This is a genomic window from Streptomyces sp. NPDC054796 (assembly GCF_053611545.1).
The window spans coordinates 1-57,671 of record NZ_JBSHAO010000002.1; the positions used below are offsets into that span (position 1 = coordinate 1).

Sequence of the window (57,671 nt, forward strand, 5' to 3'; positions counted from 1 at the left end):
CGTGGGTGTTGGTCGCCCCTGCCTTTCTTTTTTTTTTGTGGGGGCCGCTGGTGGGGGGGGGGGGGGGGGGGGTGTTTTTCGCGCCCCCCCCCCACCCCCCGCGACTGCCGACCACGACCCTTCCTACAGTCGACTCAAAAGGATCAGGAAAGCCATTACTGATCATGAGGGAGGACCCGAATGCGCAAGGGCAAAATGCGTAATCTCAGAATGTCGCTCGCGGCCGGGGGAGCGGTGGCGCTGCTCGTATTCACACCGACCGCTGCGGTGGCGGATGTGACGACCATCGCGTGGGATCCGGCAGGATTTGCCCGATTCAATGGCTACGGGGAGCACCTGTACGCCTGCGACCTTCTCCCGGAGGGGGCCGAGGTGTGGGCCCAGGCCAAGTGGGACAACGAGATCAAGGGCTGGGCCATCGACACGGATGGCTACGCAGGTGATTGCGGCCATGAGAACCTCTCGATCCCGGAGGGACAGGACGTCAACATCCGGGTCTGCGTCGGCGGGTACTGCAATGCCTGGAAGGACAGCGAGGCGTAGACCGCGAGGCAGCGAAAAGGATCGGTCGCGGCGAGGCTGCTGAGGTTCAGCGGCATCGGCTATGTCCTCGCGGTGGCCTGCACAACCGAAGTGCCCGCCGGTGCAGGCACGTTCCGCGCCGATGCCCTGGTGAAGAAGGTGCCGACGCGGGCCTGGCAGAAGTTCTCGGCCGGGTGCGGCGCGAAGGGGCAGCGGTTCTACGACTGGGCCGTCATCGACCTCGCCGAGGCAGCCCCGGGCCGCCACCAGCTGCTGCTCCGCCGCAACCGCAGCACCGGTGAACTCAACGAATGGCTGTGACCAGCACGGTCGAAACACGCCCTCGGGGTGCTCCGGAGTCACCCTCCAGCGCCGTTCAGCGCATCAGCTGTACTGCACCCACAGCTCCCACACGTTCGGGCCGGGATAGCACCAGTACTTCAGCCACCGGCCGTGAGCGTCCCCGTTGGCCCCCACGCTCAGGCACTCGGACTTGGTCGCATACGTGCCGTATTTCACGGCCGGGGCCGGGATGGCCGCGAATGCGGTGTTCCCGCTGCCCACCACCGAGAGTTCTCCGGAGCCGGGAGTCGCGGACGCTTGTGCCGCAGTGGCAGAGAGCCCCACTCCGGCAGTCGCGATGACGAGTGCCGCACTTGCGACGAGACGCTTCATTTCCCCTCCTGCACATCAAAAACCATGACGGTGAGTCCTTCGCGGACTGCCCCAACGTGCCGCGCCGACCTTGCGCGAACCTTGAGGAAAACTGGAAACAGCCGGTCAGCTCCGCCGGCCACCAGCCAGTGACGGCATGGGCGCAGGCGCGTACAGATGCGCATCCCTCGCGTGTGTCCCTCGGCCGGGGGCGGCAGTGGCTCCGGTAGCCTCGCCGCGTGAGCAGCACACCATGGCATCGCAGAGTCGGCGCCTGTGCGGCGTCCGCGCTTCTCCTCCTGCTGTCCGCCTGCGACGGCTCCTCCGGCACGTCCTCTCCGCCGGAGCGTACGGAGAACAGGCCCGCCGCCAGCAGTCCGGCCGCACGGCGGGATCCGGCTCCGGTGGTGCGCGACGATCTGGAGTCGGTGTTCCGCCAGGCCGGCACACGGGGCGCGTTCGCGCTGTACGACGTGCGGGACCGACGGTGGACGCTCGTGAACCGCGAACGGGCGGAGCGGCGCGCGGTCCCCGCCTCCACCTTCAAGGTCATGAACAGTCTCGTCGCGCTGGAGTCAGGAGCGGTGCGGGACGAGTCCGAGGTGGTGCCCTACGGCGGGAAACCGCAGCGGCTGGAGGCGTGGGAGCACGACATGAACCTGCGCGACGCCATCCGCGCCTCGAATCTGCCGGTGTACCAGGAGGTGGCCCGCCGCATCGGACGGCACACGATGGAGAAGTGGCTCGACCGCGTCGGCTACGGCAACCGCCACATCGGTCCGGATGTCGACCAGTTCTGGCTGGACGGTTCGCTGAAGATCTCCCCCGTGGAGCAGGTGCGCTTCCTCCACCGGCTGTCGGGCCGCCGCCTCCCGGCCTCGGCGGACAGCCAGCGGACGGTGCGCGACATCCTGCCCGTCGAGGGGCACGGGGACCGGACGGTGCGTGCCAAGACCGGCTGGGCGCGGCTTCCGGACACCGATCAGGGCTGGTGGGTCGGCTGGGCCGAGCACGACGGGCGCCGCTACTGCTTCGCGCTCGTCATGGACGTCGAGCGCCCCGGGCTGGCGGACAAGCGGATCGCTCTCGGCCACGAACTGCTGCGCCGTCTCGGCGTGCGGCTGCCGGAATCCGCCGCCACCAAGGCGTGACGGGAGGCGGTCCGGACCGCCACGCGCCGTCCGGCGACGCCTCTTCCGGCTCCCGCTCCCGCGGCCACGCGCCGTTCCGTCGCCCGCCCTCCGGGCGGGCCCCTTCCGAGCGGGCCCCGGCGGCCGGCCCGGCCCCTCCCCCTCGGGCCCCTCGGGCGGGCCCCGGCGCGGAGAGCAGCTCCGCGACGATCCCGTCCCCCGGGTCCTCCTTCCGCAGGATCCCGCCCAGCCGGTCGAGCCGGGCCCGCACCTCCGGGTCGGCGGCGACACCGGTCGCGGCGCGGCGGATGTCACCGGCGGTGTCCCGGTCAGCGCGGCCCCGCCGTCCGACGCCATGGAAGACCACCCGGGCGGCGTTGCCGAACTGGTCCACGCGCCTCGGGAAGACCACCATCGGCACCCCGAGGAGCAGGCACTCCTTCACGCTGTTGTGCCCGCCGTGCGTCAGTGCCACCGAGGCGCGGCGGAGCGTGGCCAACTGCGGCGCCCAGGTCACGGCGTGGACGTTGTCGCCCACACCGTCGAGCGAGGCGATGATCCGCTCGTCCGGGACAGTGATCAGGAGCGCCCACTCCGGGTCCCCGGCGAAGGCCGCCGCGACATTGCGGGCGAGCCGCGCGCAGGTCGGGTCGATGCTGAGGGCCACAGTGCCGACCGAGAAGTACGCCAGCTTGCGGCCCGGTTCCAGCCACGACCAGTCGAAGGGCGGCTCTTCGCGCTCCAGGTCCACGCAGGGCCCGGCGTAGCGGGCACCGGGCGGGGCAGGGTCGGGCGAGAACTCGAAGTGCCGGGAGGCGAGCACCAGTTCCAGCGTGCCGTCGAACCGGATGTCGTAGGACAGCGGTCTGCGGACGAACCGCTTGCGGAAGGGGAACCGTGCCTCGCGGGAGGCCGCGCGCATGATCCGGCGTACGCTCCACCCGCTCCGCAGTCCGGCAGCGGCGGCCGTGACCCGGAACGTCCAGTACCCGGCCCACTGCCAGGCCCAGCGGAACTGCACCTGGCATCGGCCCCACGTGGTGCTGCGCGGGACGAGCCCGGAGGTGTACGGGGGCGTGTGCGCGTCGCGCCGGAAGAGGGTCTTGGTCGACAGGGCGACGACGGGCACTCCCTCGGCCCACCAGAAGGGGTAGAACGGCAGCAGGAACGGGTCCATGACCACCAGTTCTGGCCGGGTCTCGCGGACCACCGCCGCGATTTCGTCCCGGGCCGCCCGTACCAGGCCGCGGATCCGGTGCCGCGCCGTCAGACGGCGCCGCAGCGGGCCCGGCGGGCGCGGCGCGCTGTCAGCCGGGTCGTCCAGGCCGGTGGCGTACAGGGGAAGGAACCCGTGACCGTGTGCGCTGACGGTGTCCCGCGCCCGTGGCGGACCGCAGTAGTCGACGCGTGCGCCTGCCTCGGTCATCCGCCGGGCCAGCAGCAGCGTCGCGTGGATGTGGCCCGGGTGGGCGTCGACGACGAAGAGCACGCGCCGGACGCCGGTCATGACGCGCTGCCGTCAGGCATGGCGGGTGAGGCGGGTGCGGCAGGTGAGGCCGTCACGGAGCGGGAACCGGACGGGTGCGAACGCTGCAAGGCCCTTTTTCCTCCTACTCGGACGCCGAGGGCCCGGCACGGTGAAGGGCACTGCCGGACCGCTCGAAGTGGGCCGGGGACACCACCGGAGGTACGGTCCGTGCCGCGCACGGGGCCGTCCCGGCATGACGTGATGACGCCGGATTCGAAGGACTGCGCTGCTCCCGGGACGGACACCGCATCGGTATCGGGGATCGGTATCGGGGAAGGAAAGAACGCCGGGCCGGAATGCGGTCCGGCGCCGGTTCACCGTAAAGAACGATGCTAGCCGCAGTGGAACAGCCCGTCGACCCGCCGGACGAATCCGGCGGCGAGCGTACCGCATTGCCGGGGAAGGATTGTGGTGACGCCTCATGGACAATCAACTCGGGTCGTCCGTAGAGTCTTTCGGGCGGTACTGGAAGCGGCGGAAGCCGGTGGATTCCCGTTCGGCACGGCGGTGAGCTGTCCATGAGTACCTCTCCTTCCCCCGGATTCTCCTTCTCCTGTTGCGTCACCGGCTCGGCCGCATTCACCACGCACTGTGCGGATCTGCTGCTCGACGCGGGGCACGATGTTTCCGTGGTCGTCAGCGCGAACAGCCGGGTCTCCTCATGGGCCGAGCGGCGCGGCATCCGGCGCGTGAACGATTTCCGGACACTCATGGCGGCAGGACCGCCGGATTTCGACTATCTGTTCAGCGTCATCAATGGCGTCGTCCTCTCCCCGGAAGTGCTGCGGCTTCCCCGGAAGGCCGCCGTCAATTACCACAACGGACCGCTTCCTCGGTATGCGGGCGTCAATGCCGCCTCGTGGGCACTGCTCAACGGCGAGACGACGCACGGGGTCACCTGGCACCGGATGGTCGACCGCGTCGACGAAGGCCCGGTGTACGTCCAGCGGCTGTTTCCCCTCGCCCCCGGTGCCACAGCCGGAGAGGTCAACGACACGTGCCGACGGCTCGGCCTGGAGGCCCTCGGCGAGCTGGCCGCCGCGCTCGCGACGGGCCGGGCCACGGAGGTTCCGCAGGACCTCGGCCGCCGCACCTACTATCCGGCGCGCCGTCGTCCCGTCTCCGGCGGGCTGCTGTCGTGGGACCGCGACGCGCGTACGCTCGTCCGCCTTGTCAACGCCCACCAGGTCGGTGGCGTCGTCAACACCTTCGGTACGGCCAGGGTGGACCTCGGCACCGGCGCGGCCGTCGTCGGCGCCGCGCGGGAGACCGGCACACCGTCCACGGCTCCGCCGGGCACGGTGGTGGGCGCGGCGCGCGGCACACTCCGGGTGGCGACGACCACCGACGACATCGAGCTGACGGACGTGACGGACCAGGACGGCGGCGTCGCGGACCTGCCCGCTCCGGGCGGCGTCCTGCCCTCGGTCCCGGCGTCGCTCCAGGCGGAACTGCGGGCCCGCCTGGAGGCCGCGGCGGCACACGAGGCGTACTGCGCCCAGGAGTTCACCGTCGCCGACCGTACCCCGCTCCCCGTGAAGGCTCCCCTCCAGACGGCCGCGTCACCCCATGGCGCCCCGCACCAGGGGCCGTCCGCGCAGGTGAGCGTCGCACTGCCGGAACGCGCCGACGCCGACGAGGCAGCGGGACCGGACGGGGAAGCGGGACCGGGCGGGGAGGCGGGACCGGGCGGGGAGGCGGGACCGGGCGGGGAGGCGGATCCGGCACACCGGCTCCACAGGCTCGTCCTCGCGGCGACGGCGCTCACCGTGGCGGAGCACACCCGACGGGACCGGGTCACCGTGGACCAGCGGCCCCCGGCGGGCGCGGACCTGCCGCCCCGGCTGGGGCGGTTCCTCCGCGCGGGCCTGCCCGTGACCGTCCCCGCCGCCGGTCAGGAGGGTCCCGACGGGTTGCCGGCCGTGGTCTGGGAGCGGACCGGTGAAGCGCTGCGCACCGCGCGGGGCCGCGACGTCCACTCGCGCGACCTCGCACTGCGGCGCAAGCTGCCGCGCACCGGCCTGCCGGTCCGGGCCGGTGTCAGGGCCGGTGTCAGGGCCGCGGCACCCGAGGACGGCGTGGCGCAGCTCGACGTCGTCCTCGACACCGCACGCGGGGAGCTGCGCCTGTCCAGCACCGCCACGCGGGAGTGGCCCGCCTTCCCGGAGGCCGAACTCTCCGCGCTGGCCGACCGGTTGCTGCACTGGCTCCGCCTGCTGCGCACACACGCCGCCGCGCCCCCGGTCCGTGCCGTGCCGGGTGCGGACCGCCGGTGACCCCCTGCTGAAAGGCCCCCGCCGAAAGGAGACATGGTGCACGACACCGTCTTACGCACCCTCGACGAGGCACAGGCCGCCGCCTTCGTCCGGGACGGGTACGTCATCTCCCGCGAGGTGTTCCCGCGGGAGGTGGCCGAGCAGTTCCTGCCCCACATCTGGCGGCGTCTGGACGGCGTGACACCCGACCCCGCCACCTGGCGGCGTCCCAACGAACAGGTCGAGGACGTGCTCACCGACGGGCCCGTCGACGAGCTGTTCACCGCGCGCTACCGCGCCTGTGTGGACGATCTCGTCGGTGCGGGACGCTGGACGACCAAGCGCGGCTACGGCTGGGTGATCTGCCGCTTCCCCGGCTTCAGCAGCCCGCCGTGGCAGCCCCCGCCGACCGGGTGGCACGTGGACGGCATGGACTTCCAGCACCGGCTCACGTCACCGGAACAGGGACTGGTCGGCCTGGAGCTGTTCACCGACATCGAACCCGGCGGGGGCGGCACCGCCGTCCGGGTCGGCTCGCACGCGGTCGTGTCGCGCCTGCTCAGGGACGCGGAGCCGGACGGGGTGAGCTACCCGTGGCTGCGCGAGTGGTGCGCCGAGTTCGAGGGGCTGCCGGTCCGGGAACTCACCGGCGCCGCGGGCGACGTCATCTGGATGCACCCGCACCTCGTCCACGCCCGGAGCCCCAACACCCGCGAGACCGTGCGGATCGCGGCGAACCGCACCATCTCGCTGCACGCGCCGATGGACGTGACGGGCCGGGCCGACGAGTCCCTCGTGGAACGGGCCATCAGGACCGCGCTCGCCGAGGGCTGAGCTGACAGCGGGGGCGGGCCCGGGACCCAGGTCTCCGCCCGGGACCCGCCCCCGCCGTCACCAGGGGATCTCCTTCCCCTCGTGGTCGAGGAACCGCCCCGAGTCACCGGGGCCGAGGCCGTCGATGACGGACACCAGCGCCCGCGCGCTCTGCGCCGGTGAGAGCGGCGCCCCTGGCCCGCCGAGCGCCGTTCTGACCCAGCCCGGATGGACGCTCACCACGGTCACGCCGCGCGGGGCCAGTTGCGCGGCGAGGTTCCTGACCACCATGTTCAGTGCCACCTTGGCCGTCCGGTAGGCGTACCGGGAGCCGTCCTGCTCCTCGGCCATGCTGGCCATCCGGCTGCTGACGGCGACGATCGTCCTCCTCTCGCTGCGCGCCACCGGCTCCAGCAGTGCCTGGGCCAGCTTGAGCGGTGCGTAGACGTTGATCCGCATCGACTGTTCCCACGCGTCGTACGTGATGTGCGGGAACGGCTGCGAACGCCCGCCGCCGAAGGCGTTGTTCACGAGGAAGTCGACGGACTCGCCGGACAGCGAGTCCGCCAGCGCCTCGATCCGCGCGTCGTCGCCGAGGTCGAGCCGCGTCCAGCGGAGCCGCTCTTCGCCGTACCGTTCCCGCACCGCGGCCAGCTCGGGCGGCGGTGCGGCGGCACGCCCTGTGGCGACGACGCGCCAGCCCCGCCGGACGCATTCCTCGGCGAGCGCCAGGCCGATGCCCCGCCCGGCGCCCGTGATGAGTGCAGTGTGCACGCCGTTCCTGTCGTCGTGACGTCCTGTCGTCCTGGCGCCCTATCGCGAGCGTTCCATCACTTCCTGCCTGCGGGTGAAAGCCTTGCGCCCGGCCAGGTGCCGAAAGAGGTACTTGCGGTACGGCTTCATGATCAGGCTCCGCCTGCCGTTCGGGTATCCCCAGCGGCGCAGCGGGGCGTCCCAGAACTCGACGGCCACGACGCACGGGTCCACCGCTGTGGTGAAGTGCCACCAGTGGGTGGGGATGAACAGGCAGTCCCCGGCCTGGAGTTCGGTGGTGTACGGCGTCGTGCGGTCGAACAGCGGGTACTTCTTGCGGTCGATGGCGTCCAGGCCCTGCTCGAAGGGGATCTCGCTACAGAACACCGCCTCGGTCTCGTCGAACCAGGCCTTCGGCCCGTCGGCCAGCCGCCGGGGGTAGAGGTACGGCGAGTCCTTCGGGTCGAAGAGCACGAACCGCTTGCGGCCGGTGAGGAGCTGGGCCACCGCGTCGCGGCCGTTGTGCCAGTGGATGCCCCGGTGGAAGCTGATGAACAGGGCGTGGCGGCTGCTCTCCCGGAAAGGCAGCGCGGGGCGGTCGATCTGGTCGAGCCCTTCCAGCCACGACGGCTTGCGGTACAGCTCCGCGAGATGTCCGACGTGTTCCAGGGGTAACTGGCACACCGCGTACTGCTGTTTCTCCGTGCTGGTGACCGAGCGGGTCAGCTCGATCGCCTCGGCGAAGGGCATCTTGGTGATGACGAACTCGTCATCCACGGTCGGCCCCGAGGCGCCCCAGTCGTAGACCGGGACGGTGACGTCTCCGACGAGGTCGGAAAGGCCGTCGAAATCCCACGCGCTCTGCGGGAGTCCCTTCGCTCCGCCGGCGATGACGACGGGCTTTCCGGCTCGGACATATTCGTGCAGGAACGTCGCTCGGGTGGGGGCCTCGATACGCTCGATCTCACGCAGGTGCAATGTCGGCCATCCTTTCGGGTCGCTGTGCTCGGGAATTTCCGGAGAGCATCCCGTCACGCGCCGGGGGCACGTGCCGGATGTCGCTCTGCCGCACGCGAGAGCCGGAATAAGGGTGGCGGCCGGACCGGTGGGGGAAGGAAACACCCCGGCCGCCGTCGAGTCTTCCGGAAGAGAGGAATCCGGAACCCCGGCTGGGCGACAGAGTCCAGCCGGTCGGTTTCTTCCGGCAGTGAGAGACGGGTGGACATCCTCAGAATGGAGGGTGAAAGCCGTCGGCGGCAAGGAGTCCCGCAATGACGGACCGTTCCGGCCGTCCGCCGGTCGCCGGAATTCTCTTCCGACGCGGCCCGTACCGGACCAGGCAGTTCCTGATGCCCGTGGCCGGTGGCCGCTGGTTCCGGTGCGGCGGCCGACGGCGGGCGCACCCGTCCGCGAGAACCCGCGACCGGCCTCGGGAGGCGAGCCCCCGGATCTCCGCGCTGTCACCGCAGGTGCGCCGCGAGGTGTCCGGGCAGCGGTGGTTCCGCCCGGGCGCCCGGGGCCTTGTCCGGAGGCTGCCCGCGGTTGCTGCCGCTGTGCCAGAACAGCCTGCTGCCGGAGAAGGGGCGGGCGCAGGCTTCGCGCCGGAAGTGCAGGAACGCGGGCGCCGTGTACCACTCGTCCAGGTCGATGCCCTCCAGTTCCCGCAGCCGCGCCGCCTCCTCTGCCGCCCCCGGCAGCGGCTCCCCGTACCCGGTGCCGCTCCAGCCGTCCCGTACGGCCACCTCGTACTCGTGGACGGTCTCCCCCGGCTGCCCCGTGGCCTCCCGCAGGGTCCGCACCGTGTGCCGTGCCCGCGCCAGCAGACCGGGGGCCGCGACGGCCCCGTCGCCCATCACGTCGACGGCCACCACCCGGAACGGCAGACCCGCCAGCTTCAGCCCGGCGGCGATGCCAGCGGCGGTGAGCATCGAGGCGGCGGGCAGATGGACCCGCAGCGGCAGCGGGAGTTCCTGCCGCCTGGCCTGCTCGGCGAGTTCGAGCCCCGCGTAGGCGTGCGCGAGGGCGCTGCGCGGGTCGGCGCCGCCGAAGGGAAGGACGAAGGGCCGCGCACCGTCAGCGCGCAGGGCCCGCAGCTCCGCGGTGACGGCGGGCCCGGCGGGTCGCACCGAGGTGCCGTACTCGACGGGGACGAGGTCGGCGCCCGCCGCGAGGGTGAGCCGCAGGTTCCGCTCCACCATGGGGGTGTGCGGCTGCGGCAGCACCAGCGCGCGGACGCGCAGCCCGAGCGTGCGGGCGTACAGCGCGGTCGCCGCGAGGTGGTTGGAGCCGATGGTGGAGGCGGTCAGCACGGTGTCGGCTGACTCGGCCACCGCGGCGCCGAGGGTGAACTCCAGTGAGCGGGCCTTGCAGCCGCTGAAGACGCGGGCGTTGGTGTCCTCACGCTTGATGTGCGGCGCGGGGACGCCGAGTTCGGCGGCCAGCCGCGTCAGCGGCAGCACCGGGGTGTCGTGGGTGTCGAGGAGCGGGGTGTGCGGGAGGCCCGCGGCGCGGGGCGCGGCGGGGAAGCCGCCGGGGGCCGTGGGCCGGGTCACGCGTGCTGCCCGCCCGAGGTGTCCGCCTCGCCCAGCGCTTCGCGCAGGCTCTTGGGGCGCATGTCGGTCCAGTGGGTGTCGATCCACGCCAGGCAGGCGTCCTTGGTGCCGCGGTGTCCCGCAGGGCGCCAGCCCGCGGGGAGTTCGCGGTCGGCGGGCCAGACGGAGAACTGCTCCTCGTCGTTGACCACGGCGTCGTACACGGTGTCCTGGGGGCTGCCGTCGCTCATGTCCGGGGCGCTCCTCGTCTCGTCGTCGCGGATGGTCGCGGATCGTGCGGGCCTGCGGGGTGCGTACGGATCGGGCGGGTCGTGCGGGGCGTGCGGTACGGACCGGGCCGGTCCGCACCGGAGGCGGGCGGCGAGGAGCACGCCCGTTCCAGCGGAGGCCCGTGCGGGAAATTCCCGTCCACGCGCCGTGCGCCCCGCCCCGTATAGAATCGCCCAGGCCGAATTCCCCGTCCACAGTGCGTGGTGGAGTTTTCCGGCCGCTGTTCCGCGTACGCACGGACGCGTGGGGGGAGATTCCCCTTCCGCGGGCGGAGAGGGGCAACGTGGGGGAATCCTCCGGAAGCGCGAAAGAGAGGACACCGGCTCTTCTTCTCATAGCGATGGCCCAGTTGCTGTTGCTGATGGAATCCGGTATCACGACCATCGCGCTGCCGACCATAGGCAGCGAACTGGGCTTCTCCCCCGGCGGGCTGGCATGGGTCGTCAACGCCCAGACGCTCGCCTTCGGCGGACTCCAGCTCCTCGGCGGCCGGGTCGCCGACTATGTGGGCCCGCGGCGGATGTTCGTCGCGGGCTTTCTGCTGTTCGCGCTCTCCTCGGCCGCCGGTGCCGTGGCATCCTCGCCCGGCCTGGTCATCGCGGCGCGCGCGGGGCAGGGCGTGGGGGCCGCCGCGGTGTCGCCCGCCGCGCTGGTGCTCGTCCTCACCACCTTCCCCGAGGGCCGCGAACGGCAGCGGGCGCTGGGCGTGTACGCGTCGATGGTGGGGCTGGGAGGCGCGCTCGGCTTCACCCTGGGCGGGGTGCTCACCGACTGGCTCGGCTGGCGCTCGATCTTCGCGGTGAACGTACCGCTCGGCGTCCTTGCCGCGCTCCTCGCGCCGCGCCTCTTCCGGGAGGCGGCGACGCGGAAGAGCGGACGCCACTTCGACCTCACTGGCACCCTGAGCATCACCGGCGCCCTGGGGCTGATCGTCTGGGCCACCACCCAGGCCAAGGAGGCGGGCTGGACCTCGCCCGGCACGCTCGGCGCGTACGCGGGCGGGGTGCTGCTCCTGCTGGTCTTCGTACGGGCGGAGAGGCGTTCGCCCGATCCGCTGATCCCGCTGCGGATGTTCCGCAACGCCCCGCTGCGCGGCGCCAACGCCGTCGCCGTGTTCCTGGCGATGGGCCAGTACCCCTTCTACCTCTTCCTGACCTTCTACACGCAGAACTCCCTGGGGTTCGCGCCCTGGCAGGCGGGCATCGCGCAGCTTCCGGCCGCCGTCACGATGACGCTGTGCGCCGGGCTGCCCGCCTCCTGGCTGATCGCGCGGTGGGGCGCGCGGCGCGTGATGGTGCTGGGACTGCTGTGCGCGGCGGCCGGTTGGGCGTGGTTCGCGGCCATGTCGGCGACGGGCTCTTACGCGGTGGACGCGCTCGGCCCGTCCGTGCTGCGCGGCGCCGGACTCGGGCTCGCGATCGTCTCCGTCACCACCACGGCGACCGGCGCGGCCCGCGCGGGCGAGACAGGGCTCGCCTCAGGCCTGATCAACACCACCCAGCAGTGCGGAGGTGCGATGGGGGTGGCGATCCTGGTGGCGGTGTCCACCATGGGCGCTGCCGGGGCCGCTTCCCCGCCGGTGGCCGCGCTCACCGACGGCTACCGTACGGCCGCGCTCACCGGCTGCGGCATCACCCTGCTGGGGGCGCTGCTGGCGGTGCTGCTCGTCCCCGCGGGGACCGGGCGGCTCGCCAGGGGCAGACAGCGACGGGCGGTCGGCTGACGGCCGAGCGGCTTTTCCGGCGCGGGACTTGCCGGGCCCGCTGGGCTTCGCACACGGAAAGAGCGGGAGAGCACGAAGGCGTCGCCGCCCCCGCTCTCCCCCGTCCTCACCCGGAATTGAATTCGCCGCGCGATTTCCCCGTGGAGCCGGTGACGGATTCCGGTTCGGTGCGGAACGGAACATTCCGCGACGGTGTCATGAAGGGCCCGTCCCACGGCGGCACCGCGCGCTTCCGCGAATTCCGCTCGCGGGCTCCCTAAAGGCCCCGGCGCCGCACGGCGGGCCCTTTCCGTCCGGCCCGCCGCCGTGCCCGCGCGTGCGTCACCGCGCCCAGGCGCCCTCCCCCGGCCCCGGCAGCGGACCGGTCCTGCGCAGCACGTAGAACTGGAAGAGCGCGTGCCCCGACGGCGTCCGCCCGGTGCGCTGCTCGACGGTCATGCCGAGGGAGGCGCACCACTGCGCGCTGGGCAGCACCGGAGTGTGGCCGAGGAGCACCACCAGGCCGCCGGTACGGCAGGTACCCGCCGCTGCCAGGAACAGTTCGTGGGCCTGCCGGGTGGGCACCACGCAGGCGTTGAGGTGGCGGCAGATCACCAGATCGGCGCTGCCGGGCGGCAGCGCGGGCACGATGCTGTCGCCGTGGTGCACCTCGTCCACCCGTGCTCCGGCGTGCCGCGCCATGTCGGCGCTGAGGTCCTGCCCCACCGTACGGGCCTGCGGGAACGCCTGCTTGACGGCGAAGAGGAAAGCGCCCGTCGAGCAGGCCGGGTCGTAGACGGTGCCGCCGTCGAAGCCGTGCTCCCGCAGCCGTTTCACGGTGTAGTCGCGCAGCACGCTCTCCGCGTGGTCGAGTTCCTCGACTCTCTCGGAGCTGTCGGTCCAGAACTCCGGGTCGGAGAGGATCTCGGTGCGCTCGACGCCGTCGAGCCGGGCGTAGGGGTGGTAGAGGTCGCACATCGGGTCCTGGGCCGCCTTGGTGAACAGCGCGGCGCGCTCGGCGTCCGGCAGCGGCCGGTAGTGGACCACCACACCGTCCTGGAAGACCTGCTCGCGCTCCGCCACGCCCAGCACCATCCGCGCCTCGACGAGGGTGCACTTCAGCTCGGCGCCGGAGGCGGGGTCCGGGTAGGCGGCCGGGGTCTTGCGGCCGAACAGCCGCAGCCCGTCGACGTCGAGGAAGAACAGATCGTAGGGCTTGTCGTCCCAGGCCATGAAGAAGTGCCGGGACGCGGCCTCCCGCACCGTACCGACCACGTCAGCGCCCCCGCCCGTGCCCGTGCCCGCATCCGCGCTCATCGGGCGCTCCCCTCGTGGTCCGTGCCGTGATCCGTGCCGAGGGCCGCGCCGATGGCACGCGCTGTGTCCGGCAGGAAGGTGTCGTCGAAGAGGAGGTCGTGCTCGCCGGGTATGGCGACGGTCTCCAGTCCCGGCAGCAGCGCGGGGTCCCAGTGGCCCGGTGCCACCTGGCCCGCCGGGGGGACGGGGCCGCCTCGGTTCCGTTCCGCGCAGCTCAGCAGCACCACACGTCCCGGATAGTGCCGCTGCGGATGGCGCGCCGCGAGACGGCCGTTGTGCACCTGCTCGGCGACGAGGTCGCGGGCCTCCTCGGTGTCCGGGTCGAAGCCCCGCTGTGCCAGATAGCGGCGGGCGCCCGCCTCCGGGTCGCCGGACGGCCCGCCCGCCTCCTGGCTGTGCAGGTCGGCGCTGTCGATGAGCAGCACGGTCTCGATCTCCACCCCGTGCTCGCTCATCTGCCGGGCCATCTCCAGCGCGACGGTGCCGCCGAAGGACCAGCCGCCCAGGGTGTACGGGCCCGCCGGGTCGATCCCGTGCACCCACTGGGCGTAGAGCCTGGCCATCTCCTCGACGCTGCCGAAGCGTTCCCCGTCCCGCCCGAACCGGGGGTTGGAGAGGAGGTGCAGCCGCACGTCCGGGAGGTGCGGGGCGAGCGCGCGGTACGCCAGGGCCAGGCCCTCACCGGGGTGTACGAGGAAGAGGGAGCCCTCGGTGCCGTCCGGGTTGAGGGTCTCGATGTGCGCGGACGCCGAGCCTTCGACGGAGCCGACGAGCATCTCGGCGAGGGAGGCGACCGTGGGCGCCTTGAAGATCTGCGTCATGTCGCAGGACACGTCGGGCGGCAGCGCGGCACGCAGCTTCTTCAGCAGCCGTACCGCCATCAGCGAGTGTCCGCCCAGTGCGAAGAAGTCGTCGTGGACGCCGAAGCCGGTGCTGCCCAGCACGTCCTCCCAGGTGGCGAGGATGCGCCGCTCCAGCTCCGTGCGGGGGCGGTGCGCCTCCCCGTGCCGTGCCGCGTCCGGGGTGCCGGGTGCCGCCACGGCCTCCTTGGCGAGCACCTGCTGGTCGACCTTGCCGTTGGTGGTGAGCGGGAGGGAGTCGCGTGCCAGGAGGCGGCCGAGCATCCAGTCGGGCATCTGCCCCAGGGCCCAGTCCCGCAGTGCGGGCAGGTCGAGGCGGGTGCCGGGTGCGGGGACGACGAAGGTGGCGAGGGTCCCGTCGTCCAGGCCGAGGGTGACGGAGCGGGCGACCGAGGGGTGCCGGGTGAGCACGGCGTCGGTCTCGGCGGGTTCCAGCCGGTGTCCGCGGATCTTGAGCTGCCGGTCCCTGCGGCCGAGGAACTCCAGCGCCCCGTCCGTCCGCCGCCGTGCCCGGTCCCCGGTGAGGTACAGCCGTCCGCCGCCGTACGGGTCGGCGACGAAGCGCCGCGCGGTCAGTGCCGGGTCCCGCCAGTAGCCTCCGGCCAACGGGGGCCCGGCGATGGCGAGTTCGCCCTCGACACCGGCCGGGAGCTGTCGCAGCCGGTCGTCGAGTACGTACAGCCGGGTGTTGCTGACGGGGTGGCCCAGCGGTACGGAGTCGCGGTGGCCGTCCTCGGGGACGCACGTCCAGTGGGTGACGCTGATGGACGCCTCGGAGGGACCGTACGCCTGGTGCAGCGCCGCGGGCAGGCCCAGCGCGGTGTGGGCGCGGACCATGGCGGGGGTGACGGCCTCGCCGCCGGAGACGAGGTGCCGCAGTCCGGCGCACTTGGCGGCGGCGGGGGTGTCGAGGAACTGGGCGAGCAGTGTGGGCAGCAGATGGACGACGGTGATGTCCTCGGCGCGGATCAGCCGGGCGAGTTCCGCGGGGTCGAGCACGGCCTCCGGCGGGGCGATCACGACGCTGCCCCCGGCCGCGAGGGGGAAGAACATCTCCCACAGCACGATGTCGAAGGCGGTGCCCGCTGTGGCCAGCAGCCGGGGCGGCGCTTCGGTGCGGTAGGTCTCGCACGACCACAGCATCCGGTTGACCAGGCCCTCATGACGGAGCATCACCCCCTTGGGTGCTCCGGTGGAGCCGGAGGTGTGGACGAGGCAGGCGGTGCCCGGCGGCGCGGTGGCGGGCCGTAAGCGCGTGCCGTCCGCAGGTACGGGCGGCTCGGCCCTGCCGTCAGGACGGAGGACCGGCAGCCCGGCGAAGTCGGCGGGCTCTGCGGTGGTGACCACCGCGCGCACGCCCGCGTCGGCGGCGAGGGCGCGGCGCCGCGCCGCCGGGTGTGCGGGGTCGAGCAGGACGGGGACGGCGCCGCACCGGAGGACGGCGAGCAGCGCGGTCAGGAACTCCGCCGAGCGGGGCACGCACAGGGCGACCAGATCGCCCTCGCCTGTGCCGTGCCCGGCCAGGGCGCGGGCCGTGGTGCGGGCCGCCTCGTCCAGCCCCGCGTAGGTGAGGCGCAGGGCTCCGTCGGTGACGGCCTGCGCCGCGGGGGTGCGCGCTGCCTGTTCGTCGAACAGGGCGAGGAGGGTGCCTGGCGCGGCGGCGCGTTCGGTGGCGGTGTCGTTCCAGTCGTCGAGCGCCGCCCGGTCGGCGTCGGCCAGCAGCCGCAGGTCGCCGAGACGGGCATCGGGGCGTTCCAGGAGCTGCCGGAGGAAGCCGGTGAATGCGCCGGTCATCCGCTCGACCTCGTCGGCGGTGAAGTGGGAACTGTCGTAGGTGAAGTGGCAGCCGAGCCGGTCGCCGGGCAGCGCGATCAGCCCGAAGGGGTACTCGGTCTTCTCCTGTGCGTGCAGGTCGCGGATGCCCAGGGTGGACCGTTCCGGCTGCGGGAGGTTGTCCTCCGGGTAGTTCTCGAAGGCGACGAGGTTGTCGAAGATGCGACCTTCGGTGAGCCGGGTGCCCGTCGCCCAGGATTTGATCTCGGCGAGCGGCATGTCGGCGTGCGCGGCGGTGGCGGCCAGGTCGCGGTGGACGGCGTCCAGCAGTTCGGTGACGGTCAGCTCGGGGGTGAGCCGTACCCGCAGCGGGACGGTGTTGATGAACAGGCCCACCATCGTCTCGACGCCCTCCAGCTCTGGCGGGCGGCCCGCGACGGTGAGGCCGTAGACGACCTCGTCGGCCCCCGCGTACAGCCCGAGCAGCAGGCTCCAGGCGGCCTGGGTGACGGTGTTGGTGGTGACCCCGTAGGCACGGGCGCGGTCGGCGAGCAGGCGGGTGGTGTCCTCGTCCAGGTCGAGGACATGGGTGCGGACGGCGCCCTCCTGGTCGCCGCGTGCGCGGGAGAAGGGGGTGGCGGTCATGTCGCGCAGGTACTCCTGCCAGAACGCCTTGGCGGCGTCGCCCTTGGCGGCCTTGGCGCGGATCCACGCCACGTAGTCGCGGTACGGGCGTACCTCGGGGAGCGTCAGGTCGCGGCCTGCGGCGAGTGCCTCGTAGAACTTGAAGAAGTCGCCCCAGATCAGTGACAGGCACCAGCCGTCGAGCAGGATGTGGTGGTGGCTCCAGATCAGGTAGTGGCGGCCTCCGCTCCGGCGTACCAGCACCAGCCGGTACAGCGGGCACTCGTCCAGTGCCAGGCCGCGTTCCCGGTCCTCGGCGAGGAGTTCCCTCAGCGCCGCCTCGTCGTCCGCGGGGTCGCGCCCTGTCCAGTCCTCGGTGCGCCAGGGCGGTTCGATGTCGTCGCGCACGTACTGGAGCGGCTGGTCCAGGCCCTCCCAGGCGAAGCCGGTGCGCAGGATCTCGTAGCGGTCGGCGGTCAGCCGCCACGCCTCGCGCAGTGCTTGTTCGTCGAGGTGTTCCCCGGTGAGTTCGAGGACGTTCTGGTTGAAGTAGGCGTCCGAGTCCGGCCAGTACAGGCCGCGGAAGAGCATGCCCTCCTGCATGGGTGCCAGCGGGTACACGTCGGTGACGCCGGGCCGTTCGCGCAGCGGGGCCACCTGCTCCTCGGGGATGCCCGCGAGGAGGGCCGCCGCGAGGTCCGGTGCCGCGTCCTGTGCCGCGCCGCCGCCGGTGCCGTCCGTGGCGACGGCGGTGGCGGCGAGGGCGCGGATCGTCTTGCGGGAGAAGACGTCGGAGACCTCGATGTGCACGCCTTCGCGGCGGGCGCGGGCGACCAGCCGCATGCTGGAGACGGAGTCGCCGCCGGTCTTGAAGAAGTCGTCGTCGATCCCGAAGTCGTCGTGTCCCAGGAGCCCCGACCACAGCGCGGCGAGGGTGCGCTCGGTCTCCGTGCGGGGCGGCGCCGCGGTGCCGGTGCGCGCGGGGGCGACCTGGGGCAGTGCGGCACGGTCCACCTTGCCCGCTGTGGTCAGGGGCAGTTCCGGCAGCCACACCAGGTCGGTGGGGATCATGTAGGCGGGCAGCCGCTCGGCGAGTTCCGCGCGCAGCCGGCCGGTGCGTGCTTCGGTGCCGTCCACCGGGGCCGCTCCTGCGGGCGCGGAGACGAACGCCGCCAGGCGCCGCGCCGTGCCCTCGCCGTGGACCACGACGACGGCCTGACGCACGTCGCCGGACTCCAGCAGCGCGGTCTCGATCTCCCCGAGTTCGATGCGGTGGCCGCGCAGTTTGACCTGGTGGTCGTCGCGGCCCAGGTACTCGATGGCCCCGTCGGGCGCGAAGCGCCCACGGTCCCCTGTGCGGTAGAGCCGGGCGCCGCCGCCGGTGAAGGGGTCGGGCACGAACCGGTCGGCGGTCAGCGCGGGACGTCCCAGGTAGCCCACACCGACGCCCTCGCCGCCGATGTACAGCTCCCCCTCCGAGCCGGGCGGCACCGGCTCCATGCGCGCGTTGAGGACGTACATCCGGGTGTTGTCGATGGGCCTGCCGATGGGCACGTACGGCAGTTCGGGCTGCTCGCCGACGGGCCAGCTCGTCACGTCGATGGTGGCCTCGGTGGGTCCGTACAGGTTGTGCAGCGCGACGTGCGGGAGTTGGCGCGTGAACGCGTCGGCCACCGGGCGTGGCAGCGCCTCGCCGCTGCACACGGCGGTGCGCAGTGCCGCACACGCCCGGGTGAGCCCGTCGGCCTCCAGGAAGGCGGGCAGCAGCGAGGGAACGAAGTGGAGCATGGTGACACGTTCGGTCCCGATGAGGGAGACGAGCTTGCGCATGTCGCGGTGGTGTCCGGGCGGGCTGACGACCACGCAGCCGCCGCTGATGAGCGGGAGCAGTTGTTCCCACACGGAGACGTCGAACCCGAACGACGTCTTGTGCAGGACGCGGTCGTGCGGCCCGGTGCCGTAGGTGCGGCGCATCCACAGCAGCCGGTTGAGGAGGCTGCGGTGGCTGATGCCGACGCCCTTGGGGCGTCCGGTGGAGCCGGATGTGTAGATGACGTAGGCGAGTTGGGCCGAGGAGACCGGGGCCGCGGGCTGCGGCGGCGCGGGCGGCACCGTCGGCGCGAACGGCGGCGCGGACGCGGTGCCGCGCTGATCCGGTGTACCCGGCGGACCCGCGTCGGCGCCGAAGACCGCGCCGAGTGCCGCGCCGAGCGCGCCGTCGGGCCCGTCCGTCGCGTCGGTCAGCAGCACGGTCCCCTCGTACCCGGCCAGGACACCGGCACGGGTGGCCGTGTCCGTCACGAGCGCCCCCGGAGCGCCGTCCGCCAGCAGGAACCGCAGCCGGGCCGCCGGGTTGTCCAGATCGAGCGGCAGATAGGCGGCGCCCGCGTAGAGGGTGCCGAGGACGGCGACGAGGCGTTCGGCAGAGGGCGCGAGTGCGAGGGCGACGAGGTCGCCGGGCCGGATGCCGCGTGCCGTCAGCGCAGCGGCCACGTGGCGGGCCGCCAGGTCGAGCCCCGCGTAGGTCAGGGCACGGTCGCCGCAGACCACCGCCCGCGCGCCGGGGTGCGACGCGGCCTGTTCCCGGACGAGTTCGTGCACGCAGGTGTCCGCGGGGAAGGCGCGTTCCGTGGCGTTCCACACCTCGTGCAGGAGGTCCAGTTCGTCCTCCTCCGCCGAGCCCAGGTCGCCGACGGTCAGCTTCTTGTTCACGGTCACGCTGCTTCCTCTCGCAGGGCCTCGGCTATGTGCTGGAGCAACCTGATCAGGCGTCGGGACAGCGCCGACGCCGCCTGCGGGGCGAGGGTGTCGGCTCTGCTGGTGAGGTCGAACGTCATCCGGTCGCCGGGGCTGACGGTCAGCGACACCGGGAACTCGGTGCTCTCCACGGCCCGCACCACGCGCAGCCGCCCCAGGTCGCCGACGGGCTGCCCGGTGCGGTCGCCGGGGTAGTTCTCGAAGACGACGACGCTGTCGAACGGTGCCGTGGACCCGTCCAGTCCGGCCCAGCGCCGGATCTCGCCGAGCGGGTGCGCGGCGTGCTCGTAGACCGCGAGCAGCCGCTCCTGCGCGTGCCGGAACAGCTCGGGCAGCTCGGCGTCGTCGGTCACCTCCAGACGCAGCGGGAGAGTGTTGAGGCAGAGTCCGACGACGCGTTCGGCGTCCGGCACCTCGTCGGGCCGCAGCGACATCACCACGCCCAGGACCACGTCGTCCCCGGCGGCGCGCTGCCGCAGCAGCACCGCCCACGCGGCGAGCACCAGGCTGTGCAGCGTGACACGGTGGCGTTCCGCGATGGCCGCGAGGTCCGCGGTGTGCCGCTCGGACAGTTCCGCGACGACGGTGTGGGCGGTCGCGTCCGGGGCGCCGTGTGCCGTGGGAGCGGCGAGGCCGCCGCCGGTGGCACGTCCGGTGCCGGAGCCCGCGAGCGCGCCGGTACCGGTGGCGGTGCCGGTGTCCGGCTCCGGTGCGAGATGGGCGCGCCAGAACTCGGCGCCCGCCTCGGTGTCCCGTCCGGCGAGCCAGCGCAGGTAGTCGGCGTAGCGGGGGCCGGGCGGCCGTTGCCAGGGGCGGCCCGCGTGCCGGGCAGCGCAGGCGTCGGCGACGTCGCCGAGGACCAGCGGCAGGCTCCAGCCGTCGAGCAGGATGTGGTGATGGCTCCACAGCAGCCAGCGGCCCGCCTCCCCCGCGTCCAGCCAGTGCCAGCGCAGCGCTCCGGGCCGCGCCAGGTCGAACGGTTCGGCGCGGTCCTCGGCCAGCAGCCGCTCCAGCCGCTCCAGCGCCGCTTCCCTGGTCACGCCGGTCAGCTCGTGCCGCCGCCAGTCCAATGCGGCGGCGCCGCGCGGATCGGGGGCCGTGACGACCTGCGCGGGTGCGTCGAGTTCACCGGCCACGAAGGCCGTACGGAGCACGTCGTGCGCGGCGACCGCAGCGGCCCAGCCCTCCCTCAGCAGCTCCTCGCCGAGTGCGCCCTCGGCCTCGAACAGCATCTGGGTGTGGTAGGCGCCCCCGCCCTGCCGGGCCAACTGCCACGCCAGCATGCCCTGTTGGGCAGGGGCCAGCGGCAGCACGTCGGTGGCTCCGGGACAGCGGGTGAGCAGCGCGCCCAACTGCTCCTGGGTGAGGGTGACATCGGGGAAGTCGCCGGGTACGGCCGTGGCCTCGCGTCCCTCGTCGAGGACGGCGGCGAGGGCCGTCAGGGTCCGGTGGGTGTCACGCATCAGCGCTTCGACGGTGCGGCGCGCGAAGCGGCCGGTGTCCCACTCCCACTCCGTCCACAGTCCCCGCTCGTCCAGCCCCGCCGTGACCTCGATGGCGGGCCCGCCGGTGCGGTGCCGGGGCGCCGCGTACGCGCCGAGCGACTGGTGGGCGGCGCGGGGGAAGAGGCCGGTGTCCTCGGTGGCACCGGGCGCGGACCGGTGCGGGCCCGTGGTGGCGCCCAGGTAGTTGACGGAGATCTCCGGCTCGGCGCTGCCCCGCAGTGCCGGGTCGTCCGCAGAGCGCAGCAGCCCGTAGCCGGTGCCGCCGTACGGCACCGCGCGCAGTGCCGACCGGCAGGCGCGGAGCGATGCGGCGAGGCCGCGGGTGGCATCAGGGCCGGTGCCGGGGTCGGCGGGGCGGGCCTGGGGTTCCGGGTCGTCGTCCGGCAGGGTCACCGCCAGGGGGAAGACGGCGCTGAGCCAGCCGACGGTCCCGGTCACATCCGCGCGGCCCGGCAGCGGCTCCCTGCCGTGGGTCTCGCGGAGGAAGGTGACGCTGTGGTCCCCCGTCCAGCGGGCCACGGCGCGGGCGACGGCGGTCAGCAGCAGCTCGTCGGCGCGCATACCGTGCCGGGCCGTCCCCGTGACCAGGGCCCGCGCCGTCTCCTCGCCGGTCGCGGCGGTCAGCGGGGGCGGCGCGGTGCCGCCGTCCGGGGTGTCCGGGGTGTCCGGGGTGTCCGGGGCGTCCTCGGGGAGCGGCCTGACCGCGTCCAGTTGCTCCCGCCAGTACGCGCGCTGCCGTACGGTCTCCGCGCGACGGGCCAGCGCCGGCAGGCTCCGCGCGAGGTCGCCGAACGGCACCTCCGAGGGAGGGAGCGCGGCGGGCAGGCCCTCTGCGATCCGGTGGTACGCGGTTTCCAGCCCGGCGAGGACGGTCTCCCACGACGCGGTGTCGACGGCGAGATGGTGGGCGGCGAGGAGCAGCACCGGGGTGCCGTCGTCCCGTCGGGCCAGCAGCCCCGCGAGGAGCGGTCCGGTCCGCGGGTCGAGCCCTTCGTGCACGGGCCGGAGCAGTTCGGCCCACTCCTCGGGACGCTCCTCGGGGTGCACCGTCGTTCCGGCGGGGGCGACGGTGAGGGAGGCGAGCCGTTCACCGGGTGTGCCGGGCGGCAGCAGCGAGAGCCGGGGCCCGCCGTGCGCCGCGTCCTCGCCGGTCGCCCCGCCCGTCGCCTCGTCCTCGTCCCGCGCACCGGCCAGCCGCAGCCGGAACGCGTCGTGGTGGGCGGCGACGGCGCGCAGCGCGGCACGGAGCGTCGCCGGGTCCGGGGCGGTGCGGGGCGCGAGGAGCACCGCCTGGTTGAAGTGCGCCGGACCGGCCGGGGTTTCGTACTCGCCCGCGCGGGTGAGGAAGGCGTGCTGCGCCGGAGTGGGCCACAGTCCGTCCGTGCCGCCGACGCCGTCCCGCACGTCCGTCGTCGGGTCCGTCGGGTCCGTGGCCTCGGCCGGGACGGCGGCAGCCGCGGCGTCCGCGAGTGTGCTCGTCCGCAGCACCTGGGCGATGCTCAGCCGCAGCCCGGCGGCGCGTGCGCGGGCGACGACGCGGATGGCGGTCACGGAGTCGCCGCCGAGGTCGAAGAAGTTGTCGTGCGGACCGACCGCGCGTGCGACCGGCAGCACCTGTCCCCAGACCGCCGCGAGCCGCCGTTCCGTGTCCGTTCGGGGCTCGGCACCGTCCGTGCCTCCGGTGCCGTCGGAAGGGGCGGCGTCGGAGGCGTCGGGGGCCGGCAGTGCTGCGGTGTCCAGCTTGCCGTTGGCGGTCACGGGCAGCGCGGGCAGGGGGACGAAGGAACGGGGCACCATCGCCTGTGGCAGCCGCTCGCCCAGATGGGCGGTCAGCTCGGCCGTACCGGGTGCGGCGGGGCCGCCTGGGACGACGTAGCCGACGAGCACGGTGCGTCCCCCGGTCTCGCGGGGCAGCACCGCGCAGGCTGCGACCCCGGGGTGGGCGGCCAGCGCTGTCTCCACCTCGCGCGGTTCGACGCGGACCCCGCCGATCTTGAGCTGCCGGTCGGCGCGCCCGACGAATTCGAGGGTCCCGTCGGTCCGCAGCCTGGCCAGGTCCCCTGTGCGGTACATCCGCGCTCCGGGCCGCGCGGAGTGAGGGTCGGGCACGAAGCTCGCCGCTGTCGCTCCGGGGCGCCCCAGGTAGCCGCGCGCCAGCACGTCCCCCGCGACGACGAGTTCGCCGGTCACTCCGACGGGCACCGGCTCGCCGCCCGCGTCCAGCAGATACAGCCGTACGCCGTCGACCGGACCGCCCAGTGGCGGCGCCGCCCCCTCACCGGGGCCGGAAGCGGCGAGTTCCTGGGGCACCGCCCAGTGGGTGACGATGATGGACGCCTCGGTCGGCCCGTACGTGTGGTGGAGGCGGGCCCCGGTGCTGCGCGAGGTGAAGCGTTCCGGGAGACCCGCGGGCACCCGTTCGCCGCCGCACAGCACCGTGCGCAGTCCGGGCGCCGTCATGGCCCCGGTCTCCTCGACGAACCCTTCCAGCAGGGTGGGTACGAGGTGCAGGGCTGTGATGTCCTCCCGTACGACGGCGTCCGCGACGGCGGAGACGTCGCCGTGCGCCGCGTCGTCCAGCACCACCAGCCGGGCGCCGCAGGTGAGGGGGTGGAACATCTCCCAGAGCGAGATGTCGAAGCCCGTCGCGGCGACCTGCAACAGGCTCTCCCCAGGGCGCAGCGGATAGCCGCGCCGCGACCAGCGGAGCTGGTTGGCGAACCCGCCGTGGGTGCAGAGCACACCCCTCGGTTCCCCGGTGGAGCCCGAGGTGTAGGTCAGATAGGCGAGCCGGTCCGCCGGGTCCGAGGACGCGGGCACGGATGCGGACGCGGACGTGGAAGGGACGGGGAGCGTGGTGAGCGCTGACAGGTCCAGCACCGGGACGCCGGGTGTCCCGGAACCGTCCGCCGCACCCGACACCGGCCCCGGCCCCGCCGGGCCCCCGGTGATGAGCGCGGCGGGTGCGCAGTCGGCGAGCATCGCTCGGGTGCGGGCCGCCGGGTTGCGCGGGTCGAGCGGTACGTACGCGCAGCCCGCCTGCCAGATGCCCAGGACCACGGCCGGGAGTTCGGCGCACCGTCCGGTGCGTACCGCGACGGACGACTCGGGGCCCGCGTGTGCCACCGTGCGCAGCCAGTGCGCCACCCGCTCGGCGAGGCCGGCGGTCTGCCGGTAGGTGAGGGACCGTCCGCCACCGGTCACCGCCACCGCGTCCGGGTGGGCGGCGGTGTGCCCGGCGAACAGTGCGAGCACTCCGGGCTCGGGGTCCGCCGTGCGGCCCGCGCGGCCGGTGCGGTCCGTGTGATCCGTCCAGCCGGTGCGGTCCAGCGCAGCCGTCAGGCGCCGCCGCTCGGCGGGTCCGGTCAGTGGCAGCTCCGCCACCCGGGTGTCCGGGCGGCGCGCCACATGGTCCAGGACGTGCGCCAGCGAGGCCGCGAGATGTTCCACGGCGCCCGGCTCGAACAGGCCCCGCGCGCCGCGCAGTTCGAGCACGAGCCCGCCGTCTCGCCCAGCGTCGTCGCCGTCGCCGTCCCCGTCGCCGTCCGCGCGGGCTGTCAGCTCCAGGTCGAAGACGCCCACGGACGGCGCCGGGTTCAGTGCCTCGGCCGTGAGGCCGCGTCCGAACGGCGGGGTGGGCAGCACGTCCTCGTCCTCCAGGTCGAAGACGGCCCGTACCAGCGTCCGCTGACGGGCCCGCTCCCCCGCCGCGTACTGCTCCAGGATCCGCTGCGCGGGCACGTCCTTGTGCTGGAAGACGTCGAGGACCGCGGCACGGGTACGGTCCACCTGTTCGGCGAACGTGGCGTCGCCGGGCACGGGGGTGCGTACCGGCAGCACGTCCACCAGCGGGCCCACCACCGAGGCGCGGGAGGGCGTGTCGCGGTCGGCGACGGGGGTGCCCGTCACGATGTCGTCCTGGCGGCAGCAGCGGGCCAGCCAGACGTGCACGGCGGACAGCAGCACCATGAACAGCGTGGCCTGCCGCGCCCTGCCCAGTCGCCGCAGGGCTTCGGCGGTCGCGGACGGCACCGGTATCCGGCAGGTGTGCCGTCCCGGTCCCGGCCCCCGTCCCGGCTCGGCGCCGGGACGGTGCGGTCCGGTGGGCAGCTCCAGTCGCGCGGGAGCCCCTTCGAGGTGCTCCCTCCAGAAGCGGAGCCCGTCCTCGTCGGGCTGCCGCGCTGCGGACGCGGTGGCGAGCGCGCGGAAGCTGCCCGGCGCGGGCAGCGGGACGGCGGCGCCCGGCGCGGAGGTCTCCGCCGTGTAGAGGGCGGCGAGTTCGCGCTGGAGCAGCCGCGCTGACCAGCCGTCGGCGGCGATGTGGTGCAGCACCAGCGCGCACACGTGGTCGTCGTCGGCGAGCCGGACCAGCACAGCCCGTACCGGAGGTTCGCGCAGCAGGTCGAAGGGCCGGTCCACGATGCCGCGCAGCAGCTCAGCGAGTGCTCCGGGCCGGTCGGTGAGGCCGTCGCCGCTGTGGTCGGCGGCGGTCGGCCGCGGGAGCGCGTCGGGCGGAAGCAGGCGGAAGACGGGGGCCTCGCCGGAGGCGTCGAGCACCCCGCGCAGCGCGTCGTGCCGCTCCAGCAGTCGCTGCATGGCACGTTCGAGCGCCGCCCTGTCCAGGGCGCCGCGCAGCCGCAGCAGCACCGGGGTGTGGAAGGGGAGGCCGGGTTCGGCCTCGGTGCGCAGCCAGATCGCCAGTTGCGCCGCGGTGAGCGGCACCGTCCCGTCCACTTGGCCGGCGCCGTCCGCAGCGTCCGTCCCGGCGGTCCCGGCGGTCCCGGCGGTGGCCTCCTCACCTGGCGCCTCCGTGCCGGGGAAGCGGGCGAGCAGTCCGGCGACGGTCGGCGCGTCGAAGAGTGTCCGCACCGTCACCTCGGGCAGCACGTCCCGCCGCATGTGCCGTACGAGTTCCATCGCGAGGAGGGAGTTGCCGCCCAGGTCGAAGAAGTCGCTGTGCGGGCCGACTTCGGCGGTCCGGAGCGTCGCGGCCCACAGCGCGCACAGCCGCCGCTCCCGCCCGGTGCGGGGCACGTTGTCGGCTGCGGAGACCGCTGCCCCGTCCCGGACGCCGGTCTCCTCCGTGCCGGGCGGCGACTCGGCGGCCAGGGCCCGGTGGTCGGTCTTGCCCGCCGGGGTGCGCGGCAACCGGTCCCGTACGACGAACGCCGACGGTGTCATGAAGGCGGGCAGCCGCGCGGTGAGGTGGGCACGCAGTTCGGCGGCGGTGACACCGTCGCGCGCGGCGACGTACGCGACGAGCCGCGACGCGGCGGACGCGTCGGTACCGTCCGCCCCGTCGAGCGCGCCCGGCCCGTCGGAGGGGACCAGCACGGCGGCCTCGTCCACGGCCGGGTGCGCGGCGAGCACCCGCTCCACCTCGTCGGGCTCGATGCGGAACCCCCGGACCTTCACCTGCCGGTCGGCGCGCCCCAGAAAGTACAGCTCGCCGTCCACCCGCCTGGCCAGGTCACCGGTGCGGAACATCCGTCCGCCCGGCACCGGCGAGTACGGGTCGGGCACGAAGCGCGCCGCGGTCAGCGCGGGCCGGTGGGCGTAGCCGCGGGCGAGGCCGGGACCGGCCAGGTGCACCTCGCCTGTGGTGCCGTCCGGCACCGGGTGGCCGTACCGGTCCAGCAGATGGATGCGGGTCCGCGACGTGGGGGCGCCGACCGGTATCGCGGCCGGGAGGACGGGACGGGCCGCAGGGCCGAGTTCGGCGGCGGTGACACCGATGGTGGCCTCGGTCGGCCCGTACGCGTTGACCAGCCGCAGCGCGTGCCTGTCCGCGGTGCGGGCCCGCCAGCGCGCGACCGTGGCCGCGCCCGCCTGCTCACCGCCGATGACGCAGAGCCGGATCTCCTCCGGGAGCCGTGCGCTCTCCTCGGCGAGCACTCCGGTCAGCTCCGTCCAGTATCCGGTGGGCAGATTGACCACCGTCACGCCCGTGCGCGCGCACTGGGCCAGGCACTCCTGCGGGGACAGCGCGGCCTCCGCCGAGCGCAGCACGAGGGTGGCACCCGCGCAGAGGGTGGGGAACACCTCCTCTGCCATCACGTCGAAGGTCGGCGAGGCGAACTGGAGCACCCGGTCGCGCGGTGTCAGCGCGAACGCCGCGCACGCCCAGCGGACATGGTCGGCCAGCGCACCGTGCTCCACGACCACGCCCTTGGGTTCGCCCGTGGAGCCGGAGGTGAAGATGGTGTACGCGGGGTCGTGGGCAGCGGGGGCCGGGCCGGGGTTCGGTGAGGACCGGTCGTGCTCCGGTACCGGGTCACCGGCCGCCGGACCCTGCGCTGGGCAGCCGTCGGCGTCGACCACGAGGACGGCGGCGCCGGGTACGGCGAACCGCTCGGCGTGCGCGGCGGCGGTGACCGTCAACCGGGTTCCGCTGATCTCCAGTTGCCTGCGTACGCGCTCGTCCGGCTCCGCCGCGTCGAGCGGCAGATAGGCGGCGCCGGCCCGGAGCACCCCCAGCAGCACCGCGAACAGCGCTGCGGACCGTGGCAGGCACACGGCGACGGTGTCCCCGGCACCGCAGCCCTCCGCGCGCAGACGGGCCGCCACCCGGTCGGCGCGGCGCTGGAGCTGCGCGTAGCCGACCTCGGTGTCACCGTCGACGAGGGCCACGCCGTGCGGGTTCCGCCGCACCGCCTCCGCGATCATCTCCGTCACCGGGAGGAGCACCCCGGACTCCGCCGCCTCCGGCGCGGGCAGCGCGTACGAGCGTGGGGGGACGTGCGGCGTGGCGAGCGGGACGTCGCCGATGCGTGCGCTGCCGCCGTCCGCGGTGAACGCGTCCAGCAGCGTGCCGAAGGCTTCCGCGAGCACCCCGGCGGCGGCCTCGTCGAACAGGTCGCGGCTGAACTCCAGCTCCAGCGCGAGGCCGTCGGGCAGTTCGCGTGCGACCAGGGTCAGGTCGTAGGCGGTGACCGGTGCGGGCGGCCTGACGGGTTCGGCGGTGCAGCCGGGCAGCGCCGCCTCCACGCCCGCCGACTCCTCCCACGCCAGCATGAACTGCACCAGCGGGTGGTGGCCAGCGCTGCGGCGCTGGCCGAGCGCGGCGGCGAGCCGTTCCACGGGAACCGCGTGGTGCTCGTACGCCTCCAGCACCCGGCCGCGGGTCTCCGTCAGCAGCTCGGCGAAGCGCGGGTTGCCGCGCAGATCGGCGCGCAGCGGCACCGTGTTGACGAGCATGCCGACCACCCCGTCGGACTCCGACAGGTCGCGGTCGGCGACGGGGGCGCCGACCACCAGGTTGTCGGCGGTGGAGAAGCGGTGCAGCAGCACCTGGAACGCGGCGAGCAGGAAGACGAACGGGGTGACGCCCCGTGCCACGCAGACCGCGCGCAGCGCCGCGGCCCGTTCCGGAGCGAGCTGCCAGGCGACGAGCCCGGCGCGGTGCGCGGGCTCGGCGGGCCGATGCCCCCCGACCAGCAGCTCGATGTCGAACTCCGCGCCGTCGAGGCGCCGCCGCCAGTGCTCGATCTCGGCCCCGGCCCGCTCCTCCTGGCGCCGCACGGCCGCCGCGTGCCCCAGGTGGGCCGCTCCGGTGTCCGGCAGCACCGCGGCCCGGCCCTCCAGCGCTGCGGTGTACAGCTCCCGCAGTTCCCGGAACAGCACCTCGACGGACCAGCGGTCGCAGACGATGTGGTGCAGTACGAGCACGAAGACGTGGTCGTGCGGCGAGAGCCGCAGCAGTCGCGCCCGCAGCAGCGGTGCGGAGGCCAGGTCGAAGGGGTCGGCCAGCAGCTCCGCCAGCCGTGCGGCGAGGCGTTCCTCGCCCGGCAGGCCGTGGGAGCCGGAGGCGTCCGCCGAGGGCACGGTGTCCGGTCCAGGCGAGGGCACGGTGTCCGGTCCGGGGGCGGTCAGGTCCTCCACAGCGAAGGGCAGCGGCACCTCCCCCGCGGGGACGATCCGCAGTCGGGCCGTGTCGTGCTCGACAGCGCCGCGCAGCATCGCATGACGATGTGTCAGTTCCGCGAGCGCGTCCCGCAGCACCTCCGCGTCCAGCGGGCCGCGCCACCGGGTGGCCACGGGGACGTTGAAGGCGCCTGCGCCCAGGAACTCCTCCTCGAACAGCACCCGTTGCTGCGCGTTCGACAGCGGCAGCCACTCCGGCGTGGTGGTGGATTCGGCGGTGTCAGGTGCGTCGGCGCCGCTGAGCGTCCCGCCCGAGCCGGGCTGTGTGACGGGCTCCGTCCCGGCCGCCGGTGCCGCCGCCCGCATCGCCTCGATCCGGCGGGCCAGTTCGGCGACGGTACGGCCTTCCATCACGTCGGCGAGCCTGAGCAGCACCCCGTGGTCGCGCCAGACAGCGGTGAGGGTGCGGGTGGCGACGAGGGAGTGGCCGCCGAGGGCGAAGAAGTCGTCTTCCGGCGATACGCGGTCGACGTCGAGCAGTTCCTCCCACAGCGTGCACAGCGCACGCTCCAGCGCGCCGTTCCCCGTACGGCGATCCCCGCCCCCGCCCCCGTCCCCCGTACCTGACGTGTCGGTGTCCGCCGGGTGCACGGCCGCAGCGCGCGATGTCTCCGCACGCAGCGCGCCGGTACGGAGTGCCTCCGTGCGCAGCGCCTCGCGGTCGGTCTTGCCCGCCGACCCGAGCGGGAAGGTCTCCCGCACCACCCAGCGGGTCGGCACGACGGGGCGGGGCAGGCGGACCGCGAGGTAGGCGCGGAGGTCACCGCGGAGCGCGCCCGCCCAGCTCTCGTCGGCGGCCCGTTCGCCCGCCGCCACGAACGCGACGACGGCGGGCCGTCCCGCGCGGTCGTCGAGCAGTTGGACCGAGGCGCGCCGTACGGCGGGATGCCGGTGCAGCAGGCCCTCGATCTCCGCGGGGTCCACCCGATGCCCGTGGATCTTGAACTCCTCGTCGGCGCGGCCGAGGAACTCCAGCCTGCCGTCGGGCAGATAGCGGGCCCTGTCCCCCGTCCGGTACAGCCGTTCCCCGACGTCGCCGCCGTGCCCGCCGTCGCGACCGTCCTCGCCGTCGCTGTCCGGTACGGGGCCGAAGCGGGATGCCGTGCGGCCCGGGGCCCCGTGGTAGCCGCGGGCCAGCGGGTCGCCGCCGAGGGCGATCTCGCCGGGGCTGCCGACCGGGACGCGGCGGCCGTCGGGGCCGAGGAGGGCGACGGTGGTGTTGCTCAGCGGCCTGCCGAGCGGCACTCCCCTCTCCGGCCCGCGCCCCGGCCCGCCGCCCTTGTCCGGGTCCGCGCCCGTGTCCCGTACGGCTGCTGCCGTGTCGCACACGTCGTGCAGCACGGTGATGGTGGCCTCCGTCGGCCCGTACGCGTGCACCAGGGTGCCCGGACAGCAGGCCAGGAAAGCGTCGCGCAGCGTCGGGCTCACGGTCTCGCCGCCGCAGACGGCGAGGCGGAGCGGCAGTCGCTCTCCGGGGCCGCAGGCGCGGGTGAGTTCGCCCAGTACGGACGGGACGAAGTGGGCGACGGTGACGCCCTGCGCGCGCAGTAGCCGGGGCAGGTAGGGCACGATCCCGTGTTCCCGGTGCTCGGCGACGACGAGCCTGGCCCCGGCCAGGGGCGCGGCGAGAAGCTCCCAGAGTGAGATGTCGAAGCCGGGTGACGCGCACTGGAGCAGCACGTCGTCCGGGTGGAGCGGATGGTTCTCCTGCCACCACGTCATGCGGTTGACCAGGCCCCGGTGGGTGACGACGACGCCCTTGGCGGGACCCGCCGAGCCGGAGGTGTAGAAGACACAGGCGGCCCGGTCCGCCGTTGCGGCTCCGGCCTCCCGCTGTCCCTCCGCGCCCTCGAACGGCCAGGGTTCGGCGCGGCCCCCTCCGGCCGGGTCACGGGAGCCGGTGACCTCGGAACCGTCGAGACCGTCAGGACGGCCGGCGCCGTCAGGACCGTCGGAGCCCGCGCCGTCCTTCAGGATGAGGAGCGGTCCGTCCCAGCGGATGTCCGTCCCGGCAGCGGCCAGCACGGCGACGGGCCGTACGTCGTCGAGGATCGCCGCCGTCCGCTCGGGCGGCCACTCGGGGTCGAGGGGCACGTACACGCCGCCCGCCCGGAACACCGCCAGGCAGGCCACGAGGAGTTCGGCCGAAGCGGGCACCGACACCGCGACGGGCGTCTCCGCTGTGGTCCCGGCCGCTCGCAGCGCGCGGGCGAGGGCTGCGGTGCGGGCGTCCAGTTCGCGGTAGGAGAGCGCACGGTCCGCGCACACCACGGCGGTACGGTCCCCGCCGGTGCGCAGTCGGTCCGCCAGGGCGCCCCACAGGTCCACCGGGTTCCGCGCGATACGCGGACCGCGTTCCCAGCGCCGCAGCCCCGCGCCCGCCGGACGGGCGGCCACGGCGGCGGGCGCGCCGGGGTCGAGGCAGACCGCCACCGCCGCGCCGAGGCCGTCGGCGATCTCGCGGAGCGCGGCGTCGTCGTAGACGGGGTCGCCGCCGACACCGCTGGAGTGCAGTCGCAGCGTCCCCGCCGACGCGTCCCACACCACGGTCAGCGGACGCGGGCCCGCGAGCAGCCGAGGGGTGACCGGTTCCCCGTCGGTGAGCAGCACTTCGACGGGGAGCGGGCGGGGCGGCGGGGTGAGCAGGTGCCGCCCCGGCAGGTCGTGCGGCCGTACGCCCCTGCGCAGGGCACCGGGGGTACGGCGGCCGACCTCTCCGACGACGTCGCCGACGGTGTCGTCGGGCCCGGGCACGAGCGTGAACGGCACGCCGTCGGTGAGGAACGCCTCGAGACCGGCCACGCGCCGCCGGGTCGCGGTGCTGGACAGCGCCACGGACACGGGGGTGCGGGTGCTGCCCTGGCCGAGGTGGAGCAGCAGCGCGGTGAGCACCACGTCCCGGGCGGCGTGTGCGCCGGTTCCGTGACGGCGCGCTGCGGTGCCGGCGATGTCTGCGGGCAGGGGTACGGGCACCCCGGCGGGGGCGCCGGGCGACGCACCGTAGCGTGCGGCGACGGGCGGGTAGGCGGCTACGGCGCGGCCGAGCTGCCGTACGCAGTACGCCTCGTGGGGAGCGGCCTCCGTGAGGGCGGCGGCGAGGCGGGCGCGTAACGCCTCGTCCGGGGCGGGGAGCACGTCGCCGGGGGCGAGTCCCGCCGACGCGAGCACGTCGGCGGCTGCGTGCCGGGTGCCGGAGTGGGCGGTCAGGGTGTGCAGCCGGATGTCCTGGCCCGCCGTCGCGATGTCGGCGCACCCGGCGGGGCGGGCGGAACCGGCGGAACCGGTGGAACCGGTGGAACCGGTGGCTTCAGAGGCACCGGCGGGAAGGGCCGCGTCGGGCCGCTCGCCGACGGCCAGCAGGGTTCCGGCGGGCCGTCCGGAGCGTCCCGCGAGCACCTCGATCTCCTCCACGGTCCAGGACGTGTCCCCGCCGAACCACGCCTTCGCGGTGCCGAAGGTGTTCACGACCGGACCGAAGTGGTGGGCGCGGACCGTGCGGGCGAGTTCCCGCGCGTCGGCCGTCCAGGTCAGCAGCCCGCCACCGGGGGCGCGGCGGTCGCGTCCGAAGTATGTGCGGCGCGTGGCGTCCTGGGGGCGCGGCACGGGCCCGTCGCCGCCGTCGCCGAGGTCGCCGAGCAGTTCGCGGAAGAGGGTGAGGGCCAGTTCGTGGCAGGCGAGGTTGACCTGGTAGGCGGTGTCGTCCGGGCCGACGGGGAAGGCCGCCTGTTTCAGGATGCCGCCCGCGTCGACGTCCTCGGCCATCAGATGCCAGGTCACGCCGTGGGACGTGGCCCCGTCCAGCAGTGCCCAGGACGTGGCGTGCACCCCGGCGTACCGGGGAAGCGGCGCGTCGTGGAAGTTGACGGCGAGTTTCCTCGGCAGCGCCAGCACCTCGGGCGGGAGGACGGTGCCGTTCACCACGCTCACCAGGTGGTCGAAGCGGGCCTCCTCGGAGTCGCGGTCGAGCGCGGCGAAGTCCGGCAGCGCCGCGATGCCGTGCTCCTGGGCCCACGCCCGTACCTCGGGGCTGGACGACACCACGCAGGCGACACCGTCGCCGCGCTCCAGCACCGCCTCGGCGCAGCGCATGGTGAGCACGGCGGTTCCGACCAGACAGTAACGCGGACGGGAAGCGTCACGGGACACGAGGCACCTCGCCCTCTCGGCACACGGACGCCGCCCTCCCACGGGGCGACGGTGGAACGGACGGATCTGGCGCTGGGCCCGCGGATCCGCTGACGGGCGGGCGGGCCCTGGTGGCGCGGAACTGCCGGAACCGGGCCTGGCCCTGGGCCTCGGAGCGGCATGTCGTGGCAGGGCACGGACCGGCGCGAAGCGGGCGGCTCGGAGGAGGCGGAGGAAGCGGAGGAGGTAAGGCGCGGCCGGGGTCTTGAGGGGGGTGCGGGTGCCGCTAAGGCCGGGGGCCGATCCGCCCCCCGTTCTCGGCCTCGACCACGGTGATCGCCATCGTCTGGCAGAGGTCCGCCGCGTCGAGCGCGGCCTCGTCCGGTTCCACGTCGGCGGCCACCACCTCCGCGGTGTCGCCTTCCAGACGGAACAGATGAGGGGCGATCCCTGCGCACACCCCGGAGGCGGCGCAGGAGTCCGGATCGACCTCGACGTGCCAGCTCATGGGATCACCATCCGATCGGCATGACGCGCGGTCCGCGTACCAGCATCTTGGTTTTCCAGGTGATGTCGCCCGCGAGGCGGAGACCGGGCATCCGGTTCAGCATCACCCGCAGGGTCTCCTGGAGTTCGACCCGGGCCAGGGCCGCGCCCAGGCAGTGGTGCACACCGTGGCCGAAGCCCACGTGGTGCCGGTCGTTGCGGTCCAGGACGAGGGCGTCGGGGTCCTCGAAGCGTTCCGCGTCGCGGTTGGCGGCGCCGAACGCGACCAGGACGGGCTCTCCCGCGCGCACGAGCGTGCCGCCGACCTCGACGTCCTCGGTGGCGTACCGCACGCGCCCGCCTCCCGAGCCCGTCGAGACGTAGCGCAGCAGTTCCTCGACGGCCGCCGGGATCAGGCCGGGGTCGGCGCGCAGCCGCTCCCACTGCTCGGGTTCCTCGATCAGGACGTAGAGGAAGTTGGAGATCTGCGACGCGGTGGTCTCGTGCCCGGCGACCAGCAGGCTCACCCCCAGGTCGAGGAGTTCCTCCTCGCTGAGCCTGTCGTCGTCCACGCGGACGGCGATGAGCGCGCTCACCAGATCGTCGCGTGGTTCGGCGCGGCGCTTGTCGTACAGCTCGGCCATGTAGGACTGGAGGCCGGTCCTGCTGGCCTCGAATTCCTCCTTGCTGAGCCGGTTGGTGGAGAGCGCGTCGTCGCTCCACTGCCGGAACCTGGGCCGGTCCTCCAGCGGTACGCCGAGCAGTTCGCAGATGACCGAGACCGGCAGCGCGAGCGAGTAGTGCTCGACGAGATCGACCGGCGGGCCCATCGCGAGCATCGCCCCGACCAGTTCCTCCGCCCTGGCGCGGATCGCGGGCCGCATCTCCTCCACCCTGCGCGGCGTGAACGCCTTCGCGATCAGGTTCCGGATGCGGGTGTGGTGCGGCGGGTCGGAGGAGAGGATCCCGGGCGGCGGCTGGACGGGCTGGGTGCGCGGGGCGTCGTGACGCGCCGCCTCCTCCCGGCTGAAGCGCGGATCGCCCAGCACTGCCCGTACGTCGGCGAACCGGGTGGCGAGCCAGGCGGGTTCACCGTAGGGCAGGCGTACCCGGGTCAGCCGGGGGTGCGCCAGGGCATCGCGGTAGCGCTCGTGCAGTGTCAACCCCTGCGGATCGTTGAAGGGGTATGCCAGCGGGGCTAATCGAGCGTCCGCCACAATCGTCCTCCCCCATCTCACGTCTTACGTGATTGAACGATTCCTGACGCTAATCTCGGCGCTCCCCGGCGTCAATATGCCTTCGCGTCCCGGAGCCCTCGAAGGTGCGATTCCGCAGGTCGGCACGAGAGTCGAGGAGTCCCGAAGACGCCGCGAGTCGAAATACTCCGTTCACATTCCCCGGCGCTCCCGACGGGGATTCCCGCTGCCCTACGAGGCACAGCCGGAGGAATTCCCGGACGGCGGAGAAGACACCCATGAGCGGCCCCCAAAGGGGAGTTGACGTGGGTTTATGCATCCGGCCCGCTTCCGAGCCCCCCCCCGGGAACACCTTTCTCCTCCCTCCGGAGACGGCGCCGGACCCTCCCCCACGGGCGGGACGACAGCGCACCACAGAAATAATTCCGGGCGGCCGGTTCTCTGGGAACGAGGGTGAGACATAAAGCAATAAGAGGAGCGAGGAAAGAAGAGGGAAATGAAATAGGGGTACGGATTGATAGGGGTCGCGACAGAACAGGGGGAGGGCGCCGGGGCGTGCGGGCACGGACCGGCGACGCCCTCCGGAGAGCCGGCGGCGCGCCCGGCGCGAGCGGCGAGGCCGTGGCCCCGGCGGACCCTCCGGCGCGGGCCCGAGTGATCAGTTCCACACGGAGCACTATTGCAAGTTAGTTGCAATTACAGATTTGATGCGTGTGCCGTGGTCCCAGAGCAACAGGCAGGAAGGTACCTCCACATGCCGGTCACCCCCACTCGCCGGAATGTGCTCGCCGCGGCGGCCGCGACCGGCGCCGGGCTGCTGCTGCCCGGCTGCTCGTCCGCCGGGTCCGGTTCCTCCTCGCCGAAGAAGGGCGGGACGCTGAGCGCGGCCTTCCCCGGCGCGGGGGTGAAGGAGACCATGGACCCGCACGCGCAGCGGCAGTTCGTGGACATCGCCCGGCACAAGGCCGTCTTCGACAAGCTGGTGGAGCTGGACTCGACCCTGCGGCCGGTACCACGGCTGGCGCGCTCCTGGTCCAGCGACGACGAGGCCCGGGTGTGGCGGTTCGAGCTGCGCCCGGCCCGGTTCCACGACGGGCACACTCTCGACGCGGACGACGTGCTCCACAGCCTGTCCCGCATTCTCGCCCCCGACGCCGCCGACCACTTGGCGAAGAACTCCCTGTCCCACCTCGATCTGGCCAACTGCCGGAAGACCGGCAAGCGGGGAGTGGAGATCGCGCTCACCCGGCCCGACGCCGAGCTGCCCAGCCTGCTGGCGATGACGGGCACACCCATCGTCCGTGACGGCTGGGACGACCCGACGAAGCCCGTCGGCACCGGCCCGTTCCGGTTCGCCTCCTTCACGGCCGGACGCAGCTTCACCGGCCGCCGCTTCGACGACCACTGGAACGGCGCCCCGCACCTGGACGAGGTGCGCATCCTCTCGGCCGAGACCGAAGCGCGCGCCGCCGCCGTACGCAGCGGTGAGGTGCACTTCGCGCACGAGATGACGCCCACCTTCGCCCGCACCGTCGCACACGACAGCCGGGTGCGGGTGGTGACGACCAAGCGCAGCGGGGTGCAGGGGTTCGCGCTGAAGACGGACCGGGCGCCGTTCGACGACCCGGACGCGGCGATGGCGGTCAAGCTGCTCGTGGACCGCGAGCGGCTGGTGGAGGTGGTCTCCGCAGGCCGTGCCGAGATCGGCAACGACGTGTACGGCAAGGGCTACACGTACTACCCGGACGGCCTGGAGCAGCGCGAACAGGATGTGGCGGAGGCCCGGCGGCTGCTCAAGCGGACGGGTCTGTTCAACAAGAAGGTCACCTTCTACACGTCCACCGCCGCCGACGGATTCGCGCAGGCGGCCCACCTGTTCACCGAGCAGGCGGGGGAGGCCGGGCTGAAGGTGGAGGTCGTCAACGGTCCGCCGGAGTCGTACTTCACGGACGCGCTGACCAAGGGCACCGTCACCAACCACCGGTGCGGTGCCATGACGATCCCCACCTACATCAGCGAACGGCTGCTCACCGACGCCCCGCAGAACCAGAGTGCCTGGAAGCACGAGGACTTCGACGACGCGTTCACCGCCGCGCGGGCCGTGGTGGACGACGAGCTGCGCACCGCGCGGTACCGGTCGGTGCAGACGTCGCTGCGTGACCGGGGCGGACTGGTGCTGTGGGGGCACCCCGAGTGGCTGAACGCCGTCTCCCGTACCGTCCATGGGGTGGAGGAGGCCCCGCCCAACACCGTGGACTGGGCGCGTTTCGACACGGTGTGGCTGGCCTGATACCCGGTGCTGCGCTATGCCCTGCGACGGTCGGCGTGGACGCTCGTCCAGCTCGCCGCGCTCAGTGTCATCGTCTTCCTGCTGACCGATCTGCTGCCGGGTGACGCCGCGACCGTCGACTTCAACGAGCAGGCCGGCCTCGACCAGGTCGCCAGGCTCCGCGAGCAGATGGGCCTCGACCGGCCGCTCGCCGAGCGGTTCCTCGACTGGGCGCACGGGCTGGTCACCGGCGACCTCGGAACCTCGCTGGTCGGCGGGGGCGCGGTGAGCGAGGTGCTGGCGTCCTCGGTGCCGGTGACGGCCGCGCTGGCCGCCGTCACCCTCGTGCTGCTGGTGCCACTGGCCGTCGCCGTCGGCCTGCTGACCGGGCTGCGCGCCGGCAGCCGCACCGACCGGGCCGTGTCCGCCGTGACGCTGACGCTCACCTCCGTGCCGGACTTCGTCCTCGCGCTGCTGCTGGTAGGTGTCTTCGCACTGCGCCTGCACTGGCTGCCGTCGACGTGGGTGGGCGCGGACGACGGGTGGTGGCAGCGGCCCGAGCTGTTCGTGCTGCCGGTGGTGGTGCTGCTGGCCCGGACCGTGTGCGTACTGTCCCGGCAGATCCGCGCCGGTACGGTCACCGCACTGCAAGCGGGCTACACGGTGCAGGCCCGCCGTCTCGGTGTGCCGCCCGCCCGGCTGGTGCTGCGGCACGTGCTGCCCAACGCGGCCGTGCCAGGGGTACAGGAACTGGCGCGTACCGGCGACCAGTTGCTGGGCGGTGTGCTCGTCGTCGAGGCCGTCTTCGCCGTCCCCGGCACCGCCACCGCGCTGGTCGAGGCCGTGCAGAACCGGGACGTGCCCACCGTCCAGGCACTCACCCTGACCCTGGCCGCCGCGGCCTGCCTGCTCAATCTGGCGGCGGATCTCGCCAGCCACCGGCTGGCTCCCCGTACGGAGGTACTGCGATGAGTACCGGCGGGCGTACCCGGCGTACGGCGGGCGGGGTGCTGCTCCTGGTGCCGCCGGTCACCGCGGCCGTCGTCGGCCCGCTCGTGACGGACGCCGCCGTCCCCTCCGACGGCATGCCCTACGCCGTCGCGGGGGACGGGCATCCCCTCGGGACGGACGCGCTGGGCCGGGACGTGCTGACGCTGGTGCTGCGCGGCGGGGCGAGTGCGCTGGGCGTGGCGTGTGCCGCGGTGGCACTGGCCGTCGCCGTGGGCGCCGTCCTCGGCCTGGCGGCGGCCTCGTCCCGCAGCCGGTGGCTGGACGACATGCTGATGCGGCCCGTGGAACTGCTGCTGCCGCTCCCCTCCCTGCTGGTGATCAGCGTGGTCGGGGTCGGCTGGCGCGGGCATCCGGTCGCGGTCGCGCTGGCGGTGGCCGCCCTCAACGTGCCCGCCGTGGCCCGGCTGCTGCGTGCTGCGGCGCTGGACGCGGCCAGTGGCCCCGTCGCCGAGGCGATGCGTCTCCAGGGCGAGTCGTCGGCGCGCATCCTCTTCGGACACGTCGGACGGGCCGTACTGCCGGTGGCCGCCGCCGACGCGGGCACCCGCGTGGGCGGCGCGGTCTTCACCGTGGCCGCCGCCAACTTCCTCGGCCTCGGCCTCGATCCGACCTCCCCTGACTGGGGTGTGGTGATCGCCGCGAGCCGGGAGACGCTCTTCGTCCAGCCGTGGGCGGTGCTGGCGCCGACGCTGCTGCTCGTGATGTTCGTGGTCGGCGTCAATCTGCTGGCCGACGGTCTGCTGCCGCACTCCGCGAGGAACAGCTCCGCGAGGAACAGAGGGAGGGCGCCCGCGTGGAACCAGTGATCGAGGTCAGCGGTCTGACAGCGCTGGCCGGAACGGCCAGGCCCCTGGACGGCTTCGGCCTCACCGTCCCCGCGGGCGAGGTGACAGCGCTGGTGGGCCCGTCCGGCAGCGGCAAGACCACCGCCGCGCTGGCCCTGCTCGGCGAGACCGCACCAGGGGTGCGGCTGAGCGGCACGGTACGGGTCGCGGGCGTCGAGGTGGTGGGCGTCGAAGGGCCGACGGACGCCGCGCGGAACGTCCGTGGCCGCCTCGTCTCCTACATGCCGCAGCACCCGGCCCACGCCCTCAACCCGGCCCGGCGCGTCGGCCCGGTACTCACCGAACTCGCCCGTCTGCACCAGCCCTACGGCGAGGAGAGAGCCCACGGCCGTTCCGCCGCCACGGACCACGCGGCCGAGGCCCTGCGCACCGCGGGGCTGCCCGGCGACAAGGCGACCCGGCGGCGCTTCCCCCATCAGTTCTCCGGCGGCCAGCGGCAACGGGTGGCCCTCGCCCAGGTGCTGGCCTGCGGCCCCCGCGTCCTGGTCCTCGACGAGCCCAGCACCGGCCTGGACACGGTGGCCCGGCTACGGCTGGCGTCACACCTGACCCGTCTGGCCTCCGCCGGGTACGCCCTCCTCCTGCTCAGCCACGATCACGACCTGGTCCGCGCGGTGGCCGACCGCACGGTGCTGCTGGAGCGCGGCCGGGTGACCGCGGCAGGCCCCACACCGGAGGTACTTCCGGTCCCCGCGGCACCACCCGCTCCCCCGGCACCGGCCACGCCCGCGAGACCGGCCGAGCCCGTGCTGGAGGCGCGGGACCTGACCGCGTGGCTGCGCCCCGGACGCCGGGGCGAGGTCCTGCGCGAGGTGACGGTACGGGTCCCGGAGGGGGGTTGCACCGCCGTCGTCGGCCCCTCCGGCAGCGGCAAGACCGTCCTCGCCCGCTGTCTCGCCGGGCTGCACGAACGCCACCGCGGCCACCTCACGTACCGGGGCGAGCCGCTGCCCGCACTCCGCCACCGCACCACCCGTCAGATCCGGGGCGTGCAGTACGTCTGGCAGGAGGTGCGCAACTCCTTCGACGACCGGCGCACCGTCCTCGAACAGGTCGCCCGCACCGCCGTACGGCTGCGCGGCCTCACCGCGCGAGAGGCCGAGCGGCAGGCCCGGCACCTGTGGGAGCGGCTCGGACTCACGTCGGAGCACACGACGCGGTACGCCGCCGCCCTGTCCGGCGGCGAGCTGCAACGCGCGGCGCTGGCGCGGGCGTTGCTCGCCGAGCCCGACGTGCTGATCTGCGACGAGATCACCACCGCCCTCGACGCCGTCAGCACCGGCCTGGTCACCGCCGAGCTCACCCGTCTCCGCGAGGAGAGCGACACGGCCGTGCTGTGGATCGGTCACGACCTCGCACTCGTGGAGCGGCTCGCCGACGACCTGGTCGTCCTCGACACCGGCCGGGTCGTGGAGACCGGCGACACCGGTGGTGTCCTCGCCTCCCCCGGCGCGGACACCACCCGTCTGCTGCTGCGGTCCCGGCACCTCGGTGCCGCCGCCCCCGCGCCCTCCGGACACGGCAACCAGTGAAGGGAACACCCCCACCCATGACCACCACCCCGGCCTCCACCGACTGGCAGCAGTGGCAGACGAGCTGGGACCGCCAGCAGGAGTGGTACATGCCGGACCGGGAGGAGCGCTTCCGCGTCATGTGCGACGCCGTCGAGGCCGTGGCAGGACGCGCCCCGCTCGTCCTCGACCTGGCGTGTGGCACCGGCAGCATCACAACCCGGGTGCTGCGCGCGCTCCCCGGAGCCCGCGCCGTCTGCGTCGACATCGACCCGGCCCTGCTGACCATCGCCCGCGGCCACTTCTCCGGCGACGACCGCGTCACCTTCGTCGAGGCCGACCTCACCGGCCCCGACTGGACCGGACGGCTCCCCCACACGCCCTTCGACGCCGTCGTGACCGCCACCGCCCTGCACTGGCTGGACACCGAACCGCTCCGCCGCCTCTACGGCACCCTGGCCGGAGTGCTGCGCGAGGGCGGCGTGTTCCTCAACGCCGACCACATGCACGACGGGTCCGCGCCCCGCCTGAACGCCGCCATGAAGGCCCTGCTCACCGAACGCCAGGAGCGGCGACGGAGCGAGGGCGCCCTCGACTGGGCCGACTGGTGGAAGCTGGTCGCCGACGATCCGGCCCTCGCCGAACCGGCGGCCCGCCGCTTCGCCCTGCTGGGCGATCCGCGCGAACCCCGGCCCGCGGGCGCGAAGCCCGACCGTCCCACCGCCGTCCAGTGGCACCTCGACACTCTGCGCGAGCAGGGCTTCACCGAGGCACGGCAGATCTGGTGCTCGGCGAGCGACGCGCTGGTGGCCGCACTGCGCTGAGCCGCGGTTCCGGGGAAGACGCCGGCTGACGGACGTCCTGTGCTGACGGGCGTCCCGTGAGGAACGCGGCCGAGCAACCCGGCGCCAGAGGGTGTCTTCACAGCCCCTGGAAGGCCGGGCGACGGCCCTGACGACATGATTTTGGGCCCGGGCGCCATGCTCTGCACGGCGCCCGGGGCCCTCCCCCGTGTGTCCCGCTGCGGCCTCCGACGGCCGGGTACCGGCCGCTCCCCCGAAGTGGCCCGGCCAGATGGCCGGCCCGCGAGCCTTGAAGGGATCACTGGTAGGGACAGTAACGAGAGTGCCGTCCGGCCGTATTGGAAAAATGTGACCTGCCGGAGCGCCCCGTTCAGCGGGCCAGCGCGCCCTCCGCCCAGCGGGCCGCCGCCACCTGGCCTGGGGTGGTCTCGGCGAGTGCGCGGAACTCGCGGTTGAGGTGCGCCTGGTCGTAGAACCCGCAGGCAGCAGCGACCGCGGTGGGGTGCGTGTCCTGGGCGGTGAGCAGTCCCACCGCGCGGTGGAAGCGCAGCACCCGTGCGGCGGCCTTCGGCGCGAGGCCGATCTGCTGGGTGAACCGCCGCACCAGATAGCTCTGGCTCCAGCCGACCTCGGCGGCGATCCGGGAGACGGGCACCGTCCCGCCCGCGCCGACGAGCAGCCGCCAGGCGTGACGCACCTCGGGCGCGGGGTCGGGGCCCTGCTCCAGGCGGGCCAGCAGGGCACGGTCCAGCAGGTCGAACCGGGTGGTCCAGTCCTCGGTTTCGGCCAGCCGCTCCACCAGCAGGCGGGAGCCGGGGCCGAGTACATCGTCGAGTTCGACCACGCGGTTGGTCAACTCGCTCATGGGCAAGGCGAAGAGCCGGTACGCGCCGATCGGCGTCAGCTCCAGGCGGATCGCCTCCTGGCCGCCGGGGTGGGACAGCACCCGTGGCCCGTCCTCCAGCCCCGCGATCAGCGAGCCGACAGCGCCGCCGCTCCTGCTCTCCTCGTGCAGCCTGCGCACATGCGCGAAGGGCTCCCGCAGGTTGATCACCACCACGGCCCGCCCGGTGGGGACGAGCCGTACCTGGTACGGGAGGGGGCGGTCCGCCTCCCAGTAGCCGACGTAGCTGTGCAGGTACGGGCGCAGCCAGGGCGGCCAGGGCCGCGTCACCCGCCACCTGCCGCCGACCCAGGTGATCCGCAGTCCTCCGATTCCGGCACCCGACACGGATCTCTCCTCCGCTGGCGACAGGGCCCGGCGGTGTGAACGCCGGGCTTGGTGATGCTCGTTGGATCAGCCTTCACCAGCGTAACGTCCCCGCGAGCCGCCGCAGTTCACCCGCCCGGCCCGTGATCCATACAGCTAGTCTCCGGATCCATACGGCTGGTCTCCGGCGGACGCCCAGAAGGACGCGGGCAACGCCTCCGCCTCGACGGCGGCCTGCCGCAGTTCCGCGGCCATCGGCTCCAGCGCGGTGTGGACCGGGTCTCCGTCCGCCGCCAGGTGCTCGATGACGGCGGCGTTGGTACGGGCCCGCGCGGGCACCACACCGGCGAACGCCGTGCGGTCGCCGTCGTAGCCGTACGCGTCGAGCAGCAGGTGCAGTCGTCGGCGGCGGTCCTCGAACGCGGTGAACCCCGTCCGCTCGGCCCATCGACGAGCGTGCAACGGCACCCAGGTCAGTGCGACGAACGCCGGCTCGAATTCGCGCGACGAAGGCCCGGCCGTGTCCCCGTCGAAGAACCCGGCCGGCTCGCCCTCGTGCCACACCGCGTTCCACGGGGCGGCGTCGTGGTGCCCGATGATCAGGCCCGGCTGCCATGTCTGTCCGGCGAGCCATCGCGCTCCGGGTGGCGGTACGAAGGATTCCGTCGCGTCGTGCAGCCGACGGACCCACCTGCCCACGCTCGTCAGCGCGGCGTCCGAGTACACCCACGCGGGCCAGGGAAGGTCCTCGCCCGCGGTCTCGCCCGCGGTCTCGCCCGCGAGACGCGACAGGATCTCGCGCCCTTGCTCGTCCGTCCCCAGGACCCGGGGCGCGCCGCGGAATCCCACGGCCTCCAGATGACGCGGCACCGCGTGCACGGCGGGCGTCCACGGCTGTACGGGGCGGTGGACGGCGTCGCCGATGCGCACCGCGCCCACGGTACGGCCGCCGGGCAGCCGCTGCTCCTCCATGACACGGTTGTACCGCTCGTCGGGCCGCCGCGCCTGCACACGTTCCGGCCGCTGTGCGGACGTGCGAACGTGCGGATGCGCGAACGTGCGGACGTTCTCAGCTCGTCAGCTCATCAGCTCGGGTGCGAAGTAGTCGCGCAGCCGGGCGATCTTCCCGTCCCGCATGCGGAAGATCTGCACCAACGCGACCGCCACGTCCTCCTCGGTCCTCCCGTCTCCGTCGAAGACCGTGTCGATCTCGGCGATGAACATGTCGGGATCCGAGGTGGCGTGCAGCACATATCCGGACTTGTCAAGGTTCGGCGCGCGGTCGTCCCCGGCCTGTCGCGCGTAGTACGCCGCCATCGCGCGACGGATCTCCTCGCGGCCCACCAGTCTCCTGGGGAAGGCGGCGCCGACGGGCATGAGCGGCGCCTCGAAGACACCGTCCTCGGTGAACTGCTCAGCGAGGGCATCGGCGTTCCGGGAGATCGTCCCGGCGTAGAGGTAGCTCTCGAAGATCTCCCGCGGTGTTCGCGACATGACGGCCTCCCAGGGGTCGGACGCGGAAGGCCACCACACCACAGCGCGGCTCGCGGGAGGGCGGTTTCCGCGGACGACCGCGGTGCTCCGCCCGGTCCGCGAGGCCCTGACGGGCACTGATACACGTGTCCGGTCGTTCAGGTGTCGAGTGTGTATTCGATATGCCGGTGAACCGCGGCCTACAGAAGGAGGACACGTTGTCGTATCCGGAAGACCCCTATCCGCCCGCACAGGGCCGGAGCCGTAAGGGCAGACGGTGGGCGTTCGGCGTCCTCGCCCTCGTCGTGCTCGTGGCGGGCGGCGGCTACGCGGGGTATCGCTTTCTCGCCGGCGGGGGCACCGATCCCCGCGTCACCGAGGCAACGGACCGCCTGGAGCCGTTCCTGCAAGCCTGGGAGAAGGGGCAGGCGAAGGAGGCGAGCACCTACACCGACAGCCCGGACGCCGCCGAGTCGCTTCTGACGTCGGTGACAACCAACCTCGACCCGTCCCGGACGAAGATCACCACCGGGGAAGGCGAGCTGCGGGGCGAGGACGAGGTGCGGGTGCCCTTCAAGGTGACGATGCGCATACCGGGCGTCGGCACGTACGCCTGGGACTCCCAGGCACGGCTGCGCGAGCGGTCCGGGAAGTGGACGGTGCTGTTCTCGACGCCGACGGTCCATCCGAAGCTGCGGTCGGGCCAGACACTCGCGCTCAGCAGCCAGGGCAACAGAGGGAAGATCCTCGACCGCGACGGCGGCGAACTGGAGGCCGCCTCGCTCACCGGCACGGTCGACCCGGAGAGCGGCAAGGGCGTCTCCGGACTCCAGTCCCGCTACGACGAACGGCTCGCCGGGGGCGACGGTCCGCGGAAGGCGGTGGTGGCCGCCGACCGGCAGAGCGGGGAAGCCATGCGGACGCTCTCCGGCCCGAAGGGCAGCAAGGGGGACAAAGGCAACAAGGGCGGCAAGGACAGCGAGAGCGGCAAGGGCCGGTCGGTGCGCACGACGATCGATCCGAAGGTGCAGCGCGCCGCGGCCGACGCCCTGTCCGGGGTCGAGAAGACGGCGGCGATCGTCGCCGTCGATCCCAGTAACGGGCACATACTGGCCGCCGCCAACAAGCCCGGAGGCATGAACCGGGCGCTGGCCGGCCGCTATCCGCCCGGCTCCACGTTCAAGGTTGTCACCACCGCCGCCCTGCTGGAACAGGGCCTGCGGCCCGACGATCCCGCGCCCTGCCCGAAGTACACCAGCGTCGACGGCCAGCGCTTCGAGAACCAGGACGAGTTCGCGCTGGCGGAGGGCTCGACGTTCCGGGAGGTGTTCGCGCGGTCCTGCAACACCTACTTCGTCGGCGCCCGCGGCAAGCTCGCCGACTCCGCGCTGCGCGACACCGCCCGCGCGTTCGGCATCGGCGGCGAGTGGGACGTGGGCGCCACCACCTACGACGGCGAGGTCCCCGTCAACACGAGCGACAACGACAAGGCCGCCGCCGTCATCGGCCAGGCACGGGTGCAGGCATCCCCGCTGGTGATGGCCTCCCTCGCGGCCACCGTCAAGAAGGGCACGTTCGCCCAGCCGGTGCTGGTGCCGGACGGGGTGCGCGAGAAGTACCGGGCGCCCGAGAACCTCAGCCCCGAAGTGGTCGCCGACCTCCGCTCGTTGATGCGCTCGACGGTGACGTCGGGTTCGGGCCACGCCCTCAAGGGCCTGCCGGGAGAGCCGCACGCCAAGACCGGCACGGCCGAGTTCGGCACCGACGACCCGCCCCGTACCCACGCCTGGATGATCGGCTACCAGGGCGGGGACGACCTGGCCTGGGCCGTGCTCCTGGAGGACGGCGGATCCGGCGGCTCGGACGCCGGGCCCGTGGCGGCCCGGTTCCTCAAGAACCTCGGCTCCTGAAGAACCCCGGCTTCTGAAGCCACCACTAAGATCCCGCCAAGATCCCGTCGGGCCCCGGCCGAGCCCGGACCCGGCCGTACGACGCGCCCAATCCGCCCGGAACGGCACCTGACGAGGAAAGAAACACAACAAGGAACAGGAACGAGAACGACCGTGAGTCTCAGCACCACCGCACAGACCCGTCCCTCCCGCCGCAGGCTCCTGGCCCTCGGCGCGGGAACGGCCCTGGCCACCCTGGTACCCGCCGCGCACACCACGGCGTCCGCCGCCGCGCCGGGCGGGACGCTCTCCGGCCAACTGCACGCCCTGGAGGAGGAGTACGCCGCCAGGCTGGGCGTCTTCGCCCTCGACACCGCCTCGGGCGCGACGGTGTCCTACCGCGCCGGCGAACTCTTCCCGATGTGCTCCGTGTTCAAGGCCCTCACCGCCGCGGCCGTCCTGCGGGACGTGGACCAGCACGGCGAGTTCCTCGCCCGGCGCATCCACTACACCGAGAAGTTCGTCAAGGACTCGGGCTACATACCGGTCACCGGGAAGCCGGAGAACATCGCCCACGGCATGACCGGCGCCGAGCTGTGCGCGGCGGCCGTCAGCGAGAGCGACAACGGCGCCGCGAACCTGCTGCTGCGCGAGCTGGGCGGCCCCACCGCCATCACCCGCTTCTGCCGCTCCCTCGGGGACGACACGACCCGCCTCGACCGCTGGGAGCCGGACCTGAACAGCGCCGAGCCCTGGCGGACCGAGGACACCACCAGCCCGGAGGCCGTCGGCAGGACCTTCGGCCGTCTCCTTGTCGGCCGCGCGCTCGCGCCCCAGGACCGGGAGCGGCTGCGGGACTGGCTGATCGCGAACACCACCAACACCGAGCGCTTCCGCGCGGGGCTGCCCGACGACTGGATCCTGGCGGACAAGACGGGCGGCGGCGCACAGTACGGCGTGGCCAACGACGTGGGCGTCGTCCAGCCGCCCGGGCGTGCCCCGCTGGTGCTCTCGATCCTCTCGACGAAGTACGACCCGCAGGGCCCGACGGACAACCCGCTGGTGGCCAGGGCCGCCGCCCTCGTGGCCACCGAACTCACCTAAGGCGCCCGGCGCCCGCACCGCCCCGGCACCCCGGCGCCTGGCGGCCGGGGCGGTGCGGGGCGAGGCGGTGCGGCCACCACCGGTCCGTCGCCCACCGTCACCGGATGAGGCCGAGTTCCGTGGCGGTGGCGACGGCGGCGGTGCGGGAGGCGACGCCGAGCTTGGCGTAGACGCGGACGAGATGGGACTTGACGGTGCCCTCCGTGAGGTGGAGCCGGGCGCCGACGGCCTGGTTGGACAGGCCCTCGGCGACGAGCGTGAGCACCTCGCTCTCGCGCCGGGTGAGGGCGGTGCCGGGGTCACGCAGCCGGTGCATCAGCCGGTCGGCGACGGCCGGTGCCAGCGTGGTGCGGCCTGCGGCGGCACTGCGCACGGCCGCGGCAAGGTCCTCGGGCGGCGCGTCCTTGAGGAGGTAGCCGGTGGCACCGGCTTCGATGGCGGGGAGGGTGTCGGCGTCGGTGTCGTAGGTGGTGACGATCAGCACGCGGGGTGCGCCGGGGCGGGCAGTGATGGCCGCGGTGGCCTCGGCGCCGTTCATTCCGCCGCCGAACTGGAGGTCCATGAGGACGACGTCGATACCGCCCCGCGCCGCGCGGACGACGGCCTCCTCGGCGGTGGCGGCCTCGGCCACCACGTCGATGCCCTCCTCGGTCTCCAGCACGGCGCGCAGCCCCGCCCGTACGACGGGGTGGTCGTCCGCGAGCAGCAGGCGGATCGGGGCGGGGGTTTCGGTCATGGGCGGGCCTCGGTCATCGGGTCGGCGGCGGGCGTGTGCAGGGGCAGCCGGACGGCCAGCGCGGTGCCGTGCCTGTGCGCCGACTCGACGGTGAGGGTGCCGCCGAGGGTGTGGGCGCGGTCGCGCATGGCGGCCAGCCCGAACCCGCCGTCCCCGGCGCCGGGCAGGCGGCGGGGGTCGAAGCCGTGTCCGTCGTCGGCGATGTCCATGACGACGTGGTCGCCGAGGTAGCTGAGGGCGACCTCCGCTGTGGTGGCCCCGGCGTGCTGGACGGTGTTGGCGAGGGCCGACTGGGCGATGCGCAGCAGCGCGACCTCGTGCGCGGTCGGCAGCGGTACGGGGTCGCCGGTGAGGCGGAAGCGGGCGGTGAGCCGGTGGTCGGCACCGGTGCTCGCGCACAGCCGTTCCAGCGCGTCGACGAGGGTGGTGTCCTCCAGCGCGGGCGGGGCGAGCGCCGCGACGAAGCGGCGTGCCTCGGCGAGGTTGTCGACGGCGGCCCGTCGCGCCTGGCCGATGTGGCGTCCCGCGCTCTCCGGCGCGTGGGGCAGTGCGCGTTCGGCGGCGCGCAGCAGGAGCTGGATGCTGGACAGGCCCTGGGCGAGGGTGTCGTGGATCTCGCGGGCCAGGCGCTGCCTCTCGGCCAGCACTCCGGCCGTGTGCTGGGCCCTGGCCAGGTCGGCGCGGGTGGCGGTGAGCTGCTCGATCAGGCGCCTGCGCTCCTCGCTCTCCCGGTACAGGGCCTGGTACCCCCACACCACGGCCACCGCCACGGCGGCGCCGAGCGCGGGGCCGATCACCATCGCCGCGCCGAAGGTGCCCCGGTGGGCGGCGAACCCCGCGATCGCCAGCGCCGCGGTGGCCGCCACGGCGGCCGGTGCGGCGCGGCGGGGCAGCAGATGGAGCTGGAGGAAGTAGAGGGGGAAGGCCACCCACACCCCGTCGGCGGTCAGTGCCAGCAGCACCAGCCACACGGCGCCCACGGCCGCCAGCCACAGCGCGGCGGCCCGCCGCGAGCGGCGCACGCCGGGCAGCACGGGGCCGACCGCGTAGACCAGGCCGCATCCGACGGCCGCGGCGACGACCCGTCCGGCGTGCGCGCCGCCCTCGGCGCCGCCCTCGGCGCCGCCCTCGGCGACGGCCCGTCCCGCGGCCAGCACGAGCAGGCCGATGACCAGCAGGTGCAGGCACCAGGTCAGGGCACGTGTGGTGGGGGTCAGTGGTGTGCCGGGAGCCGGGGCGGGGGCGGTGGTGTTCACAGTCCCTCCACCCTAGGGAAAGGTCCCCGGCACGGCCTCCATCGAAAGTTGCAACCGGCGGGCCCCCTTTCGACGCGCCAAGTGCGGCCCTGCGCCAGATGCCCGCGCGGGCACCGGCGGCGACGGTGGAGAGGTACCACTTCCACCCGTGAAATGGCAGGTCGAAGCCGTGTTCGTCGCCTGGAGAGACGTGAGGTTCGCCAAGGGGCGCTTCGCCCTGATGGGAACCGTCGTCGTACTGATCACCCTGTTGGTCGGGCTGCTGTCCGGACTGACCGCCGGGCTGGGGCAGCAGAACGTCTCCGCGATCACGGGGCTGCCCGCGAGCCGGATCGCTTTCGGCGCGCCGGGCGAGGGCGGAGGCGGGGGCGGCGACGGGGGCGAGGAGCTTTCGTACGCGAACTCGGCCGTCACCGAGAAGCAGTGGCGGCAGTGGGCGGAGGCCCCCGGCGTGAGCGGCGCCGAGCCGCTGGGCATCACCACCACGAGGGCCACCGCCGGAAAGAGGAGCGCCGGGGTTTCCGTCTTCGGCGTCCGGCCCGGCTCCGCGCTCGCCCCCTGCCCCGGCGGCGACACGATCGACGACCGCTCCGCGGTACTGTCCGCCACCGCCGCTGACGACCTCGGCGTCGAGAAGGGCGACACCCTCACGCTCGCCGGGCGCAAGGTGACCGTCACGGCCGTGAGCGGGGACGCCTCCTTCAGCCACACCCCGGTCGTGTGGACCAGCCTCGGCACCTGGCGGAGCACCGCGCCCCCCACTCACCAGGCCACCCGTGAGGCCACCCGTCAAGCCGACGGTGAGGACGGGGCGACCGCCACCGTCATCGCCCTGAACCCCTCCCCCGGCACCGACATCGCGGCCGCCGACCGCGCGGCGGGCACCATGACGGTCTCCAAGGAGGACTCGCTGTCCGCGATCGGCTCCTACACCTCCGAGAACGGTTCCCTCCAGCTCATGCGCGGATTCCTGTTCGCGATCTCGGCGCTGGTCGTCGGCGCGTTCTTCACCGTGTGGACCGTGCAGCGCAGCGGCGACATCGCCGTCCTCAAGGCGCTGGGCGCCTCGACCGCCGACCTGCTCAAGGACGCGCTCGGCCAGGCCGTCGTCCTGCTGGCCGTGGGCACCCTGCTCGGCACGGGCGTCGCCGCCGGGCTCGGCGCGCTGCTCGCCGGTGGCACGGTGCCGTTCCTCCTGACCCCCGCCACCGTTCTCGTCCCGGCGGCCGTGATGGTCGCCCTCGGCGCGCTCGGGGCCGCTCTGTCCGTCCGCCGCGTCACCTCCGTCGACCCGCTGACCGCGTTGGGGAGCGCCCGATGAGCCTGCGCCTGAGCGACATCACCCTCACCTACCCCGACGGCGACTCCCGCCTGACCGCGCTCGACCACGTCTCCCTCCACGTTCCCGAGGGCAGCCTGACCGCCGTCGTCGGGCCCTCGGGGTCGGGCAAGTCCAGCCTCCTCGCGGTCGCCGCCACCCTCATCACCCCGGACGCCGGTACCGTCACCGTCGACGGCACACCCACCACCGGCATGACGCGCGCCGAACTCACCGGCCTGCGCCGCCGCACGATCGGCATCGTCTTCCAGCAGCCCAACCTGCTGCCCTCCCTCACCGCCGTCGAACAGCTCCAGGTCATGGCGCGGATCGACGGGCGGAAGCCGCGCGGCGCGCGCGAGCGGGCCATGGAGCTGCTGGACACCGTGGGCCTGGCGGATCAGGCGGGACGGCGCCCCCACCAGCTCTCCGGCGGCCAGCGCCAGCGGGTCAACATCGCCCGCGCGCTGATGAACGACCCCACCGTGCTCCTCGTCGACGAACCGACCAGCGCCCTCGACCACGAGCGCGGGGCCGCCGTCGTCGGCCTGATCGCCCGGCTCACGCACGCGCGTGCCGTCGCGACCGTCCTGGTCACCCACGACCGCGCCCACCTCGCCTCGGCCGACCGGATCGCGGAGGTCCACGACGGACGTCTCCGCCACACCGCCACGGTGCGGTGACCCGCCACCGCGCGCCCGTCCGTTACCTCCGGGAGGTGGCGGGGCCGGGGCCCGACTGTGTGCTGCTCGCGGGCCGCTACAACCTCCTCGACCGGTCCGGGCTCGACGAACTGCTGCCGCTCTGCGCGGCACGGGGCGTCGCCGTCATGGCCGCCGGTGTCCACCAGTCCGGGCCGCTCGCCGACCCCCGCCCCGGCGCACCGCACGGCCACACCACCGTGCCGGAGGCACCGGCCCGGCGGGTCGCCGCGTGGAACGGGCTCTGCCGGGACTTCGGGGTGCCGCCGAAGGCGGCGGCCGTCCGGTTCCCCTTCGGCCACCCCTCGGTGGCCTGCGTCGTGGTCGGCGCCCGGACGCCCGACGAGGCCGAGGACACCGTCCGCATGCTCGCCCGCCCCGTACCGGGCGCGTTCTGGTCCGCCGCGCGGAAGGCGGGGCTGCTGCCCGCTGAAGTGCCCCTTCCCCCGGGGTGACCGGGGTCCGCTGTGGACGGCTCCGCAGTGGGCGGCTGCCGTGAGGGGGCGAGGGGCGGGGCCGCGGGTCAGACCGTGCCGGTCCCGGCGGCGATCTCCCGCAGCAGGTCCATCACCGCACGGGCGCGGGCCGTGTGGGTCATGCCTCCCACGGAGGCGATCTTGACTTCGAGCGGGGGCCCGCCGTCCCGCAGCTCCAGCTCCGCGACCTCGCCGCCGCCGTAGGTCTGGCCCGTCGCGGGACGCTGGTTGAGCACGGAGTACCCGAGCCCGCGTGCCACCAGTGAGCGCACGGTCTCATAGCTCTGGGTGCGGTAGCGGACGTCGGGCGCGGTTCCGGTGGCGGCCACCAGCGAGTGGAAGTAGTCCCGGCTGTGGGGCAGGTCCAGCAGGACGAGCGGTTCCGCGGACAGTTCGCTCAGCTCCACGCTGCCCCGCGCGGCCAGCGGGTGACCGGCCGCGACGATGACGTAGGCGGGGGCGATGGCGAGCGTCTCGGTGTGCAGGTTCTGCTCGGCCGTCAGCCCGAGGCCGTAGGTGAGGGCGAAGTCGACGCGTCCCGCTGTCAGCGCCTGGACGAGCTGGTCCGTCTCCGCCTCGACCACGCCGATCTCGACGTCAGGAAAGCGCGCGGTGCACTCGCTGAACAGGGGCGGCAGATAGTAGGGGGCCAGGGTCACGAAGCAGCCGACGGTCACAGGCCCCGAGAGGGTCCCACCGTCCCCTCGCGCCTCCTGCTCGACCTCGCGGGCGCGGGCCAGCAGGTCCCTGGCCTGCTGCCGCAGCCGCTCCCCCGCAGGAGTCAGGGTCAGTCCCCGGCCCCTGCGGCGGATGAACAACTGCACCTGGAGGTCCCGCTCCAGGCTGTGCACGGCGGCGGACACGGCCGACTGCGCGATGTGGAGTTCCAGCGACGCCTCCGTCATCGAGCCGCGCTCGGCCGCGGCCAGGAAGTAGCGGAGCTGTACGAGGGTGAAACCCGACGGTGACGTCATACGAGACCTTCGTGCCAGATGAACCGTGTCCGCGCCCGACCCTATGCGGAGGAGGGTGAGGAGGATGGTGTGTCGGGCACGTCCTCGGGGCGCAGCAGTGCGGAACCGGCGGTCTCCTTCAGGGACAGGGCCGCGACGAGGCCGACCACGGCGAACACCATCAGATACGGTCCTGGCACCAGTGTGCTGCCCGTCGCGGAGATGAGCACGGTCATCAGGTAGGGCACGGTGCCCGCGAACAGCGCGGCGGTGATGTTGTAGGCGACGGACAGTCCGCTCTGCCGGGTGCGGGTGGGGAAGACCTCGGCCGACCACACCGCGTAGGTGCCGAGGATCGCCGCCAGGATCACGCCCAGCAGCAGACCGGCGACCCACGTTCCGGCGAGCCCCGTCCGCATCAGCAGGAACGCCGGGGTGGAGACGAGCAGCAGGGCCACCGTCGCCCCGATGAACACGGGCTTGCGGCCCACACGGTCGGAGAGGGTGCCGAACAGCGGCACGAGCACCAGGCCCAGCAGGGAGATGACGGTGGACAGCAGGGCCGCGCTGTCGGCCGAGTGGCCCAGGTGGTCGGTCTCGTAGGTGACGAGGTAGGTGAGTACCGCGTAGAAGGGGACGTGCATGGCCGCCATCAGGCCGGCGGCCTGGAGCAACTGCCGCTTGTGAGAGCGGAGCAGTTCGCGGGCCGGGCTGTGCGGGACGGTGCCGCCTGCTTCGAGCGCCCGGTACTCCGGGGTGTCCTCGATCTTGTTGCGGATGATGAAGCCGATGACGCCGAGCGGCCCGGCGATGAGGAAGGGGACGCGCCAGCCCCAGGAGGTGAGCTGCTGCTCGTCGAGCCCCGTGGACAGCAGCAGGAAGACGAACGAGCCCGCGAGGAAGCCGACCAGGGAGCCGACCTCCAGCCAGCTCACGCCGAATCCGCGACGGCGCCGGGGCGCGCTCTCGGCGAGGAAGCTGGCCGCGCTGCCGAACTCGCCGCCGGCGGCGAAGCCCTGGATCAGGCGCAGGACCACGAGGAGTACGGGCGCCGCGATCCCTATCGACGCGTAGCCGGGGAGCAGGCCGATGGCCAGGGTCGCTCCGGACATCGTGAAGATGACCAGGGACAGGGTGCGTTTGCGGCCGATTCTGTCGCCGAGCGGTCCGAAGACGAGGGCGCCGATGGGCCGGATGCCGAACGAGACGGCGAACACGCCGAACACGGCGAGCAGCCCGCTCGTGCTGTCCTCGGCCGGGAAGAAGACGGTCGCGACGGTACCGGCGAGATAGGCGTAGGCGGCCCAGTCGAACCAGTGGACGAACACGCCGATGGCGCCCGCTGCGACGTTCCTGCGCAGGGCGACCGCGTCGACGGCCGCCTCGGTCTCAGGCTCGGTCCCGGCCTCGGGCTCGGCCTCGGCCGTCGTCGTGGCGCCGCTCTTACGGGTGGGCATACGCGCCTCCTTGTGGGGATGGGTGGAGTGGCCGGAGCTGTGCGGGTGCCGTCGGCCGCCGTGTCCTCAGTGCGCGCGCCGACCGGCCGACGCGCCGGGGCCCACGTCGCCGCCCGGGTCCGTACCGCTCCGGTCCACGCCGGTCCAGGCCAGCGCGGTCGCCCCGTCGAGCAGGGCACGCTGGGCCGTCCCGCCCACGCAGTACGCGGCGAACTCGTGCTGGTGGTTGGTGGCGGGCAGGGAGCCGATGCCGATGTAGGGGTGGATGGCCGGCACCACCTGCGAGACGTTGCCCATGTCGGTGGAGGCGCGGTTCATCCGCGCCGCCTGGCCGGGCGGCGCGAACTCGCGTCCCAGGGCGAGGGCGTTCGCCCGGTAGTGCCCGAGCGCGGTCTCGTCCGTGCGGAACTCCGCGTACGGCTTGCTCTCCGGCTCGATCACCAGGTCGCAGCCGGTGGCGAGGGCCCCCGCCTCGAAGGCCCGCATGACGCGCGGCTCCAGTTCGGCCAGTTCGGCGAGCGTCTCGGCCCTGACGTACCAGCGTCCCGACGACCATTCGGGGATGGCGTTCGGCGCGTCCCCCGCGTGGGTCACCACGCCGTGCACCCTCGCCGAGGACGGCAGTTGCTGGCGCAGCAGCCCGATGGCGACCTGGGCCACGGTGAAGGCGTCGGCGGCGTTGACCCCGGCCTCGGGGTAGGCGGCGGCGTGCGCGGACCGCCCGGTGTAGGAGACCTTGGAGTGGCTGACCGCGAACGGGCGGGCCTCCGCGACGTCGACAGGCGCCGGGTGCACCATCATCGCGAGGTCTGCCCCCGCGAAGGCACCGCGCTCCAGCATCTCGATCTTGCCGCCGCCGCCCTCCTCGGCCGGGGTGCCGTAGACCTCCACGGTGAGCCCGGCGTCGTCGGCGACGGCGGCCAGGCCGAGCGCGGCGCCGACCGCGCTCGCCGCGATGAGGTTGTGCCCGCACGCGTGGCCCAGCCCCGGCAGCGCGTCGTACTCGGCGCACAGCGCGATCCGGACGGGCCCGCTGCCGAACCGGGCGAGGAACGCGGTGTCCAGGCCCAGGTAGGACGAGGTGACGTCGAATCCGGCGCGGTCCAGCAGTTCCGGTACGCGCGCCGCGGCCCGGTGCTCCTCCCAGGCGGTCTCCGGGTCGGCGTGCAGCCCCTCGGAGAGGCCGGTCAGCTCCCCTGCCCGGCGGGCGATCGCCTGCCGTGCCGCCTCCTTCAGCGCGCTCATCACAGGTCTCCCGGGACGCCGTACGAAGGGGAGGACGCGGGGTCGAGCCCGCGGCGCACATAGTCGTCGCGCTGCGGCAGCCACACGTCGAGGAGTTCGCCGAGCCGGTCCAGGGGGTCATCGGCCCAGTCCACCCGCAGGTCGGTCACCCGCCAGCCCACGTCCGCGACGACCGCCAGCCCCGCCGAGTACACCGGGCCCTCCTCGCCGCCCGCCGCGACGGCGGCCTTCATCGCGGTCACCAGCCGCTCTTCCAGCTCCCCCGTGGCGGCGGCGTAGGCGTCGAGGAGGACGCCGGGTATGTGCTCGCCGGAGAGCATGTTGCCCGCCGCCACGGCGCCGTCCGCCGTGGCGGAGGCGTGCGTGCCCAGCGTCCGCGGGCCGCTGTGGGCGTGGCCTGGCCCGGTCCGGCCCAGCACGGTGAGCTGGCGGTAGGCGATGGTCTTCGCGTTCCGCTCCGCGCCGGTGACGTCCGCGAGGGCGCGCCGCGCGTCGCCGTGCTCCGCCAGCCCGTCGAGCAGGTCGGTGCCGAGCGTGGGGTCGGTGATGTTCTGCGACGTGGCCGCACCGGTTCCGGGCCGCAGATGGACGACCCGCGCCGCGACCGCCGGGCTCGACGAGCTGGCCGCGATGCCGAACCGTTCGCCGTCCCGTACCACCAGGGAGAACGTCATGCCCGGCCCTCCTTGGGGAGCACGGCCACGGCGTCGATCTCGCACAGCCACTCCGGGCGTGCCAGGGCCGACACCACAAGACCGGTGGAGATCGGGTGGACGCCCTTGGTCCAGCGGCCCACGGTGCGGTAGACCGCCTCCCGGTAGCGGGGGTCGACAAGATAGATGGTCAGCTTGACCAGGTGCTCCATCCGGCTGCCCGCCTCTTCGAGCAGCATGCTGATGTTCGCCATGGCCCGCTCGGCCTGCGCCTCTGCGTCACCGATGCCGACGGACTCGCTGGTGTCGAGGTCCTGGCCGATCTGGCCCCGCACATACACCGTGCCGCCCGCGACGACGGCCTGGCACAGGTCGTTGTCGAGGTTCTGCTCGGGATAGGTGTCGCGGGTGTTGAACGGACGGATCCGGGTGTGCCCGCCCGCGACGATCGGTGCCCTCGCCGGACGGCCTTCGTTGGTGGAGGTCATCATCCGCTCCTTTCCTCAGTTCTCCGACGACGCCCGCGCGGCGCCGGACAGGTCGGGGGTGCTGCCCGGACCGGTGGTCCCGGGCAGGCCCGTGGTGCCGTACGCGAGGTAGCCGCGCCGGGTCGCGATGTGGTCGGCGACGTACCTGGCGTCGTGCCAGACACCCCAGATGAAGCTCGACCCTCGGCGCGACAGCCAGGGCAGGCCGAGGAAGTAGACGCCGGGCTCGCGGGAGACTCCCCGCCGCTGGTCGGGGCGGCCGTTCTCGTCGAACGCGTCGACGTCGAGCCAGCCGTAGTCGGCGGCGAAGCCCGTCGCCCAGACGATCGAGGTGACCCCTGCCCCGGCCAGGTCCAGCTCCAGCCGGGGCTCGGTCACACACTCCGGGTCCGGGCCGAGGACGTGGGCCTCCGGCTCCTCGGGGAGGTCGAGACCGTTGCGCTCGACGTACGCGTCGGCGGCGCGGAGGAGGTCGAGGTACTTGGTGTCGCCGAGCGCGATGTTCGCCGCGAGGTCGGGTGCGAAGCGCAGGACGCCGTCGTCGCAGGACGCGGTCATGCCGACGAGTTCGATGCCGTCGGCGGCCAGGGCGCGGAAGTCCACGGTGTGGCCGCCGCGGGCGCCGCTGACCGCGATGGTGACATGTGCGGCGCCCTGGGGCGGCGTCTCCGCGTCCCAGAGCCCGAGCACCCCGAGCCACCAGCAGAAGTCACGTCCGCGGTAGGTGCGCGGAGGCCGGTCGTGCGGGCCGACGGAGAGGAGGACCCGACGCCCTGAACGGCGCAGCTCGTCGGCGATCTGAACACCGGACGAACCGGCTCCGACCACCAGGACCGCGCCCTCGGGCAGTTGCTCCGGGTTGCGGTACCCGCTGGAGTGCAGCTGCACGGGGACGGCGCCGTCCGGGACGAGCGGCGGGATCACGGGCCGCTGGAAAGGCCCGGTCGCGGCCACCACGAACCGCGCGTCGAGGGAGCCCTCCGACGTCTCGACCCGGAAGCCGGGCCGTCCGGTGTGCCTGCGCACCGAGGCCACCTCGACACCGCACCGGACAGGGGCGCCGATCTTCTCGGCGTAGGCGACGAAGTAGTCCGCGACCTGTTCCTTCGAGGCGAAGGCGTCGGGTGCGACGTCCTGGAACTCCAGCCCCGGGAACCGGTCGTGCCACGCGGGACCGTTCGCGACCAGGGAGTCCCACCGCTCCGAGCGCCACCGCTCGGCGATGCGGTGCCTCTCCAGGACGACGTGCGGTACGCCGTGGGCGCCCAGGTGCTCGCTCATCGCCACACCGGCCTGACCGGCGCCGACGACGACCACTTCGGTCTCTTCACTCGACAATGTCCACCTCCACTCAGGCGGTGGCAGGCCCGTGCTGCGTCGGCCTTGCCACCGCACGAGACATCCTTGAGTGCGGGTGGAGTTCTGTCGAACAGATGTTTCCGTTGTGAGCGATCTGATTTGCCGATGCGGGCGCGTGCACGCGGGACCGCGACCGGAATGGGCGGCCGGTCGCGGCCCCGTGCACCTC

The 57,671-nt window shown here is 73.6% G+C and carries 37 protein-coding genes and 1 pseudogene; 16 read left to right on the forward strand and 22 right to left on the reverse strand.

Features of this window, described 5'->3' with window-relative positions; all coding sequences use genetic code 11:
- Nucleotides 1-180 precede the first annotated feature (180 nt).
- Nucleotides 181-543: a hypothetical protein gene (locus ACWGJ2_RS01885; protein WP_453343954.1), complete on the forward strand. Its 363-nt coding sequence runs from the start codon at nucleotides 181-183 to the stop codon at nucleotides 541-543.
- Between the two features lie 51 nt (nucleotides 544-594).
- Nucleotides 595-825 (forward strand): annotated as a pseudogene (locus tag ACWGJ2_RS01890) (IS701 family transposase); the annotation flags it as partial.
- Between the two features lie 81 nt (nucleotides 826-906).
- On the opposite strand, the gene ACWGJ2_RS01895 reads toward ACWGJ2_RS01890, so the two are convergent.
- Nucleotides 907-1,197, reverse strand: a complete 291-nt coding sequence (locus tag ACWGJ2_RS01895; RefSeq protein ID WP_453343955.1) for a hypothetical protein — start codon at nucleotides 1,195-1,197, stop codon at nucleotides 907-909.
- 218 nt (nucleotides 1,198-1,415) lie between these two features.
- Between ACWGJ2_RS01895 and blaOXA the strand changes: the two genes are divergently transcribed.
- Nucleotides 1,416-2,327, forward strand: coding sequence for a class D beta-lactamase (blaOXA, locus tag ACWGJ2_RS01900; protein ID WP_453343956.1), 912 nt, complete (start codon nucleotides 1,416-1,418; stop codon nucleotides 2,325-2,327).
- Here blaOXA and ACWGJ2_RS01905 read toward each other — a convergent pair.
- On the reverse strand, nucleotides 2,218-3,813 hold the full coding sequence (locus ACWGJ2_RS01905; RefSeq protein ID WP_453343957.1) for a nucleotide disphospho-sugar-binding domain-containing protein: 1,596 nt from the start codon (nucleotides 3,811-3,813) through the stop codon (nucleotides 2,218-2,220). The two genes, blaOXA and ACWGJ2_RS01905, sit on opposite strands and share 110 nt — an antisense overlap.
- 539 nt (nucleotides 3,814-4,352) lie before the next feature.
- Between ACWGJ2_RS01905 and ACWGJ2_RS01910 the strand changes: the two genes are divergently transcribed.
- A complete protein-coding gene (locus ACWGJ2_RS01910) occupies nucleotides 4,353-6,110 on the forward strand; it encodes a formyltransferase family protein (RefSeq protein ID WP_453343958.1) in 1,758 nt (585 codons plus the stop codon).
- Between the two features lie 33 nt (nucleotides 6,111-6,143).
- Nucleotides 6,144-6,923 (forward strand): phytanoyl-CoA dioxygenase family protein, encoded by a 780-nt coding sequence (locus ACWGJ2_RS01915; RefSeq protein ID WP_453343959.1) that lies wholly within the window; start codon nucleotides 6,144-6,146, stop codon nucleotides 6,921-6,923.
- A gap of 57 nt (nucleotides 6,924-6,980) precedes the next feature.
- On the opposite strand, the gene ACWGJ2_RS01920 is transcribed toward ACWGJ2_RS01915, so the two are convergent.
- From ACWGJ2_RS01920 to ACWGJ2_RS01935, 4 genes are all read right to left on the reverse strand, one after another.
- On the reverse strand, nucleotides 6,981-7,676 hold the full coding sequence (locus ACWGJ2_RS01920; protein ID WP_453343960.1) for an SDR family oxidoreductase: 696 nt from the start codon (nucleotides 7,674-7,676) through the stop codon (nucleotides 6,981-6,983).
- Nucleotides 7,677-7,715: 39 nt separating this feature from the next.
- Nucleotides 7,716-8,633, reverse strand: a complete 918-nt coding sequence (locus ACWGJ2_RS01925) for a cupin-like domain-containing protein (RefSeq protein ID WP_453343961.1) — start codon at nucleotides 8,631-8,633, stop codon at nucleotides 7,716-7,718.
- 482 nt (nucleotides 8,634-9,115) lie between these two features.
- Complete coding sequence (locus tag ACWGJ2_RS01930) at nucleotides 9,116-10,207, reverse strand: 1-aminocyclopropane-1-carboxylate deaminase/D-cysteine desulfhydrase (protein WP_453343962.1); 1,092 nt, start codon at nucleotides 10,205-10,207, stop codon at nucleotides 9,116-9,118.
- Complete coding sequence (locus tag ACWGJ2_RS01935; protein ID WP_453343963.1) at nucleotides 10,204-10,437, reverse strand: MbtH family protein; 234 nt, start codon at nucleotides 10,435-10,437, stop codon at nucleotides 10,204-10,206. Before ACWGJ2_RS01935 ends, ACWGJ2_RS01930 begins: the two co-directional genes overlap by 4 nt.
- Nucleotides 10,438-10,817: 380 nt before the next feature.
- On the opposite strand from ACWGJ2_RS01935, the gene ACWGJ2_RS01940 reads away from it, so the two are divergent.
- Entirely contained in the window at nucleotides 10,818-12,200 is a 1,383-nt protein-coding gene (locus ACWGJ2_RS01940) for an MFS transporter (protein WP_453343964.1), read from the forward strand.
- Nucleotides 12,201-12,521: 321 nt separating this feature from the next.
- Here the strand turns inward: ACWGJ2_RS01940 and ACWGJ2_RS01945 are convergent, their stop codons facing one another.
- The 5 genes from ACWGJ2_RS01945 to ACWGJ2_RS01965 all read right to left on the reverse strand — a co-directional run bounded on the left by ACWGJ2_RS01945 (nucleotide 12,522) and on the right by ACWGJ2_RS01965 (nucleotide 34,766).
- Complete coding sequence (locus ACWGJ2_RS01945) at nucleotides 12,522-13,496, reverse strand: class I SAM-dependent methyltransferase (RefSeq protein WP_453343965.1); 975 nt, start codon at nucleotides 13,494-13,496, stop codon at nucleotides 12,522-12,524.
- Nucleotides 13,493-19,471 (reverse strand): amino acid adenylation domain-containing protein, encoded by a 5,979-nt coding sequence (locus ACWGJ2_RS01950; RefSeq protein ID WP_453343966.1) that lies wholly within the window; start codon nucleotides 19,469-19,471, stop codon nucleotides 13,493-13,495. Before ACWGJ2_RS01950 ends, ACWGJ2_RS01945 begins: the two co-directional genes overlap by 4 nt.
- Nucleotides 19,468-33,084, reverse strand: coding sequence for an amino acid adenylation domain-containing protein (locus tag ACWGJ2_RS01955; RefSeq protein WP_453343967.1), 13,617 nt, complete (start codon nucleotides 33,082-33,084; stop codon nucleotides 19,468-19,470). Before ACWGJ2_RS01955 ends, ACWGJ2_RS01950 begins: the two co-directional genes overlap by 4 nt.
- 265 nt (nucleotides 33,085-33,349) lie before the next feature.
- Entirely contained in the window at nucleotides 33,350-33,571 is a 222-nt protein-coding gene (locus ACWGJ2_RS01960; protein WP_453343968.1) for a ferredoxin, read from the reverse strand.
- Between the two features lie 4 nt (nucleotides 33,572-33,575).
- On the reverse strand, nucleotides 33,576-34,766 hold the full coding sequence (locus ACWGJ2_RS01965) for a cytochrome P450 (RefSeq protein ID WP_453343969.1): 1,191 nt from the start codon (nucleotides 34,764-34,766) through the stop codon (nucleotides 33,576-33,578).
- 733 nt (nucleotides 34,767-35,499) lie between these two features.
- On the opposite strand from ACWGJ2_RS01965, the gene ACWGJ2_RS01970 reads away from it, so the two are divergent.
- The 5 genes from ACWGJ2_RS01970 to ACWGJ2_RS01990 are packed head-to-tail and all read left to right on the forward strand — an operon-like array spanning nucleotide 35,500 to nucleotide 41,205.
- Nucleotides 35,500-37,035 carry an ABC transporter substrate-binding protein gene (locus ACWGJ2_RS01970; protein WP_453343970.1) on the forward strand — a complete coding sequence of 512 codons (1,536 nt, stop codon included), beginning with the start codon at nucleotides 35,500-35,502 and terminating at the stop codon, nucleotides 37,033-37,035.
- 6 nt (nucleotides 37,036-37,041) lie between these two features.
- On the forward strand, nucleotides 37,042-37,986 hold the full coding sequence (locus ACWGJ2_RS01975) for an ABC transporter permease (protein ID WP_453343971.1): 945 nt from the start codon (nucleotides 37,042-37,044) through the stop codon (nucleotides 37,984-37,986).
- Complete coding sequence (locus ACWGJ2_RS01980) at nucleotides 37,983-38,831, forward strand: ABC transporter permease subunit (RefSeq protein ID WP_453343972.1); 849 nt, start codon at nucleotides 37,983-37,985, stop codon at nucleotides 38,829-38,831. The genes ACWGJ2_RS01975 and ACWGJ2_RS01980 overlap by 4 nt, the downstream gene beginning before the upstream one ends.
- The gene (locus ACWGJ2_RS01985) at nucleotides 38,819-40,402 is read left to right on the forward strand and encodes an ABC transporter ATP-binding protein (protein ID WP_453343973.1); all 1,584 of its coding nucleotides are present in this window, start codon (nucleotides 38,819-38,821) and stop codon (nucleotides 40,400-40,402) included. The genes ACWGJ2_RS01980 and ACWGJ2_RS01985 overlap by 13 nt, the downstream gene beginning before the upstream one ends.
- 17 nt (nucleotides 40,403-40,419) lie before the next feature.
- Nucleotides 40,420-41,205 (forward strand): methyltransferase domain-containing protein, encoded by a 786-nt coding sequence (locus ACWGJ2_RS01990; protein ID WP_453343974.1) that lies wholly within the window; start codon nucleotides 40,420-40,422, stop codon nucleotides 41,203-41,205.
- A gap of 349 nt (nucleotides 41,206-41,554) precedes the next feature.
- On the opposite strand, the gene ACWGJ2_RS01995 is transcribed toward ACWGJ2_RS01990, so the two are convergent.
- The 3 genes from ACWGJ2_RS01995 to ACWGJ2_RS02005 form a co-directional block, all read right to left on the reverse strand.
- Nucleotides 41,555-42,415, reverse strand: a complete 861-nt coding sequence (locus tag ACWGJ2_RS01995) for a helix-turn-helix domain-containing protein (protein WP_453343975.1) — start codon at nucleotides 42,413-42,415, stop codon at nucleotides 41,555-41,557.
- A 135-nt stretch (nucleotides 42,416-42,550) separates the two neighbouring features.
- Entirely contained in the window at nucleotides 42,551-43,366 is an 816-nt protein-coding gene (locus tag ACWGJ2_RS02000; RefSeq protein WP_453343976.1) for an aminoglycoside phosphotransferase family protein, read from the reverse strand.
- A gap of 105 nt (nucleotides 43,367-43,471) precedes the next feature.
- Nucleotides 43,472-43,888, reverse strand: coding sequence for a nuclear transport factor 2 family protein (locus ACWGJ2_RS02005; protein ID WP_453343977.1), 417 nt, complete (start codon nucleotides 43,886-43,888; stop codon nucleotides 43,472-43,474).
- Nucleotides 43,889-44,085: 197 nt separating this feature from the next.
- Between ACWGJ2_RS02005 and ACWGJ2_RS02010 the strand changes: the two genes are divergently transcribed.
- Together ACWGJ2_RS02010 and bla are read left to right on the forward strand one after the other, a co-directional pair.
- Entirely contained in the window at nucleotides 44,086-45,777 is a 1,692-nt protein-coding gene (locus ACWGJ2_RS02010) for a penicillin-binding transpeptidase domain-containing protein (protein ID WP_453343978.1), read from the forward strand.
- Between the two features lie 153 nt (nucleotides 45,778-45,930).
- Complete coding sequence (gene bla, locus ACWGJ2_RS02015) at nucleotides 45,931-46,860, forward strand: class A beta-lactamase (protein ID WP_453343979.1); 930 nt, start codon at nucleotides 45,931-45,933, stop codon at nucleotides 46,858-46,860.
- A gap of 97 nt (nucleotides 46,861-46,957) precedes the next feature.
- Here bla and ACWGJ2_RS02020 read toward each other — a convergent pair whose 3' ends face one another.
- Together ACWGJ2_RS02020 and ACWGJ2_RS02025 are read right to left on the reverse strand one after the other, a co-directional pair.
- The gene (locus ACWGJ2_RS02020) at nucleotides 46,958-47,596 is read right to left on the reverse strand and encodes a response regulator (protein ID WP_453343980.1); all 639 of its coding nucleotides are present in this window, start codon (nucleotides 47,594-47,596) and stop codon (nucleotides 46,958-46,960) included.
- On the reverse strand, nucleotides 47,593-48,852 hold the full coding sequence (locus tag ACWGJ2_RS02025) for a sensor histidine kinase (protein WP_453343981.1): 1,260 nt from the start codon (nucleotides 48,850-48,852) through the stop codon (nucleotides 47,593-47,595). Before ACWGJ2_RS02025 ends, ACWGJ2_RS02020 begins: the two co-directional genes overlap by 4 nt.
- Before the next feature lie 169 nt (nucleotides 48,853-49,021).
- Between ACWGJ2_RS02025 and ACWGJ2_RS02030 the strand changes: the two genes are divergently transcribed.
- From ACWGJ2_RS02030 to ACWGJ2_RS02040, 3 genes are read left to right on the forward strand one after another with little or no spacing between them, the layout of a single operon-like run.
- Nucleotides 49,022-50,173 (forward strand): ABC transporter permease, encoded by a 1,152-nt coding sequence (locus ACWGJ2_RS02030; protein ID WP_453344202.1) that lies wholly within the window; start codon nucleotides 49,022-49,024, stop codon nucleotides 50,171-50,173.
- On the forward strand, nucleotides 50,170-50,853 hold the full coding sequence (locus ACWGJ2_RS02035; RefSeq protein WP_453343982.1) for an ABC transporter ATP-binding protein: 684 nt from the start codon (nucleotides 50,170-50,172) through the stop codon (nucleotides 50,851-50,853). Before ACWGJ2_RS02030 ends, ACWGJ2_RS02035 begins: the two co-directional genes overlap by 4 nt.
- On the forward strand, nucleotides 50,850-51,326 hold the full coding sequence (locus tag ACWGJ2_RS02040) for an aldo/keto reductase (protein WP_453343983.1): 477 nt from the start codon (nucleotides 50,850-50,852) through the stop codon (nucleotides 51,324-51,326). Before ACWGJ2_RS02035 ends, ACWGJ2_RS02040 begins: the two co-directional genes overlap by 4 nt.
- A 68-nt stretch (nucleotides 51,327-51,394) precedes the next feature.
- Here ACWGJ2_RS02040 and ACWGJ2_RS02045 read toward each other — a convergent pair whose 3' ends face one another.
- The 6 genes from ACWGJ2_RS02045 to ACWGJ2_RS02070 form a co-directional block, all read right to left on the reverse strand.
- A complete protein-coding gene (locus ACWGJ2_RS02045) occupies nucleotides 51,395-52,321 on the reverse strand; it encodes a LysR family transcriptional regulator (protein WP_453343984.1) in 927 nt (308 codons plus the stop codon).
- Nucleotides 52,322-52,362: 41 nt separating this feature from the next.
- The gene (locus ACWGJ2_RS02050; protein WP_453343985.1) at nucleotides 52,363-53,757 is read right to left on the reverse strand and encodes an MFS transporter; all 1,395 of its coding nucleotides are present in this window, start codon (nucleotides 53,755-53,757) and stop codon (nucleotides 52,363-52,365) included.
- Nucleotides 53,758-53,823: 66 nt separating this feature from the next.
- Nucleotides 53,824-55,002 (reverse strand): M20 family metallopeptidase, encoded by a 1,179-nt coding sequence (locus ACWGJ2_RS02055; RefSeq protein WP_453343986.1) that lies wholly within the window; start codon nucleotides 55,000-55,002, stop codon nucleotides 53,824-53,826.
- Complete coding sequence (locus ACWGJ2_RS02060) at nucleotides 55,002-55,676, reverse strand: DUF1028 domain-containing protein (protein ID WP_453343987.1); 675 nt, start codon at nucleotides 55,674-55,676, stop codon at nucleotides 55,002-55,004. Before ACWGJ2_RS02060 ends, ACWGJ2_RS02055 begins: the two co-directional genes overlap by 1 nt.
- Nucleotides 55,673-56,143: a RidA family protein gene (locus tag ACWGJ2_RS02065; protein ID WP_453343988.1), complete on the reverse strand. Its 471-nt coding sequence runs from the start codon at nucleotides 56,141-56,143 to the stop codon at nucleotides 55,673-55,675. Before ACWGJ2_RS02065 ends, ACWGJ2_RS02060 begins: the two co-directional genes overlap by 4 nt.
- 15 nt (nucleotides 56,144-56,158) lie before the next feature.
- Nucleotides 56,159-57,481, reverse strand: coding sequence for a flavin-containing monooxygenase (locus ACWGJ2_RS02070; protein ID WP_453343989.1), 1,323 nt, complete (start codon nucleotides 57,479-57,481; stop codon nucleotides 56,159-56,161).
- Nucleotides 57,482-57,671: the final 190 nt, after the last annotated feature.

Excerpts from the sequence above, each read along its gene's own strand:
- ACWGJ2_RS01905 (WP_453343957.1), bottom strand. The coding sequence starts at position 3,813 with ATGACCGGCGTCCGGCGCGTGCTCTTCGTCGTCGACGCCCACCCGGGC.
- ACWGJ2_RS01915 (WP_453343959.1), top strand. The coding sequence starts at position 6,144 with ATGGTGCACGACACCGTCTTACGCACCCTCGACGAGGCACAGGCCGCC.
- ACWGJ2_RS01935 (WP_453343963.1), bottom strand. The coding sequence starts at position 10,437 with ATGAGCGACGGCAGCCCCCAGGACACCGTGTACGACGCCGTGGTCAAC.
- ACWGJ2_RS02045 (WP_453343984.1), bottom strand. The coding sequence starts at position 52,321 with ATGACGTCACCGTCGGGTTTCACCCTCGTACAGCTCCGCTACTTCCTG.
- ACWGJ2_RS01910 (WP_453343958.1), top strand. The coding sequence starts at position 4,353 with ATGAGTACCTCTCCTTCCCCCGGATTCTCCTTCTCCTGTTGCGTCACC.
- ACWGJ2_RS02020 (WP_453343980.1), bottom strand. The coding sequence starts at position 47,596 with ATGACCGAAACCCCCGCCCCGATCCGCCTGCTGCTCGCGGACGACCAC.
- ACWGJ2_RS01940 (WP_453343964.1), top strand. The coding sequence starts at position 10,818 with ATGGCCCAGTTGCTGTTGCTGATGGAATCCGGTATCACGACCATCGCG.
- ACWGJ2_RS02000 (WP_453343976.1), bottom strand. The coding sequence starts at position 43,366 with ATGGAGGAGCAGCGGCTGCCCGGCGGCCGTACCGTGGGCGCGGTGCGC.
- ACWGJ2_RS02050 (WP_453343985.1), bottom strand. The coding sequence starts at position 53,757 with ATGCCCACCCGTAAGAGCGGCGCCACGACGACGGCCGAGGCCGAGCCC.
- ACWGJ2_RS01885 (WP_453343954.1), top strand. The coding sequence starts at position 181 with ATGCGCAAGGGCAAAATGCGTAATCTCAGAATGTCGCTCGCGGCCGGG.
- ACWGJ2_RS01990 (WP_453343974.1), top strand. The coding sequence starts at position 40,420 with ATGACCACCACCCCGGCCTCCACCGACTGGCAGCAGTGGCAGACGAGC.
- ACWGJ2_RS01945 (WP_453343965.1), bottom strand. The coding sequence starts at position 13,496 with ATGAGCGCGGATGCGGGCACGGGCACGGGCGGGGGCGCTGACGTGGTC.
- ACWGJ2_RS02065 (WP_453343988.1), bottom strand. The coding sequence starts at position 56,143 with ATGACCTCCACCAACGAAGGCCGTCCGGCGAGGGCACCGATCGTCGCG.
- ACWGJ2_RS01960 (WP_453343968.1), bottom strand. The coding sequence starts at position 33,571 with ATGAGCTGGCACGTCGAGGTCGATCCGGACTCCTGCGCCGCCTCCGGG.
- ACWGJ2_RS02035 (WP_453343982.1), top strand. The coding sequence starts at position 50,170 with ATGAGCCTGCGCCTGAGCGACATCACCCTCACCTACCCCGACGGCGAC.
- ACWGJ2_RS02055 (WP_453343986.1), bottom strand. The coding sequence starts at position 55,002 with ATGAGCGCGCTGAAGGAGGCGGCACGGCAGGCGATCGCCCGCCGGGCA.
- ACWGJ2_RS02005 (WP_453343977.1), bottom strand. The coding sequence starts at position 43,888 with ATGTCGCGAACACCGCGGGAGATCTTCGAGAGCTACCTCTACGCCGGG.
- ACWGJ2_RS02060 (WP_453343987.1), bottom strand. The coding sequence starts at position 55,676 with ATGACGTTCTCCCTGGTGGTACGGGACGGCGAACGGTTCGGCATCGCG.
- ACWGJ2_RS01980 (WP_453343972.1), top strand. The coding sequence starts at position 37,983 with ATGAGTACCGGCGGGCGTACCCGGCGTACGGCGGGCGGGGTGCTGCTC.
- ACWGJ2_RS01895 (WP_453343955.1), bottom strand. The coding sequence starts at position 1,197 with ATGAAGCGTCTCGTCGCAAGTGCGGCACTCGTCATCGCGACTGCCGGA.
- ACWGJ2_RS01970 (WP_453343970.1), top strand. The coding sequence starts at position 35,500 with ATGCCGGTCACCCCCACTCGCCGGAATGTGCTCGCCGCGGCGGCCGCG.